Raw genomic sequence first — 56067 nt, forward strand, 5'->3', positions numbered from 1 at the left:
CTGGCGCGATTGCCGGGGGTGACGCGGCTGGCCTCGCACTTCGTGATCCGCGAGGTGGTGCGGCGATCCTAGGGCCGATCGACAGTCGGAATTGCTTCTTCCCTCTCCCCTGGACAGGGGAGAGGGTTAGCGAAGCTTGCCAGCCTGCTGGCTAGCGCAGCTTGGGTGAGGGGTTGAGCGAGCCCAAAGGCTCGCGCGCTCGCTTCGCGAGCGCCCACCCCTCACCCAGCTCCGACTAAGCCTTTGCTACGCAAAGACCAAGTCTGCGCAACCCTCTCCCCTCTGCGAGGGGCGAGGGAGGGAAAGGCATTGCTGAATGTCGACCCGCCCTAAAAATCCTCCCCGTGCCGGGCAGGATCGAACCGTGCTTCCCACCCCTCGAATCTCCCGATAGGGATCGGCCCATGGCACAGTTTGCTTTCACGTCCCCCATCCTCCGCGCCGCGCTTGCGACCTTGGCGATCGCGCTGACCCCCGCCGCCGCTTTTGCCGATGGGCTGGTCGACAATGTCACGGGGCTGACGCTGGGCAAGGACGGCAAGGTGGTGCGCTTCACCGGCCTGCTGATGAGCCCCGACGGCAAGGTGACGAAGCTGTTGTCGGCCAAGGACAAGCGCCCCGAAAAGCTGGACTGGCGCGCCGACATGAAGGGGCGGGTGCTGATCCCCGGCTTCGTCGATTCGCATGGCCATGTCATGGGTCTGGGCTTTCGCCTGCTCGAACTCGATCTCGCCCCCACCAAGTCGCTGGACGAGGCCAAGGCGCGGATCGCGGCCTATGCGGCGGCCAATCCCGATCGCAAATGGGTGATGGGCGGCGGCTGGAACCAGGAAGCCTGGGGGCTGGGCCGCTTCCCCACGGCGGCCGATCTCGACGCGGTGGTGCCCGACCGCGCGGTCATCATGGAGCGCGCCGACGGCCATGCGCTCTGGGCCAACAGCGCGGCGATGAAGGCGGCGGGGATCACCGCCAAGACCGTCTCGCCCCCCGGCGGCCGGATCGAGAAGGTCGGCGGCCAGCCATCGGGCGTGTTCGTCGACGCGGCGATGGCGCTGATCCAGAAGGTGGTGCCGCAGCCGCTCGCCAAGGATCGCAACGCCGCCTTTCTGAAGGCGCAGAACGACCTGCTGTCGCACGGCATCACCGCGACCGCCGACATGGGCACGACGCTGGACGAATGGATGACCTATCGCCGGATGGGCGATGCGGGCAATCTGCGCGTCCGCATCATGAGCTATGGCGGCGGAATCGAGGATACGGTGCGGATCGGCGGCACCGGGCCGACCCAGTGGCTGTACAACAACCGGCTGCGGCTGGTCGGGGTCAAGCTGTACGGCGACGGCGCGCTGGGATCGCGCGGAGCCTGGCTGAAACAGCCCTATGCCGATGCGCCTGGCCAGACGGGGCTCGGCTTCATGACCGACGACGTCATCCGCAACCTGATGAGCCGCGCGGCGATGGACAAATATCAGGTCGCGGTCCACGCGATCGGCGACAAGGCCAATGCGCAGGTGCTCGACGCGATCGACGAGCTGGCCGAGACCTATAAGGGCGACCGGCGCTGGCGGATCGAACATGCGCAGGTGGTCGATCCCGCCGACCTGCCGCGCTTCGGCCGCCACGGCATCATCGCCTCGATGCAGCCGGTGCATGAGACCAGCGACCGCCAGATGGCCGAGGCGCGGCTGGGCCCGGCGCGGCTGTCGGGGGCCTATGCGTGGAACACCATGCTGAAGAACGGCGCGACCCTGGTCTTCGGGTCCGACTATCCGGTCGAGAGCCCCGATCCCTTTGCGGGCTGGGCGGCGGCGATCACCCGGCAGGGGGCGGACGGCCAGCCCTATGGCGGGTGGCAGCCGCAGGAGATCATCGGGCGCGAGGCGGCGTGGCGCGCCTTCACCATGGACGGCGCCTATGCGGGCTTTGCCGAGGATCTGTTCGGGCGGCTGGGCGTGGGCCAGCAGGCGGACTTCGTGATCGTCGACCGCAACCCGCTGGACGCCAACCCCAGCGAGCTGCGCGCGACCCAGGTCGAGGAGACGTGGATCGGCGGGCAGAAGGTGTGGGAGCGGCGCTGATCCATCCCGGATCGGGACGCGGATCGATAATGATTTGGCAGGGCTTCGGGGCGTATCCTGCACGCATGAAACATCGTCTGCTCGTCGCGGGTCTGGCCCTGGCCGCCCTCCCATCGCTTGCGGTCGCGTCGCCGGTCGTGGGGATCGACGCGCTCAAGCAGTGGAATCTGATCGTGCTGGGCGACCTGACCTCCAGTTCGGAGGTGGAGGGGCGGACCTTTGTCGGCGGCAATCTCAGCGGCAATTCGTCCAACTACCAGATCCGCACGGTGGCCGCGTCGGACTATGCGCTGCCCGGCCTGACCGTGGTCGGCGACGTGCTGGGCGGCACCAAGAATCTGAACAACGGGTCGGGGGCGCTGGTCGGCGGCAATGTCCAGAGCGGCTTCAACCTGAACGGCGGCATCCAGACGGTGAAGGTCGGCGGCCTCCTGTCCAACACCAATATCAACCAGAATATCGTCCAGGCGGGGCTGGGCACCAGCGATCCCGGCTTCGTCGCGGGTCTGAACCAGCAGAAGACGTTGCTGGCGAGCAGCATGACCGATCTGTCGAACAGCTATGCCGGGCTGGCGGCGACCGGGCAGGTGGCGATCAGCGGCAACCGCGCGACCTTCAACGCGGTGGTGGGCGCCAATGGCGTGGGCGTTTTCAACCTGACCGCCGCCGACCTGTCGCGCTTCGGCGAGATCGCGTTCAACACCAATGGCGCCGATACGGTGATCGTCAATGTCAGCGGATCGTCGATCCGGCTGGACGACAATTTCCTGGGCGGTGCGACGGGGCTGGGCGAGCATGTCATCTGGAACTTCCCCGAGGCGACCAGCCTGGAGCTGACGACCGCGTGGAAGGGCTCGGTCCTGGCGCCCAAGGCGGCGGCGGTGACGGGCAATTATATCGAGGGCTCGGCCGTGTTCGGCAGCCTGATCCAGAACGGCGAATTCCATCTGGGCACCTATATCGGCACCTATTCGCCGCCCGCACCCAATCCGCCGAGCAGCTCGGGCGGCGGGACGGGCAGCAGCGGCGGATCGCCCGCGCCGGTGCCGGAGCCGGCCAGCCTGTTGCTGATGGCCGGGGGACTGGGCCTGTTGACGATGGTGATGCGGCGGCGGCGCGCATCGGCCTGACGGCGGTTCATCGCGTGGCCTTCGACTGCGCTCAGGCCGAACGGCGCGGGGGAATGGGTGCCGCCAACCAACCGCCCGCTCAGCCTGAGCGAAGTCGAAGGCCACGCGACACCCGGACAATAAAAAAGGCCGGTCCGCCCCCGCGAACCGGCCTTTTTCCTATTTCCGAAACCGGGTCGATCAGGCGACGGCGGCCTGTTCGCCCTCGTCGGGCTCGCGCAGCACATAGCCGCGGCCCCAGACCGTCTCGATATAATTCTCGCCCTCGCAGGCCAGGCTCAGCTTCTTGCGCAGCTTGCAGATGAAGACGTCGATGATCTTCAGCTCGGGTTCGTCCATGCCACCATAGAGATGGTTCAGGAACATCTCCTTGGTCAGCGTCGTGCCCTTGCGGAGCGACAGCAACTCCAGCATCGCATATTCCTTGCCGGTCAGGTGGACGCGCGCGCTGTCGACCTCGACCGTCTTGGCGTCGAGATTGACCGCCAGCTTGCCGGTGCGAATGATCGACTGCGAATGGCCCTTGGAGCGGCGGACCACGGCGTGGATGCGCGCGATCAGTTCCTCGCGGTGGAACGGCTTGGTGACGTAATCGTCCGCGCCGAAGCCGAAGCTGCGCACCTTCGAGTCCATCTCGTTGATGCCGGAAAGGATCAGGACCGGGGTCGAGACACGGGCGACGCGCAGCCGCTTCAGCACGTCATAGCCATGCATGTCGGGCAGGTTCAGGTCGAGCAGGATGATGTCGTAATCATACAGCTTGCCGAGATCGAGGCCTTCTTCGCCCAGATCGGTGGTATAGACGTTGAAGCCTTCGCTGCCGAGCATGAGCTCGATCGCCTTGGCGGTCGTCGGTTCGTCCTCGATCAGCAATACGCGCATCGATTGTCCCCATTCGCGGAAATGTCGCCCCCTGTGCCCCGGCGACTGGTATTCTAAACATTAACCAATGCTGCAGTGAACGTAAAAGGTTAATTCGGTCCTAACCCGGAACATTGTCGTCGGGTTTCAGCTTGGCGCCGGGGCCTAGCAGCGTCTGGTGTTCGACGCGCGGAATATCCTCGCCCAGCACTTCGCGCAGATACAGGCTGCGGATCAGGGTGAAGGCGACGATCAGCAGCGCGGCGGAGAAGAACAGCCCGAACAGGCCGAAGATCGTGCCGATGCCGATGATCGCGAACAGCGTGACCGCCGGGGGGATGGCGACCACGCGGCTGGTGACGAAGGGGGTGATCGCATTGGTCTGGACCAGCCGGACGACCGCGAAGGTGATGAGCGTGCCGATGATCGCGCCGTTGCCGCCCTGCGCCGCCAGCCCCAGCGCGGGCAGCATCGCGGCGATCGGCCCGACATAGGGCACGAACTCGCTGAGGCCGGTCAGCAGCCCCAGCGCGGCGGCGGAGGGCACGCCCGCAATGGCGAGCCCGACGCCGACCAGCACCCCCATCGTCGTCATCTGGATCAGCTGCGCGCGTAGCCACAGGCGCAGCGTCGACCCCGTGTCGAACAGCGCGTCCTCCATCGCCGACCGCATCGAGCGGGGCACGAGCAGCAGGAAGCCCCGCTCATAGATCTTGGGATCGGCGGCGAAGAACAGCGCGCCGACCAGCAGGAGCAGGCAGTTGAGCACGAACTCCCCCGCGCCCGACACGATGCCGCCGATATCCTGCGCGACGCGACTGCCCGCATAGGCGGCGCGCACCGCGTCGACGACCTTGGCCCCGACCGGCGACTGCGACGCCCAGGCGGCGAGCTGGTCGATCAGGATCGGCAGTTGCGTGACCAGCGTGTTGAGCTGCTGGCGAAAGGCGACGCCGAACAGCCAGGCTAGGAACCCCAGCACCGCCAGCACGGTGGCGACCGACAGGGTCAGCGATCGCTTCGGCCCGATCGGCAGGTGATCGGCATAGAGGTCGGCGATCGCATGGATGACGATCGCCCCCAGCACCGATCCGAAGGCGAGGATCAGCAGGTCGCCCGCGCGGAACAGGGCGGCGGTGATGCCCAGGACCAGCAGGGTCAGGACGATGCGGCGGATGAAGCGCGCGTCGCTGTCGTCGGGGCGCAGCCGGTTCATCGCACCGCCTCCCGTTTGCGCGCCACGGTACAGGGATCGCGCACCGTATCGGCCAGCCAGGCGATCAGCGCCTCGACGCGGGCGGGGCGCAAGGGGCTGGGCGGGGTCAGCAGATGCAGCCCGATCGGCGGCGGGGTCCAGTCCTCCAGGATCGGCACGACGCGCCCGCTGACCATGTGCGGCCCGATGATGAAGCCCGGCAGCCGCGCGATGCCCAGCCCGGCGACCACCGAGGGGACCAGCGCGTCGCCGCTATTGGCGGTCAGCGGACCCTGCGGCCGCACCGACACCTCGGCCCCGCCGGGATGGCGGAAACGCCAGGGGCCGGTGACGTTGGAATAGCTGAGCAGCCGATGCTCGCCCAGTTCGTTGGGATGGCGCGGCGTGCCATGTTCGGCCAGATAGCCGGGCGAGGCGACGACATGGGTGGAGATGCCGCACAGCCGCCGGGCGCGCAGCGAGCTGTCGGGCAGGTCGGCGATGCGCAGCGCGATGTCATAGCCCTCCGCGACGATATCGACCTTGGCGTCGGACAGGCTCAGCTCGATCTCGATCCCCGGATGCCGCGCCAGGAAGTCGGCGATGACCGGCGCGATGTTGGTGACGCCGAACGACATCGGCGCGGCCAGCCGGATGCGGCCCGCCGGCGCGCTGGCGGCGTCGCGCGCGGCCTCCTCGGCGGCGCGCGGCCTCGGCCAGGATGCGCGCAGCATGCTCGGCCAGCGGCTTGCCCGCCTCGGTCAGCGCCAGGCGGCGCGAGGTGCGGTGGAACAGCGACTGGTTGAGCTGCGCCTCCAGCCGGGTGATCGCCTTGGACACGGTCGCCTTCGACAGCCCGATCGCATCGGCGGCGGCGCTGAACGAACGATGCTCGACCACGGCGGCGAAGATCGCCCAGGCCTCCAGATCCGGCAGACGCATCGCTTTCCCTTGCCCCTTCGCGCGACCATCGGCGATCGGCTCCGCGCTACAATGAACGTGGAAACGATCGGTTTCCAGCGTTTCCGTTTACGCGATCCTATTCGGCCCTATCTTGTGAGCATCCAAGGGAGAAATTCCATGACTGCCATTACTGCCGAGAAGGGCATCGACCGTCGCAGTTTCGAAAGCCTGGGCCATGCCAATCATGGCTGGCTGGACGCGCGGCATCATTTTTCCTTCGCCAGCTATTATGATCCCGCCCGCATGGGCTGGGGCGCGATCCGGGTGTGGAACGATGACGTCATCGCGCCCAATGCCGGTTTCCCGCCGCATCCCCATGCCGATATGGAGATCATCACCTATGTCCGCACCGGCGCGATCACCCATCAGGATTCGATGGGCAATGTCGGCCGCACCGCGGCGGGCGACGTGCAGGTGATGAGCGCCGGGTCGGGCGTCCGCCACGCCGAATATAATCTCGAGAACGAGCCGACGACGCTCTTCCAGATCTGGGTCGAGCCGCGCAGCCGTGGCGGCCAGCCCAGCTGGGGCGCCAAGCCCTTTCCGAAGGGCGAGCGGTCGGGCCGGTTCGTGACGCTGGCCAGCGGCTTCGACGATGACGGCGACGCGCTGCGTATCCGCGCCGATGCCCGCGTGCTGGCCGCGACGCTGCGCGCCGGGGAAAGCGTCGAGCACCGGGTGGGCGCGGGGCGTCATGCCTATCTCGTCCCCGCCACCGGACGGATCGAAATCGACGGTGTGCCGTTCGCGGCACGCGATGGTGCGGCGCTGTCGGGCGATGCGGAAGGCCGGACGGTGACGATCACCGCCATCGAGGATGCCGAGATCGTTCTGGTCGATTCCGAATAATTCCATTCACCCAAGGGAGTATTTCACATGGCGAAGGTTCTGGTCCTTTATTACTCGTCCTATGGCCATATCGAGCAGATGGCCGACGCCATCGCCGAGGGCGCGCGTTCGGCCGGTGCCGAGGTGGACATCCGCCGCGTCGCCGAGACCGCCCCGGCCGAAGTGGTCGCCGCGGCGCACTTCAAGACCGACACCGCGCACCCCGAGATCGAGGGCCCCGACGCGCTGACCAATTATGACGCGATCATCGTCGGGACGCCCACCCGTTATGGCCGGATGGCCAGCCAGATGGCGGCCTTCTGGGACACGACCGGCGGCGTGTGGATGCGCGGCGGTCTGGTCGGCAAGGTCGGCGGCGCCTTCACCTCGACCGCCAGCCAGCATGGCGGGCAGGAGACGACCCTGTTCTCGGTCCTGACCAACCTGATCCACCACGGCATGACCATCGTCGGCCTGGATTATGGGTTCCAGGGGCAGATGGGCGTCAAGGAAGTCCATGGCGGCACGCCCTATGGCGCGTCGACGCTGGCGGACGGCGACGGCAGCCGCCAGCCCAGCCAGGTCGATCTGGACGGCGCCCGCTATCAGGGCAAGCGCATCGCCGAAACGGCGGCGAAGCTGTTTGGTTGATATAATCGGCATTGCTTCTTCTTCCCCTCTCCCCTGGACAGGGGAGAGGGTTAGCGAAGCTTGCCAGCCTGCTGGCTAGCGCAGCTTGGGTGAGGGGTTGAGCGAGCCCAAAGGCTCGCGCGCTGCGCGCATACACCCCTCACCCAGCTCCGACTAAGCCTTTGCTTTCGCAAAGACCAAGTCTGCGCAACCCTCTCCCCTCTGCGAGGGGCGAGGGAAGGCAAGGCATCGCTGACTATCGATTCGACCCAGGGACGGGGGTGCCGAAGGGTGTCCCCGTTCTTCGTGTCGGGCGTGGCCTTCGACTTCGCTCAGGCTGAACGGGGTTTAGTATCCAGCCCAGTTCCCAACCTCCGTTCTGCCTGAGCGAAGTCGAAGGCCACGGGAAACCCTATCGCCGCTTGCCCTTCGTCCTCACCGGCACCGGCGGAGCCGCCACCGGCACAGGCGGCTGGCTCGTGACCACCACATTCAACGGATCGCGCACGCCCGGATCGGCGGGAAACTGCGCGCGTGCCTTCGCAAACACCGCCCGCGCCTGTGCCGCGCCCGGTTCGGTCGGACTGGTGCCGACCCAGCGCCAGTGCCACGGCTCCCACTTCACCCGCTGCCTGTTGCCCGCCGGGAAGCTCATCTCGAATCCGAAGCGCGGCGCGTTGGCGATCAGCCAGCGTGCGGCCGGGGTCGCCGCCATGCAGGCCTCGGCATCGGGGCAGCCTTTGGCCGGGCGGACCGCGAAGTCCAGCGCATAGCCCGTCGCATGCTCGCTATGCCCTGCAGGTGCGACCGAGACGGCGCGCTCGGCGGCGGACACGCTGCGGTCGCGGCAGAAGACGTTGCGCTGGCGCGCGACCTCGCGGTGGCAGGACAGGCCGCGCAGCGTGCCCCCCACCGACGGATCGCGGCGGGCCGCGTCGAGCAGCTGCTGAAGATCGGGGATCATCGCCCGGTGCAGGCGGCAATAGGGCTTGAGCCCGAAGCCTGCCGGGGCGGGCACGATGTCCTCGGGCGGCGCATCGCCATAAGCGAAATGTCCCGCGACCCGGCCGTCGGGGCCGGGCGGCGGCAGCGCGCCGTCGCAGGATTGCCCCTGTGCCGTCACGGGCATCGCGGCGATCGTCAGTAGTGCGAGAAAGCGCAGGAAAAGGGCGGGGGCGGTCGGCATGACGCGCGCGCCTCTGGCATGTCGGCGCGCACGGTGGCAAGGGAGCGGCATGCACGGAGATCGCGTTCTATTCATCGACGGCGAAGCGCTGGTGATCGACAAACCGGCGGGCTTGCCTGTCGATCGGCCCCGTAACGGGTCGATCAGCCTTGAAAACCATCTGGAATCGCTCAAATTCGGGTTCAAGCGCTGGCCGACCGCGGTCCACCGGCTGGACCGCGACACCAGCGGCTGCCTGTTGCTGTCGCGCAATCCCAAGGCGCATGCCCGCTTCCAGCAGGCGTTCGAGGCCGGGCTGGTCGAGAAGCGCTATCTGGCGGTGCTGAACGGCGTGGTCGAGGGCGAAGGGATGATCGACCTGGCGCTGGCCAAGGTCTCGACGCGCGAAGAGGGCTGGCGGATCGTCGCCGATCCGGCGGGCAAGGCGGCCCGCACCGGCTGGCGCGCGCTGCGCCATGAGGGCGGGCGGACGCTGGTCGAGTTTCGTCCCGAAACCGGCCGCACGCATCAGATCCGCGTCCATGCCGCGACGGGCCTCGGCGCGCCGGTGGTGGGCGATCCCGTGTACGGCGCGGGCGAGGCGGGGGGGATGCTGCTCCACGCCGCCAGCCTGACGCTGCCGCGCGGCGAGGCCAAGGACCCGATCACGGCGGAGGCCCCGTTGCCCGAACGCTTCGGCGCGTTTCGCGACTAGGGCGGACCGGCGATGGCGCTGATCCCCGTCACCCGCGCCATCGCGATCGACGAGCGCGAGATCGCCGAGAGCTTCACCCGCGCCTCCGGGCCGGGCGGGCAGCATGTCAACACGACCGACAGCGCGGTGCTGCTGCGCTTCGATGTGGGCGGCTCGCCGAGCTTGCCGGAGGCGGTGAAGATGCGGCTGGCCGTGCTGGCGGGGCAGCGGTTGAGCAAGGACGGTGTGCTGACCCTGCGCGCCGATGCCAGCCGGTCGCAGGAGATGAACCGGCGTGAGGTGCGCGAGCGGTTGATCGACCTGATCCGCGAGGCGACGATCGTGCCCAAGAAGCGCCGTCCGACCAAGCCGACTCGGGCGTCCCAGACCCGGCGGGTGGATGCGAAGAAGGGGCGGGCGCAGGTGAAGGCGGGGCGGGGGAAGGTTCGGTTCGACTGAAAGCGTCGGGGCGTGGCCTTCGACTTCGCTCAGGCTGAACGGATGATGGGATATGGGGCCACAAACCCCGCCCACCCGTGCGACCGGAACCAAAGCGAGCTGAACGGACGTTGGGATATGGGGCCAAGAACCCCTCGCTCCGTTCAGCCTGAGCGAAGTCGAAGGCCAAGCAAATCGCCCAAAGAAAAACGGGCCGGCGAACTGATCGCCGACCCGCTTCCCATTGCCGAAGGGCGAACCCTTTAGCGGCGGACATCCTCGCCCGCGCGGACCAGCGCGTTGCCGGTCGCCTGGCGGGCATTGTCCGCGCCCTGCTCGATCTTGTCGCCGGCCCGGTCGAGGCCACGGTCGATATTGTCGCCCGCGCGGTCAGCATGCGCCGCGGCCCGGTCACCGGCGCGGTCCAGCTTGTCGCCCGCCTTGTCCATGGCATTCTCGGCCGAGTTCAGCGCGCGTGCGGTCGCCGCCTCGACATCGTCCGAGGCATTCTGCGTCGTCGCCTTCACGTCCGAGCCGATGGCGTCGGCGGCCTGCTCGGTCTGCTGCTGGGCATTCTCGCTGCACGCGGCCAGCGACAAGGCGGCGGCACCGGTCAGGGCGAGGATCAGGGCCTTCTTCATGGCAAACACTCCCGTTTTAAACATATGATCGGCGTGCCAACGCAGATTATCCGTTTCGGGTCCGTGTCGGCCGAAATCTGTTCGCTCCGTTGACCGCATATAAAGATATCTTTATATCGTGATCCATGGCCAATGCGCTCGAAATCTTTCGTGCCCTCAGCGATCCGACGCGGCTGCGCATCCTGGCGCTGCTGCGGTCGATGGAGCTGTCGGTGGGCGAACTGGCGCAGGTGCTGGGCCAGAGCCAGCCGCGGGTCAGCCGCCATGTGAAGATCCTGGTCGATGCCGAACTGGCCGAGCGGCGCAAGGAGGGTAGCTGGGTCTTCGTCGCGCTGGGCGACCGCGAGGCGGTGGAGCCGATGATGGCGGCGCTCGATCGCTGGACGGCGGAGGCGCCCGATCCCTGGATGGTCGCCGATGTCGCGCGGCTGGCGGCGGTGCGGGCCGACCGGGCGGCGAGCGCGGCGGCCTGGTTCGAGGATCATGCGGGCGAATGGGATGCGATCCGATCGCTCCATGTCGCGGACAGCGAGATCGAGGAGGCGATGGCGGGCCTGATCGGCGAGGGCGATCTGGGCGCGCTGATCGATATCGGCACGGGCACGGGGCGGATGCTGGAGTTGTTCGGCGACCGGGCGGACTCGGCGTTGGGCATCGACCGCTCGTCGGAGATGCTGCGGCTGGCCCGCGCCAAGCTGCACGGCCGCGCCAATACCGAGTTGCGGCAGGCGGACCTCTATGCGCTGCCCATGGGCGACGGCGCGGCGGATATCGCGATCCTGCACCATGTCCTGCACTTCGCGCAGCAACCGGGCGCGGCGATCGCCGAGGCGGCGCGGGTGCTGGGGCCGGGCGGGCGGCTGCTGATCGCCGACTTCGCGCCGCATGATCGCGAGGAATTGCGGCAGAAGGCGGCGCATAGCCGCCTGGGTTTCGCCGACGAACAGATGGCGGGCTGGTTCGGCCCCGCCGGGCTGACGCTGGCGCGGACCGAGACGCTGGAGGGCGGCGAGCTGACCGTCAAGCTCTGGCTGGGTGTGAAGAAGGGGCTTCGGCCCGTCGAGACGAATAGGGTGAAGGCGGCATGACGAACACGATCCTGACGCGGGCCGAGGCCGCGCTGGCGCATGAGGAACCGCTGTTCGCCGATGTGGGCGGCGATATCGCGGTCAGCTTCGAATTCTTCCCGCCCAAGACGGAGAAGATGGACGCGCAGCTATGGGATGCGATCCGCACGCTGGAGCCGCTGGACCCGCGCTTCGTGTCGGTGACCTACGGCGCGGGCGGCTCGACCCGCGAGCGGACCCATGCCACCGTCGCGCGTATCCAGCGCGAGACTACGATGGACGCCGCCGCGCACCTGACCTGTGTCGAGGCGACCCGCGAGGAGATCGACCAGGTGGCGCAGGAATATTGGGCGGCGGGCGTGCGGCATATCGTCGCGCTTCGCGGCGATCCCCCTGCCGAGGGCGCGCGCTTCGTCAGCCATCCCGGCGGCTATGAGAATGCCGCCGATCTGGTCGCGGGCCTGAAGAAGCTGCACCCGTTCGAGATTTCGGTGGCGGCCTATCCCGAATGCCACCCGGACTCGGCGGACCAGAAGGCGGATATCGACAATCTGAAGCGCAAGATCGATGCGGGCGCCAACCGCGCGATCACGCAATTCTTCTTCTCGCCCGAGGCCTATTTCCGCTTCCGCGATGCCGCCGCCGCCGCGGGGATCACCGCCGAGATCGTGCCGGGCATCCTGCCGGTGTCCAACGTCGCGCAGACCCGCAAGTTCGCCGCGATGTGTGGCGCGGCGATCCCCGAATGGATGGACCGTCTGTTCGAGGGGCTGGACGATCATCCCGGCGCGCGCCAGCTGGTCGCCGCCACCATCGCCGCCGAAATGTGCCGCCGTCTCTATGCGGGCGGGGTGAAGGGGTTCCACTTCTACACGCTCAACCGCGCCGAGCTGGCCTATGCGATCAGCCATTTGCTGGGCGTGCGGGGAAAGAAGGCCGAGGCGGTCGCGGCGGCCTGATCTTAACCCTTCGGGGGTAGGGCGGGGGCGATATGGCAGGCCGTGTCGCTTCGTGGCTTTCCCTCCCCCGGCCCCTCCCGCCTGCGGGAGGGGAGAGATGAATTCGAGGGTCGGGGTGGCGACGGCGCATAACCTACGACCCAGGCACGCCCCTCCCGCAAGCGGGAGGGGATGGGGGAGGGAAGGCCACGGGCGAACCGCCTGAGGCTCGCCACCCGGATGAAAAGAACGCTCGCCAGAGCAGGAGCAAGACGATGACGACCCGCGAAACCTTCCTGGCCGAAGCCGCCAAGCGCATCCTGATCACCGACGGCGCGTTCGGCACCGAGATCCAGAACTGGAAGCTGGACGAGGCGGCCTATGCGGGGACGCTGGGCCTGTCGCACGACCAGAAGGGCAATAACGACATACTGGCGCTGACCAAGCCCGAGGTGCCCGAGGCCATCCACCGCGCCTATTTCGAGGCGGGAGCGGACATTGCCGAGACCAACACCTTCTCCGCCAACCGGATCAGCCAGGCCGATTACGGCGCGGAACATCTGGTGCGCGAGATCAATGTCGAGAGCGCCAAGCTCGCGCGCCGTCTGGCCGACGAATTCGCCGCGAAGGACGGCCGCCCCCGCTTCGTCGCGGGCGCGATCGGGCCGACCAACAAGACGCTGTCGCTGAGCCCGGACGTCAACGATCCGGGTTACCGCGAGATCGACTTCGATTATCTGAAGGACGTGTACCGCGAACAGATCGACGCATTGGTCGAGGGCGGCGCGGACTTCATCCTGATCGAGACGGTGTTCGATACGCTGAACGCCAAGGCCGGGATCATGGCGACGATCGAGGCGGGCGAGGCGCTGGGCCGCGACATCCCGATCATGCTGTCGATGACGCTGACCGATCTGTCGGGCCGCAACCTGTCGGGACACACGGTCGAGGCCTTCTGGCACGCGGTGCGCCATGCCAGGCCGCTGACCATCGGGCTGAACTGCTCGTTCGGCGCGGAGCAGCTTCGCCCGCATGTGAAGACGCTGTCGGAAATCTGCGACACGCTCATCATGATCTATCCCAATGCCGGGCTGCCCAACGAACTGGGCGCCTATGACGAAGCGCCGGTGACCACCGCCGGTCTGGTCGGCGAATGGGCGGTCGAGGGGCAGGTCAATGTCCTGGGCGGCTGCTGCGGCTCGACCCCTGCGCATATCAAGGCGATCGCCGACAAGGTGAAGGGCATGCAGCCCCGCACCATCCCGACCCCGCCGGTCGTCACCCGCCTCGCCGGGCTGGAGCCGTTCACCATGGCGGCCTGACCTTCTAGCCCTCTCCCCTCCGGGGAGAGGGTTGGGTGAGGGGTAGGGGTCTCGTAGAGACCGGCCTCTCGGTGAGACACAGCCCCTCTCCCAACCCTCTCCCCGGAGGGGAGAGGGCTAAGAAGAAGAACCAATGACCACCAACACCTCCACCAGTTTCGTCAATGTCGGCGAGCGGACCAACGTCACCGGATCGGCGGCGTTCAAGAAGATGATCCTGGCGGGCGATTACACCCGCGCGGTGGAGGTGGCGCGCAGCCAGGTCGAGAATGGCGCGCAGGTGGTCGACGTCAACATGGACGAAGGGCTGCTCGACGCCGAATATGCCATGACCACCTTCCTCAAGCTGATCGCCGCCGAGCCGGATATCGCGCGCGTGCCGATCATGATCGACAGCTCGAAATGGAGCGTGATCGAGGCGGGGTTGAAATGCGTGTCAGGCAAGCCGATCGTCAATTCGATCAGCATGAAGGAAGGCGAGGAGGCGTTCCTCCACTATGCCCGTCGCTGCATGGCGTATGGCGCGGCGGTCGTCGTCATGGCGTTCGACGAGGTCGGGCAGGCCGACACCAAGGACCGCAAGGTCGAGATCTGCGCGCGCGCCTATGACCTGCTGATGTCGATCGGCTTCCCCCCCGAGGACATCATCTTCGACCCCAATGTCTTCGCGGTCGCCACCGGCATCGAAGAGCATAACAATTACGGCGTCGACTTTATCGAGGCGACCCGCGCGATCAAGGCGCGCTGCCCCCACGTCCATATCTCGGGCGGCCTGTCGAACCTGTCGTTCAGCTTCCGAGGCAACGAGCCGGTGCGCCGCGCGATGCACTCGGTGTTCCTCTACCACGCCATCCCGGCGGGCATGGACATGGCGATCGTCAATGCGGGCCAGCTCGACGTGTACGACACGATCGACCCCGAACTGCGCACCGCCTGCGAGGATGTGATCCTCAACCGCGACCCGGAAGCGGGCGAGCGTCTGGTGGCGCTGGCCGAGCGCTATCGCGGCACCGATGCGGTGGCCGAGAAGCAGGCCGCCGAGTGGCGCAGCCTGCCCGTCACCAAGCGGCTGGAATATGCGCTGGTCAAGGGCATCGACGCGCATGTCGTCGACGATACCGAGGAGTGCCGCCAGCAATTCGCGCGGCCGATCGAGGTGATCGAAGGCCCGCTGATGGACGGGATGAACGTCGTCGGCGACCTGTTCGGATCGGGCAAGATGTTCCTGCCCCAGGTGGTCAAGTCCGCCCGCGTCATGAAGAAGGCGGTCGCGCACCTCCTCCCCTTCATCGAGGCGGCGAAGGAGCCGGGTGCCAAGGGCAAGGGCAAGATCGTGCTCGCGACCGTGAAGGGCGACGTGCACGATATCGGCAAGAACATCGTCGGCGTGGTGCTCCAGTGCAACGGCTTCGAGGTGGTCGATCTGGGCGTCATGGTCCCCTGGTCGAAGATCATCGCGGCGGCGAACGAGAATGACGCCGACATGATCGGGCTGTCGGGCCTGATCACCCCCTCGCTGGACGAGATGGTGACGGTGGGCGAGGAGATGCAGCGGGCAGGGATGACCATGCCGTTGCTGATCGGTGGCGCGACGACGTCGAAGGTGCATACCGCGCTGCGTATCGCGCCCGCCTATTCGGGGCCGGTGGTGCACGTCCTCGACGCCAGCCGCGCGGTCGGCGTGGCGACCACGCTCGTGTCCGACACCCAGCGCGACCCCTATGTCGCGCAGGTCGCCGCCGATTACGAAGCCGTCCGCAAGGCGCGCGAGGGGAAGGGGGCCAATGCGCTGTTGCCGCTGGAGGAAGCGCGCGCGCGCGGCTTCGTCGCGGACATGGCGCTGAAGGCGGGCGATCCGAAGCAGCCGGGCGTGCATGTCTATCAGGACTGGGACCTGTCTGACCTGCGCGACTATATCGACTGGACGCCCTTCTTCCGCGCCTGGGAACTGGCGGGCAATTTCCCCGCCATCCTGACCGACGAAGTGGTCGGCAAGAGCGCCAGCGGGCTCTATGCCGATGCGCAGGCCATGCTCGACACGATCATCGCCGAGAAGTGGCTGACCGCGAAGGGCGTCGCCGCGCTCTGGCCCTGCCGCCGTGACGGCGATGACGTGATCCTGACGGCGGATGGCGAAGAAACCCGCATCCCCTTCCTGCGCCAGCAGATCGCCAAGCGCGAAGGCCGTGCCAATATGTGCCTGGCCGACTTTATCGACCCGGCGGGCGACTGGATGGGCGGCTTCGCGGTCGGCATCCATGGCATCGACGCGCATATCGAACGCTTCCGGGCGGGGCATGACGATTATAACGACATCCTGCTCAAGGCGCTGGCCGACCGTCTGGCCGAGGCGTTCGCCGAGCGGCTCCATGCGCATGTCCGCACCGACCTGTGGGGCTATGCGGCGGGCGAGCAGCTGACCAACGAGGCGCTGATCCGCGAGCAATATCGCGGCATCCGTCCCGCGCCGGGCTATCCCGCCTGCCCCGAGCACAGCATCAAGCGGACGCTGTTCGACCTGCTGGGGGCGGAAAGCGCGGTCGGACTGGAGTTGACCGACAGCTTCGCGATGCTGCCGACGGCGGCGGTCAGCGGCTTCTACTTCGGGCACGCCCAGGCCGAATATTTCGGCGTCGCGCGGATCGGCGAGGACCAGGTGGCGGATTATGCCACCCGGCGCGGGATCGATGTCGCGCAGGCGACCCGGTGGTTGCGCCCCAATCTCGATTGATCGGGGCGTTCCCACGATTCCTGACGGCTTGATCTTGATTATTATCAAGGCGAGAGAGTAGTCGATGCTAATCACATAGGATATAAAGGCTTTTTGGGAACGCTGCCCATCGCGTCGCGTTGGGGCATCCCATGTCGAAAACCGGAAGCAGCCTTTTCCCCGCGCACGATCCCAGCGAGCCGCAATCGGCCGAGCTGCTGCGTGCGCATATCGCGGCAGCGGATTTCCCTTGCGTCGGCGCCAAGGCGGCGATGGCGCGGGGGACGCTGGATATCCTGGGCGCGCGCGACATCGCCAGCGCTTGGGACGATCTGCGCATCCATGACCGGCTGCGGCGTTTCGCCGAACGCTATCGTGCCGAGCCGCAGCTGTTCCGCAGCCTGGCGGTGGTCTTCGCCGGACCCGAGCAGCTGGACGAAGCCGCGTTCGAGCGCGCGATCTGGGCGCGGATCCAGTCGCTGTCGGACAAGGATGTCTGGCTGGGGCAGGACTGGGACGAACGAGTCAGCGCCGACCCGGAAGACCCGCATTTCTCGCTGTCCTTCGGCGGCGAGGCGTTCTTCGTCGTCGGGCTGCATCCCAACGCCAGCCGCCCCGCGCGGCGCTTTCCGCGCCCCGCGATGATTTTCAACCTGCACGACCAGTTCGAGATATTGCGCGCCCAGGGCAAATATGAGGGGATGCGCGAGAAGATCATGGTCCGCGACGAGGCGCTGGCGGGATCGCGCAACCCGATGCTGGCGCGCCATGGCGAGATGAGCGAGGCCCGGCAATATAGCGGTCGCGCGGTAGAGGAGGGCTGGCGTTGCCCCTTCCACTATGCGGGCACCGATGCCGGGGCCGGGCGATGAGCGCGACGACGGTCGAGATTCCGCCCCGCAGCGGCGACGCCTTTCGCATGGCCAAGGGTGACAGCCTGACCGTCATCGACCCGCGCGGGCGACAGGTCGCCGATCTGCTCGCCTTCAACGCGGAGGATCTGGACGAGGTGATCTCGTCGGGCCGGACGCTCGATTATGCCGAGACGATCCGGCTGACCACCGGGCACAAGCTCTATTCCAACCGCTCGCGGGTGATGCTGGAGATCGTCGCCGATACGGTGGGGATGCACGACTTCCTGCTGACGCCCTGTTCGGTCGACACGTTCGACCATTTCTATCCCGACCTGCCGCGCCATCGCGGATGCTTTGGCAATCTGGCGGCGGCGCTGGCGCCTTTCGGCGTGGTGCCTGACCGGATTCCGGTGGCGTTCAACTGTTTCATGAACGTGCCGGTCGACGGGACGACCGGCAAGCTGGAGGTGCTGCCGCCGCTCAGCGGACCGGGGGACCATATCCGCTTCGTGGCGCATATGGATCTGGTGATCGGCCTGACCGCTTGTTCCGCACCTGCGTCGAACGGGGGGAGCTTCAAGCCGATCGAATATAGGGTGGAGCGAGCCTAAAATTCCTCCCCTGTAAGGGGAGGTGGCAGCCCGGAGGGCTGACGGAGGGGTGTCGCGGCCAGCGGGGACACCCCTCCACCACCGCTTCGCGGCGGTCCCCCTCCCCTTGCAGGGGAGGAACAAGCTTATTTCTTACACGTATCCGCCGCACCCGGATCGAGGTCCAGGCAGCGCCCGTCCACGCCGGGGATCGGCAGGCCGATCGTCGCCGCCAGCGTCGGCGCGATGTCGACCGTTTCGACCGACAGCGGCTGCTCGAACCCGGCCATGCCCTTGCGCCAGAACAGGATCGGCACGCGGCGGTCATAGTCCCAGGGCGAACCATGCGTCTCGACATAGCCCGGTGCGGCTTCCTCGATCGTCGTCACGCGCGGCTTGAGCAGGATCAGCAGGTCGCCCGAACGCGTCGGGTCGTAGGAGGACCGCGCCTTTTCCTTCAGCGTCCAGGTCTCGGGCGGGGTGGTGGGCCAGGGCGTCGCGGCGATCTCGTCGCGGGTCAGCGCGGCGGCGACCTGCGGCAGCGCCTCGTAACGGCGCTTCGCCTCGGCCAGCACCTTGGCGCGGGTGGCGGCGGGCAGGTCGCGGTTGATATAGATGTCGCCCTCCGCGCTCATCAGCAGCGGCGGGGTGTTGGACAGGCCCATGTCGCGCGCGATCGCGGCCGACATCGCCTTGGTCTTGGCCTCGGGCGCGATATGGCTTTCCATCGGCATGGCGCGGATCTGCTGACGCTCGGTCATGTCGTGCGCGCCGTGGTCGGCGGTCAGCATCACCTCATAGTCGACGCCGGTCGCATCGAGCACGTCGAAGAAGCCCGCCAGCGAACGGTCGAGTTCCTCCATCTGGATGCACATCTCGGCCCCCTGGGTGCCCAGCGCATGGCCGACATAGTCGGTCGCCGACAGGCCCACCGACAGGATGTCGGTCTGCGGCCCCTGGCCCAGCTTCATGTCCTGGACGAAGCCCGCCGCCATCGCCAGCACCGCCGCATCGGCGGCGGGCGAGACGCGGAACGCCTTCAGGTCGCCCGCCGCGCGCTGGAACCGGCCGGTGCCCAGGGTCTGGCTGCCGACCGTGATCGGCCGGTCGAGCGACTTGCAGAAGCCGGGCAGCGGCAGCGGCGCCTGCGGTTTCGCAACCAGATCGGCGACGGCCTTGCGCGTGCGCTCCACGACCGGCGGCATGGCGCGTCCGGCATAGGAGACATAGGTCTTGCCGTCCCACCACCAGATCTCGTCCATCTTGTGCCCGCCCATCATCACGGCGGCGCGGTCTTTCCCTGCGACCGAGACGGTGCGGACGCGCGGATCGGCAGTCTTCATCCGCTCGCCCAGCGTCGGCACCTTCAGATGCATGTCCGACACGGTGTAGTTGTTATGGTCGTTGCCCGCGACGCGCTCGTCCTCCGAGCAATAGACGATCTTGTCCGCGCGCCCGACCGACTGGTCGATCCAGTTGTTGGCGATGATCCCGGTATGCGCGGGGCGATAGCCGGTCAGGATGGTCGAGTGGCCGGGGCAGGTCTCGGTCGCGGCATGGCTTTGATAGCCCGAGGGGAAGACCGCGCCGGTCAGCAGGCGCGCCATGCCGCCGGTGAAGTGGTTGCGATATTGCTGGAACAGGTCGGCGGAGAACTGGTCGACCGAGATCGCTACGATCAGCTTGGGCGGCGTGGTGGGAAAGGGGGGCTGCGGCGTTCCCGGCAGGGTCGCGACGGGCGCGGGCGCGGTGCCCGGCACGGGGCTGGCGGTCTGGGCGAGCGCCGGGGTGGCGAACAACGCGGCGGAGGCGAGAAGCGCGGCAGTCAGGGAGTTCATGGGCAACCTTGGTGCAAAGCGTGGACGGGGACGCTATGGAACGCGAAAGCGGGTTAGGGCAAGGTCGATGCGCGGTTGGTTTTACATCCTGATGACGGCGCTTTTCATGGTGATGGGCTATGCCCCCGCCATGGCGGAAAGCGGCCCCCCGGCCGCGCCCGGCGCGATCCATCTGCCGATGCGCCTCGTTCCCGAAAGCGCGACCCCGGCGGCGGGCGGCCATGTCACGCTGGCCATCGCCGCCACGCCCGAAAAGGGCTGGCACGGCTATTGGAAGAATGGCGGCGATGCGGGCCTGCCGACCGAGGCGCACTGGACGCTGCCTCGGGGCGTGACGGCGGGCGAGTTGCGCTATCCGGTGCCGGGGCGGCTGAAGATCGCCGGGCTGATGAACTATGTCTATGAGCGGCCCTTCGCGCTGCTCGTCGATCTGAACCTGCCCGCCGGGCTTGCCAGGGGCACCGCGCTGCCCGTGTCGGTGAAGCTCGACTATCTGGTCTGCACCGACACCATCTGCGTCCCCGAAAGCCAGACGCTGTCGACCATGCTGACCGTGGGCGACGGCGCGGTCGCGCCTGCGACGCGCGCCGAGTTCGACCGTTGGCGCGCCGCGCTGCCCCGGCCGCTGGGCGGCGACGGCGTGATCGAGACGAAGGGCAAGGGCGTGCGGATCGCCGTCCCGCTGCCCGCCTCGGTCGCGGTCAAGGACGCCTATTTCTTCCCCGACCGCAGCGGGCTGATCGACCATGCCGCGCCGCAGACGCTGACCCGCAATGGCGACCAGCTGATCCTGGCCATCCCGGCCGCCGCCGTGCCGACGCCGGGGCCGGTGTCGGGCGTGCTGTCGATCGGCGAGGGGCAGGGGCTGGCCTTCATCGCCAAGCCGGGCGCGATCGCCGGGGCGGGCGGCGAGGCCGATCATGGCATCGGCGCGGTGGCGCTGGCCTTTCTGGGGGCGGTGCTGGGCGGGCTGCTGCTCAACATCATGCCCTGCGTCTTCCCGATCCTGAGCCTCAAGGCGCTGAGCCTCGCCCGTGGCGGCGGCGACGAGCGGCATGCGCGGGCCGAGGCGCTGGCCTATACGGCGGGCGTGGTGCTGGTATGCGTGGGGCTGGGCGTGATCCTGCTGGCATTGCGCGCCGGGGGGCAGAGCGCGGGCTGGGCGTTCCAGTTGCAGGACCCGCGCGTGATCGGCGTCCTCCTGCTGCTCGTCGCGGGGATCGCGTTCAACCTGGCGGGGCTGTTCGAGCTGCCGACCCCGGCCTTTGCGGGCCGTTCGGGCGCAATGGGCTCGTTCGCGACTGGTGCGCTGGCGGCGTTCGTCGCGACGCCCTGTTCGGGGCCGTTCATGGCCGGAGCGCTGGGCGCGGCGCTGGTCCTGCCCGCCGCCGCCGCGCTGGCGGTGTTCGCCGGGCTGGGGATCGGCATCGCGCTTCCCTTCATCGCCATCGGTTTCGTGCCCGCGCTGCGGCGGCGGCTTCCCAAGCCGGGCATGTGGATGGTGCGGCTGCGCCATATCCTGTCGGTGCCGATGTTCCTGACCGCGCTCGCGCTGGCCTGGATATTGGGGCAGGAGGCGGGGGTGACCGGCATGACGCTGGGGCTGGCCGCCGCATTGCTGGCGTCTCTGGGTTTCTGGTGGACGGGGCTTCGCCAGCATGGCGGCAAGGGCCGCGCGGGCTGGCCCGCCATCGCCGCGCTGGTGCTGGCGGTGGCGATCGTGGTGACGGTCAAGCCCGCCGCAGCGGTGGCCAGGACCAGCGCCGACACCGCCTTCAGCGAAGCCAAGCTGGAGGATCTGCGCAAGCAGGGCCGCCCGGTCTTCGCCTATTTCACCGCCGACTGGTGCCTGAGCTGCAAGGTCAACGAGGCCGCCGCGATCGAGCGCAGCTCGGTGCGCGATGCGTTTGCGCGCAACAAGGTGGCGGTGCTGGTCGGCGACTGGACCGATGGCGATCCCGTGCTGGGACGGTTTATCGAGCGGCACAACCGGGCCGGGGTGCCGCTCTACCTCTATTATGCCCCCGGCACGAAGGAACCGCAGGTGCTGCCGCAGGTGCTGACCCCGTCGATGCTGGAGAAGCTGGGGGCGTAAGTTCCTATAATTCCTCCCCTGCAAGGGGAGGTGGCAGGGCGAAGCCCTGACGGAGGGGTGTCCTGCTCTCGATAGGGTGACACCCCTCCGACGCGCTGCGCGCGCCACCTCCCCTTGCAGGGGAGGAATTATCCTATGCCCCCCTTGCACGCCCCCATCATGCGGTGCAGCATGGAACCCGGCCGCAAGGGGGAGCGTAACAACCGGATGGGGACCATCGCCGCGTTCGACGAAATCATGGGGGGCTCGGGCGCGGTTGCGTCTCGCCCCGAATTGTCTGCTTTGCACCGCTGGCTCGATACCACTCCCGACACCGAATTGCGCCGCCGCCAGCAGGCGGCCGAGGCGACCTTCCGGCAATTGGGCATCACCTTCGCCGTCTATGGCGAGAGCGATGCGGCCGAGCGGATCATCCCGTTCGACATCGTGCCGCGCGTCTTCCTGCCCGACGAATGGGCGCGCCTGTCCGAAGGGCTGGTCCAGCGGGTCGAGGCGATCAACGCCTTCCTCGACGATATCTATGGCGAGCGGAAGATCCTGCGCGACGGCATCTTGCCGCCCGACCTGATCTTCGGCAATCCGCAGTTCCGTCCCGAAATCGCGGGGATGCGCCCGCCGCACGGCGTCTGGGCGCATATCTGCGGCATCGACTTGGTCCGGACCGGCCCGGACGATTTCTTCGTGCTGGAGGACAATGCCCGCACGCCCTCCGGCGTCAGCTATATGCTGGAGAATCGCGAGGCGATGCTGCGCCTCTGCCCCGAGCTGTTCCGGCAATTCCGGGTGGCGGCGGTCGACAGCTATCCCGACCGGCTGCTCGCCACGATGAAGTCTGTCGCGCCGCACGGCGTGGCCGAGCCGACCTGCGTCGTGCTGACGCCGGGCCATTACAACTCCGCCTATTACGAGCACAGCTTCCTGGCCGATTCGATGGGGATCGAGCTGGTCGAGGCGGCCGATCTGGTGGTGGACGACGATATCGTCTGGATGCGCACCATTGCGGGCCGGGTGAAGGTCGATGTCATCTATCGCCGGGTCGATGACGATTTCCTCGATCCGTTGGTGTTCCGTCCCGATTCGATGCTGGGCGTGCCCGGCCTGATCGCGGCCTATGCGGCGGGCAATGTCGCGATCCTCAACGCGCCGGGCAACGGCATCGCCGACGACAAGGCGATCTACAGCTATATGCCCGACATCGTCCGCTATTATTCGGGTGCCGAGCCCAAGCTGAAGAATGTCGAGACCTGGCGCTGTCGCGAGCCCGAGGCGCTGGCCTATGTGCTCGACCATCTGGACGAACTGGTCGTCAAACTGGTCGACGGGTCGGGCGGCTATGGCATGTTGGTTGGCCCGACCGCGACAAAGGCGCAGATCGAGCATTTCCGCGCCGCGCTGATCGCCGAGCCGCACCGCTATATCGCGCAGCCGACGCTGGCGCTGTCGACCGTGCCGACGCTGGTCGAAAGCGGGGTGGCACCCCGCCATGTCGATTTCCGCCCCTTCGTCCTGACCGGCCGGAACGGGGTTGAGGTGACGCCGGGCGGCCTGACCCGTGTCGCCCTTCGGGAAGGCTCGCTGGTCGTCAATTCCAGCCAAGGCGGCGGCACCAAGGACAGTTTCGTCCTGCTCCATCCCGAACCCGATAGCTGGGTGCAGGTGCAGGGCCAGCAGTCGCAGATCCAGACGCAGGGGGTGCGCTGATGCTGTCGCGGACCGCATCCTCGCTCTACTGGCTGGGGCGTTATTTCGAACGGGCAGACTTCATCGCCCGACTGGTCGAGGCGACCGTCCGGCTCGACGTGCTGTCGCCGCGATCGGCGGGGCTGGCGGCCTGGGGGTCGGCGCTGGCCGTCACCGATACGGCGAGCGCCTTTGCCGATGGCGGGCGCGAGCTGCGTCGGCGCGAGGTCGCGCGTTTCCTGACGGTGGAGGGCTGCCATCCCGGCTCGATCGTCCGCTGCGTCGACATGGCGCGGACCAACGCGCGCGCGGTCCGTACCGCGCTGACCCGCGAGGCGTGGAGCGCGATCAACCGGGCCTGGCTGCATTTCGAGGCCAAGCCCGCCGCCGACGATCCGACCGCCGTCCTCGGCCTGGTCGAGGCAGTGAAGAACGAGACGCGCGGGTTCGAGGGTGCGGTGCACCGGATGCTGCGCAACCAGACGACATGGTTCATCCGGCTGGGCCAGGCGGTCGAGCGCGCGGACAACACCGCGCGGCTGCTCGACGTCAAATACCACATCCTGCTTCCGGCGGGCGAGCGGATCGGCGGCGTCGTCGATCGCGACCAGTGGACGACGATCCTCCAGACCGTCTCCGCCGTCACCGCCTATCGCTGGCTCTATTCCGACGGGCTGAAGCCCGCCAATGTGATCGACCTGCTGATCGCGCGCACCGAACTGCCGCGCAGCCTGGCGGCGTCGGTCGAGGAAACGGTGGACGTGCTGGGGCAATTGGCCCGGCGAACGGGGCAGCATGGGGAAGCGGATCGTATGGCGAGGGTGCGCGCAAACCGGATGGGCAAGACGCGGTCGGGCGACGTGATCGCGGGCGGGCTTCACCAATATCTCGAAGCCTTTATCCAGGAGAATGCCCAGCTGCACGGCGCCATTGGCCGTCAGTTCAAGTTCGCCTGATGCGTATCGCCATCGAGCATCAGATCACCCACCGCGTGCAAGGGCGCGGCGGGGCGATCGCCCAGATGCTGCGCCTGACACCGGGCAACAGCGACGACCAGACGGTCGGGCACTGGCGGATCGATGTCGACTGCGACGCGCGGCTGCGCCCCGGCCAGGACGGGTTCGGCAATGCGGTGACGATGCTCTATATCGAGGGGCCGGTCGAACAGGTGACGATCACCGCCAGCGGCGACGTGCTGACCAGCGACGCGCATGGCGTGGTCCATGGCACCATCGAGACGCTGCCGCCCGCGCTGTTCCTGCGCGCGACCCCCGCGACCCCGCAGGATGCGGCGATCGCGGCCTTCGCTCGCGAGGTGACGCAGGACACGGACGGGCCGCTCGCCGCGCTCCATGCGCTGAACGCGGCGTTGCATCGGCGCTTTGCGGATAAGGTCGGGCCGGGGGCGGCCGATGCGGGACAGGCCTTCGCCGCGGATGCGGTCGGGGCGTGCGACCTGGCGCACATCTTTTGCGTGGCGGCGCGGTCGCTGGCGATCCCGGCCCGCTTCGTCTCGGGCTTCGCGCTGCTCGACGGCGCGACCAGCGCGCATTGCTGGGCCGAGGCGCATGTCGAGGGGCTGGGCTGGATCGGGTTCGATCCCAGCATCGGCCTCAGCCCGCAGGACCGCCATGTCCGGGTCGCGGTGGCGCTCGATGCCGCAGGTGCCGCGCCGGTGGCGGGCGAGGCGTGGAGCGACCGGGTTCCGGTGGCCGCCGCGAGCCAGTAAGATATATGCCGCACCTCCGACCTCTCCCCTGAAGGAGAGGAGGTGCCGTCGGCTATGCCTCGCCCGCCTCGATCGCGGTTTCGACCGCGGGCGGGCCGGAGGCATCGGGGTTGTCGGCATGGAGCGGCGCCCAGCCACGCGGGCCCAGCGCCTCCAGCGGCTGGTAGCGGGTCTTGTACATCATCCGCGCCGACCCCTTCACCCAATAGCCCAGATAGACATAGGGCAGGTCGGCCGCTCGGGCGCGCAGGATATGGTCCATGATGATGAAATTGCCCAGGCCGGGCCGCGTCGCATCCTGAGTCTCGAAGAAGCTGTATATCATCGACAGCCCGTCGCCCTGCCGATCGGTCAGGCAGGCCCCCAGCAACCGCCCGCGCTGCCCCTGCGGACCGGCGGGTTCGCGATATTCGATCAGCATCGACTTGACCGGCGACAGCTCGACCATGTCGGCATAGTCGCTTTCGTCCATCGTGGTCATGCCGCCGCCCGGATGCCGCTCGCCCAGATAGCGGCGCAACAGGTCGAACTGCTCGGCGGTCGCCCAGGGCTGGCAGGCGGTCACCTCCAGATCGGCGTGGCGGCGGAGCAGCTTGCGCTGGGTGGCATTGGGGCGGAACCCCGTGCTGAGCACCCGAACCGAGACGCAGGCGGCGCATCCGGCGCAGGAGGGGCGATAGGCAACCCCCTGGCTGCGGCGAAAGCCGATCCGGCTCAGCGCCTCGTTCAGCTCGTCGGCATGTTCGCCATTGAGCTCGGTGAACACCTTCCGCTCCTCGCGTCCCGGCAGATAGGGGCAGGGCGCCGGGCTGGTGACGAAAAAGCGCGGAAAACGAAAGGGCGCAGTCACCGCCGGGCAGTTCCTTCAGGAGGGGAGAAGCACATGTCTAGCGATCTTCCCGCCCGATGGGATGGGGGTATCGTCGTACGGAAACGGGACGGTCGGCCGGGACATCGCTGACCCGGCCGCCATCGGGATCATGCGAGTTCGACCTGCGTCGTCTCGTAACCCGCCGCGCGCAACGCCTCGATCAGCCGGTGCAGGTGGAGCGCGTCGCGCGTCTCGCACTCGATATCGGTGATCAGCCCCTTGGCGGGCAAAGTGGTGAAGACGCGCTGGTGATAGACCTCGATGATGTTCACCCGCTCGTGGTCGAAGATGCGCGCGACGTTGAACAGCGCGCCCGGCTGGTCCTGCAACCGGATGCGCAGGCGGGCGAGCCGCCCCGAGCGGGCGAGGTCGCGCAGCAGGACATTGGCGAGCAGGCGCGTGTCGATGTTGCCGCCGCACAGCACGATGCCGACCGTCTTGCCGCGGAACCGTTCGGGATAGGACATCAGCGCGGCCAGTCCCGCCGCCCCGGCGCCCTCGACCACCGTCTTCTCGATCTGGAGCAGCGCGCTGACCGATTCCTCCAAATGACGCTCGTCGACCAGCAGGATCTCGCGGACCAACTGCGCCACCATCTGCGAAGTGAGGCCGCCCGGCTGCTTGACCGCGATTCCTTCGGCCAGCGTATCACCCGCGCAAGGGAGCGTGGTGCCGTTCAGATGGTTGTACATCGACGGGAACAGCTGGGCCTGCACGCCGACCACCTCGACCGGCGGGGTGGCGGTCGCCGCGACCGTGGCCATGCCCGAGATCAGCCCGCCGCCGCCGATCGGCACGACCAGCGTGTCGATGTCGGGCGCATCCTCCAGCATCTCGAGCGCGACGGTGCCTTGCCCTGCGATGGTGCGGGGATCGTCGAAGGGATGGACGAAGGTATAGCCGCGCTCGGCCTCCAGCACGCGGGCATGGGCATAGGCGGCGTCGAAGGTGTCGCCCTCCAGCACCACGGTCGCGCCGTGCCCTTCGGTCTGGACGACCTTCACGATGGGGGTGGTGCGCGGCATCACGATGGTGGCGGGCACGCCCAGCCGGTTGGCGTGATAGGCCAGGCCCTGCGCATGATTGCCCGCCGAGGCGGCGATCACGCCCTTGGCGCGCGCTTCGTCGGACAGTTGCAGCAGCGTATTGAGCGCGCCGCGTTCCTTATAGGCGGCGGTGAACTGGAGATTCTCGAACTTCAGATAGACGGTCGCGCCGGTCAGCTGGGACAGGGTCCGGCTGATCAGGGTCGGCGTGCGGATGATCCGGTCCGAAATCCGCGCATGGGCGGCGCGAACATCGTCGATCGTGACGATAGGCGCGGCCGATACAGGGACGGAGGACGGGATTTCCGAAGCGGCCTCTGGGGCGGTGCGAGTTACCATGGATCAGGCCGTAGCCGATCGAGGGCGGGAGGTGAACCGTTTCGGTGGGGAATGTGTTGCCGGGTACGGGGCGACCCCCTTCTTCTCCCCTCCCGCAGGCGGGAGGGGCCGGGGGAGGGCAGGGAGTCTCACCGAGACCATCGCTCGTGGCCTTCCCTCCCCCATCCCCTCCCGCCTGCGGGAGGGGCGTGCCTGGGGCTGGCCGTGTGCGCCGCCGCAAGCTTCTTGCCTTCTACAGGCGGGAGGGGTTGGGAGGGCAAGGGGGTCTCACCGAGACCATTCCTCGAAAGAACCACCCCACCACTGTTGCATTGCGGCATCGCCGCCCGCGCGAATCGTGCCCGAATGCAACAAGCGCCCGGCACCTGCGTTGCTGGCCTTTTGGGGCCATGCTAGGGCGTCGCGATGATCACAGGGTTGCCACGGATGTCGCCGATGATCCGCTCCGTCACCGGCACGATCGCCCAGTCATGAGCGTCGCACCGACCGGGATCGCCACCACCGCGACCGAAGAATCCCATTCCCACCATCCCCAGGGGCTGGGGCGCCTGGCGCTGGGGGCGATCGGGGTCGTCTTCGGCGACATCGGCACAAGCCCGCTTTACGCCTTTCGCGAGACCTTCGCGAACCCGCACCACCCGCTGCCGCTCGACAATGCGCATATCCTGGGCGTCATCAGCCTGATCTTCTGGTCGATGATGATCGTCGTGTCGGTCAAATATGTCGCGATCATCATGCGCGCCGACAACCGGGGCGAGGGGGGCAGCCTGGCGTTGCTCGCGCTCGTGTCGGGGCAGACCAAGACGCGGCGCTGGTCGCGCGGGATCGTGCTGCTGGGCGTCTTCGCCACCGCGCTCTTCTATGGCGACAGCATGATCACCCCCGCCGTCACGGTGCTGGGCGCGGTCGAGGGCCTGGCGGTCGCCGCCCCCGCCTTTGGCAGCTTCGTCCTGCCGATCGCGATCACGATCCTGATCGTCCTGTTCAAGATACAGCGTTCGGGGACCGAGCGGGTCGGGCTGTTCTTCGGGCCCGTCATGCTCGTCTATTTCACCGCCATCGCGGTGCTGGGCATCATGAGCTTCGTCCAGACGCCCGAGGTGCTGTTCGCACTGTCCCCGCATTATGCGGCGCAATTCTTCCTGATCGAGCCGGTGCGCGGCTTCCTGGCGCTGGGTTCGGTGGTGCTAGCGGTGACGGGGGCCGAGGCGCTCTATGCCGATATGGGCCATTTCGGGCGGCGGCCGATCGGCCTGTCCTGGCTGGTCTTCGTGCTGCCCGCGCTGATGCTGAACTATATGGGGCAGGGGGCCTTGCTGGTCCGCGAGGGCGCGGCGGCGCTGGAGAGCCCCTTCTACATGCTGGCGCCCGAGGGGTTGCAGCTTCCCCTCGTCATCCTCGCCACCGCCGCCGCCGTGATCGCCAGCCAGGCGGTCATCACCGGCGCGTTCTCGGTGACGCAGCAGGCGATCCAGCTCGGCTTCATGCCGCGCCTGCGCATCGAGCATACATCGGCCGCGACCGCCGGTCAGATCTACATCCCGCTCATCAACTGGATGCTGATGGTGATGGTGATCCTGCTGGTGCTGTTCTTCCGCTCCTCGTCCAACCTGACCTCGGCCTATGGGATCGCGGTGACGGGGGCGATGCTGATCGACACCTGCCTGCTGGGCGTCGCGCTGACCCGGTTGTGGAAATGGCCGCTCTATGCCGCGCTGCCGCTCCTCGGCCTGTTCTTCCTGGTCGACGGCGCCTATTTCCTCGCCAACCTGACCAAGGTGCCGTCGGGGGGCTGGTTCCCGCTGCTGGTCGGCTTCATCATCTTCACCTTCCTGACCACCTGGTCGACGGGGCGCAAGCTGATGATCCAGCGGTTGCGCGAAGGGACGATGCCGATCCACATCTTCATCGATTCGGCCGCCGGCGCCGCCAGCCGGGTGCCCGGCACCGCGATCTTCATGACCTCCTCGCCCGAGGGGGTGCCGCACGCGCTGCTCCACAACCTCAAGCACAACAAGGTGCTGCACGAGCGGATCATCCTGCTGACCGTCAAGATCATGAGCCAGCCCTATTGGCCCGAGGGCGAGCGCGCCAAGCTGGACGATCTGGGACATGGTTTCCACCGTCTGGTGCTGCGTTTCGGCTTCATGGAAGAGGCCGACGTCCCATCGGCGCTCAAGCGGGTCGAGATGGCGGGCGGCGCGTTCAAGATGATGGACACCAGCTTCTTCCTGTCGCGCCAGACGCTGCTCGCCGCCGAACGGCCCGGCATGTCGGTGTGGCGCGAGAAGCTGTTCTCCTGGATGCTGCGCAACGCCGAGAGCGCGATGGAATTCTTCCGCCTACCCACCAACCGCGTGGTCGAGCTGGGCAGTCAGGTCGAGATTTGAGCGGCGAGCCAGCCCCGATTATCGTCACCGCGCTGTTCGGGCGCGCCGACCAGGGCTGGTTCGACGGCTTGCGCCGCCAGCATTTTCCGCCCGAGCGCAACGTGCTCGATGCGCATTGCACGCTGTTCCACCATCTGCCGCCTTCGGTCGAGGCGGAGCTGAAGCATCGCCTGAACGGCCTGACGCGCGGGCAACGCGCGCCGCAGGCGCGGGCGGGCGGGCTGATGTCGCTGGGCCGGGGCGTGGCGATTCGGATCGAATCGCCCGGGCTGGTCGCGATCCGGCGCGAACTGGTCGATGTCTTTGCCGGGATGCTGACCCCGCAGGATGCGGGCGGCTGGCGCGCGCATGTGACGATCCAGAACAAGGTGACGCCCGCCACCGCCAAGCTGCTCCTCCAGCAGATGGAGCGCGATTTCCGCCCGCGCGAGGTGGAGGTGATCGGGCTGGGGGTCTGGTGGTATCGCGGTGGCCCCTGGGAAATGCTTTCGCGTCATTTGTTCGCTTGACGCCCGAAAATAGCCTGTCTATAGGCGCGCCTCCACCGGGTGGAACGCCTAGCATGGCGAAGTAGCTCAGCTGGTTAGAGCAGCGGAATCATAATCCGCGTGTCGGGGGTTCAAGTCCCTCCTTCGCTACCACCCGGTGTATTTCCTTCTTTCGTATCCCAAGACTGACCAACAGTCGCATCGTCCTGTGTGGCGAAGCGGACGGGGATGTTTGGCACCATCAGCATCGGCGCAGGTTCTTGCGCCTTCACCATCACCTGATCCAGCGGCACGGCATCGTCGGGCGCATTGGCGGCAAAGACTTGGACCAGCCGCTCTCCCTGTTTGGGAAGCAACGCGGTGGGAATCGCCTTTGGCCTGCCGCCCAGCGTCGCCAGCCAGGCGGGGCGGCCATGGCGATAGCTTCGGGCTGGGTGCACGATCTGAATATCCACCTCGCCGGTCGCCCCGAGCAGCAGCGGCGTCTCTCCGTCCATGAATATTGCAGGGCGTCCTCGAAGCCGCGATTGCGCCACGGCCAAGGCCGGGCGTGCGCGGGTATTGAGGTCGGACAGACTGGTCTGCTCGATCGTCAGCGGGTCGATTCCCGACATCCGCTTCAGCCGCTGCGCCATCATGCCGCCCTTGGGATCGTCGCTGCCGCCCTCCCAGACATGGCCGTGACCGACATAGACGAACAGCTTGGCATTGGGATTGGCGCGTAGAAACGCCAGGAGGTTGTCCGCCTGCGCCTGTTCGCGTTCGTGCACGCCGCCGTCCGGTGTCGATTGTGCCTTGGTCTGTTCATAGGCGAGCGGGCGATAACCCAGCGCCAGGGCATTGCGCACGAACCCGGCAAAGACCGGATCATGCGTATAGAAGCCGGTGTCGCGGCGCACGATGCCGTCGCGCCGCAAGCGTTCGACCGGGGCAAGATCGCCCGGCTTGGCTGCTTCGCCCGCAAAGGTCTCCGCCGCCAGCACGTCATAGCCCAGCGGGCGCAGCGCCCGTGCCACCTGCCAGGCAAAGGCACGGTCGCGGGGGCTGTAATGGGCTTCGTTCAGGATGACGATTCGGGTGTGCCGGGCCCGTGCGACGATTTCGTCGATGGCGTCGCGTGGCTGGGCGGCGGCGATCCGGTTCGCCCATTCGGCGTCGCCCGGCGCGCTCCGGCGGCCCAGGTCATAACGGGCCGGGTCCAGTTCATTGGTCACGAAGGGCGTGAATTGGGCCCAATATTGAAAGAGGAAGGGATCGGTCACCCCACCCTCGGCCGTAAAGGTGGATCGTTCGAGCAGGCGATTGGCATCCCAATAGCGTCCGGCAATTTCATATTGCCGTGCCTGTTCCATCACAGGCCTCTCGGGTGGTCGGTCCGCACCGGCCGCCGCACATGTCGCCAGCACCGATGATATCCAGAAACCGTGCAAAATCCGCCGCATGCCCATTGTCCTCCGACCTGACCTATGCGGAAGGATGACATCTTGGCCATTGTTGCGATAGAGGGGCGACGGACGTATTTTCGTGCCGTGATTCATGACCTGATCTTAACGGATATTTGGTCAATCGGGCGATAGGTCCCCTCATCACGATCCCAATGGGAGGCTTTGGGTTCCACGCCGTGAATGCCGCCGTCTATGCCCTGATAGCCAATAGCTGCATGGCGGCGCTGTTCGTCGTGACTTACGGCGTCGTCGCGATAACCTATTCGCGGCAGCGCGCGGCGGTCTGGTTCATGGTCAGCTATCTGCTGGGTTTCCTGACCCCGATCTGCGAATTGCTGTTCCGCTTCACCGATTATCGGCTGCTGTTCGCGGTGCTGGGATATGCCGCGTTCCTGGGCGCCATCACGGTGATGTCGGTGGGGATCCAGGCCTTTGCGGGTCATCGGCTATGCCGCCGTCCCGCCGCCTTGCTATGGGCGGGCGGAATGGCCTTGCGTATGAGCCTGCTGGGCGGCACCCGCAACAGCCTGCCCTATGAGATGCTGTTCCAGCTGCCGTTCGCGCTCGGATCGATCCTGGTCCTGTTCTCCATCCGGCGGATCGCGCAGAAGGGGCCGATCCGAACCCTGCTGATGGTGGTGTTCGGGATCATCGGCGCGCATTTCCTGGCCAAGCCGTTCATGGCGGCGTCGCTGGGTTCGGGGCATTCGGCGCAATATTATGCGACCAGCTATTATGCGGTCGTGTCGCAGGTCTCGACCGGGGTGTTGCTGGTTGCGGCCGGGCTGTTCCTGATGCTGCTGGTCATCCAGAAGGCGCTGGACGACACGATACGGGATGCGGAGAGCGATCCGTTGACCGGGCTGGCCAATCGGCGTGGACTGGCCCGGGCCGGCCCCGCGCTGCTCGCCGAGGCGAAGCGCGACGGGCACGGCCTTTATGCGATGGTCCTGGACCTCGATCACTTCAAGCGAGTCAACGACATGTTCGGGCATGCAATGGGGGACCGGGTGCTGGTGGCCTTTGCCGACCTGCTGCGGACCGTGGCCGCGCGCGATGTACTAGCGGTGCGCCTGGGAGGTGAGGAATTCGCGCTGCTGGTGCCTGATGCGTTTGGTCCGGCGGAGCGATCCGACAACCGGGCCAGCCACCTGGCCGGTGACATCCGCGCCCTGCTTCGTCGGTTCGACCGGCAGGGCCTGCCACCTCTGACGGTCAGCGGCGGCATCGTGCGCCATGCACCGGGCGAGACGCTCGACGATCTGATCGCCCGCGCCGACCAGCTGGCCTATCGCGCCAAGCGGGCCGGACGCGACCATATCCTGCACGAGCCGATACCCGTGGCGGTCGAGCCGTCCCATGACTGGCATGACGAGTCCGAACCGGGGCGGCGCGTCGCCACGGGCTAGGGCCGGTCAGTCGCGGAACAGCCCGTGCGGGTCGTTCGCGACCAGCATGGCATCGGCGCGCGCCAGCGCGATCAGCGTCAGGCCTTGCGTACAGGCATGGTCGATCGCGAGACTGGTCGGGGCCGAGATTCCGACCAGCATCCCGACGCCCGCGACCAGAGCCTTATCGACCATCTCATAGCTGATCCGCGAGGTGACGAGGATGAAGTCCGCCGCCCGATCCGATCGCGCCAGCGTGCCGACCAGCTTGTCGAGCGCATTGTGCCGCCCGACATCCTCCGCCGCCGCGAGCGTTGCGCCCACTGCATCGCAGGCGATGGCGGCATGGACCGCGCCGGTCAGCGCATTGAGCGGCTGGGACGCGCGAATGCCCTCCAGCGCGGCGAACAGCGTCGCGGTGCGGGCCTGGGGGGCAGGGGGGCGCTTGGCGATGGGACGCGCGATCTGCTCCAGTCCGGACAGGCCGCACAGGCCGCAGCTGGTATCGCTCGTGCGGTGGCGGACCCGGTCGTGGATCCTCCCCCGGCAATGTTCGGCCAGCGTCACGCGGACGATCCAGCCCGCCTCCGCCGCGAAGGGATCGATCTCGACGATATCGCCCGGCGCGTCGATCAGCCGCTCGGTCAGCAGGAAGCCGGTGGCGAAGTCCGCCAGCCGCTCGGGCGTCATCATCATCACCGCATAGCCGAAGCCGTCGACCTCGATCGCGACCGGGCATTCGACCGCGACGGCACGGGTGATCGGCTCGACCGTATCGGGCGACAGGCGGAGGAGCGTCAGCGGCCGGACGGGATCGCCAGTGACCGCCGTCACAGGGCAGCGAGGTCGGCGGGGGTGTTCACATTGGCGATCGGCTGGGGCGATGCGATGGGGATCGCCCCGATCGCCCGGACCCAGCCGCGCACCGAGCGATCGCGGTTGAGCGACAGATGCGCCATCAGATGCGCCCCCAAGGCGGAGGGCCACAGCCCCAGCACGGGCGCATCCTGGCAATAGCTGGGCTCGCGCCGCAGGATCGCGTCGATCAGCCCGTCGGGCAGGCGCGGCATGTCGCATCCGATGGTCAGCACACAGCGAAAGCCATGGGCGGCGGCATAGTCCAGCGCCCCGGCAATCCCGCCGAGCGGCCCCAGATCGGGCTCGGGCATGTCGGGCACGCCTTGCGCGCCGCCCACCTGCACCACGCGCGCACAATGGGGGGCGATGGTGGCGCGGGCATGCGCCACCAGGGTTCGGTCGCCCAGCATGGCGACCGCCTTGTTCGATCCGAACCGCGACGAACGCCCCCCGGTCAGGACGGCTCCCAATATGCTCATGACGTCATGCTCATGCGGGGACGCGCACCTTCACCGGCACCGACTTGCCCGCGGGCACATGGCTTTCCAGCGCATGATGTTCCAGCGGGATCAGATAGTTGAGTTCGGGGTAATAGCCGCCGATACACCCTTCGGGGATGTTGTACTCGACGACGCGCAGGCCCTCGACCACGCGGTCCTGCCCGTCATCGGCATCGCTTTCCAGCGCGATGGTCTGTCCGTCCGACAGGCCCAGCCTGGCGATATCGGCCTTGTTCATCATTGCCACCATGCGCGTCCCGCTGATCCCCCGGAAGCGATCGTCATAGCCATAGATGGTCGTGTTGAACTGGTCGTTCGAGCGCAGCGTGATCAGCCGCATCCGCCCCTCGGCGTGGGGGATGCCGGAGGCGTCCATCGCGCGCGGCACGTTGAACTCGGCCTTGCCGCTCTCGGTTTCCCATTTGCGGTGCGAGGCGGGATTGCCCTTCCAGAAGCCGCCGGGTTCGAACAGCCGTTCGTTGAAGTTGGCGAACTTGTCGGGATAGACATTCTCGATCGCGGTGCGGACCAGTCCGTAATCGCCGACCCATTCGTCCCACGGCACGTTGGGATTGGGCTCCAGCACCGCCTTGGCGATCCCGGCGACGATGGCGGGTTCGGACAACAGCGTGTCGGCGGCGGGCGTCGCCTTGCCGACCGAGCCATAGATATGGCTGAACGAGTCCTCCATCGACACCGCCTGGCGACCGCCCTTCTGCATATCGGTTTCCAACCGGCCCAGGCAGGGGAGGATGTAGCTTTCCTGGCCCGGCACCAGATGGCTCTTGTTGAGCTTGGTCGCGATATGGACGGTGATGGGCAGCTTCGCCCAGGCCGCCTTCATCCTGGCATGTTCGGGCGTGGCGCGCAGGAAGTTGCCGCCGAGCTGGACGAATCCTTCTGCGGTCCCGGCGATGATCTGGCGGCACGCCTCGACCGTGTCCCAGCCCTTTTCGGTCGGCGGTTCGAACTCGAACAATTCCTTCAGCCGCTCGACCGGGGCGAGTTCGGTCTTCTCGGTGATGCCGACGGTGCGCTGGCCCTGCACGTTGCTGTGCCCGCGCACCGGCCCCGGCCCGGCACCCTCGCGCCCGATATTGCCGCGCAGCAGGAGCAGGTTGACGATCATGTGCAGCGCATCGATGCCATAGCGATGCTGGGTGATGCCCATGCCGTACACCGCGATGACGCGTTCGGACTTCATATAGACGCGTGCGGCCTGTTCGATCGCGTCGCGGGTCAGGCCGGAATCGCGAATGATCTCGCTCCACGCCGCCTGGCGGCAGTAATTCGCGAAATCCTCGAACCGGGTCGTGTGCTGCTCGATGAAATGATGGTCGAGGATGCGCTTGGTGCCCTTGGCGAGCGCGCGGTCGTCCTCCTCGATCACCAGCTTGCAGATGCCGGTCAGCGCGGCGATGTCGCCGCCCGCCTTCACCTGGTGATATTGGGTCGAGATGTCGGTCGAGCTGCCGGTCAGCATCTGTATCGGGTTCTGCGGCGAGGCGAAGCGTTCCCAGCCGCGTTCGCGCAGCGGGTTGAACGTCACGATCTCGACCCCGCGCTTGGCGCAGGCCTGGAGATTGTGGAGCATGCGCGGCGCGTTGGTCGCGACATTCTGCCCGAAGGAGAAGATCGCGTCGCACTTGTCATAATCCTCCATCTGGATCGTCGCGACGGGCGAGCCGATGGCGGACTTGAGCCCGACCGAGGTCGTCTCGTGGCACATGTTGGAGCTGTCGGGCAGGTTCTGCTGCCCCCACATCCGCGCGAACAGCGAATACATGAACGAGGTTTCGAGCGAGGCGCGGCCCGAGGCGTAGAGCACGACCTTGGTCGGGTCGCAGGTCTTCAGCTTGGCGCCGATCGCCGCGAATGCCTCGTCCCAGCTGACCGCGACATATTTGTCGCTCGCGCGGTCATAGCGCATCGGATGGGTCAGGCGGCCTGCCTGCTCTAGATCATGGTCGGGCCATGCCTCCAGCTCCTTGACCGTATGCCTGGCGAAGAAATCGGGCGTGACGCGAAGCGAGCTGAGTTCCCACGCGGTCGCCTTGGCCCCGTTCTCGCAGAACTCGGCGATGTGCGGCTTGGCGGGCTTGCCCCAGGCGCAGCTGACGCACATCACCCCGCCGGGCTTGTTCTGGCGGCGCAACGTGTCGAGCGTCTCGGGCCCCAGCCCCTCTTTGGGGAGGATCTTGGCCATACCCTTCATCGATCCCCAGCCGCCGGCGGGGGCGGTATATTTGGTGATCTTCACATCGTCGTCGTCGCGCATCAGGCCCATCTCCACTTGCAGCGTCAAACGAAGTTAGCGCCGAATGGCCGCATGAGAAGCGGTTCATTTTTGTCGCTCGCGCGACTATCTAGGGCGCAAACATGCTTCACAGGACTATGACATGACCACCCACGCCACCCGCATGCTCATCCTCGGCTCGGGCCCCGCCGGGCTGTCCGCCGCCATCTACGGCGCGCGCGCGGGGATGCAGCCGATCGTGGTGCAGGGCATCCAGCCGGGCGGCCAGCTGACCACCACCACGGATGTCGAGAATTATCCGGGCTTTGCCGACGTCATCCAGGGCCCCTGGCTGATGGAGCAGATGCAGAAGCAGGCGGAACATGTCGGCGCGCGGATGATGTGGGACACCATCACGGAAGTGGACCTGACCAACCGTCCGTTCCGCCTGATCGGCGACGGCGGCGACGTCTATGAGGGCGAGGTGCTGGTCATCGCGACGGGCGCGCAGGCCAAGTGGCTGGGCCTGGACAGCGAAGACGCGATGAAGGGCAAGGGCGTGTCGGCCTGCGCGACCTGCGACGGCTTCTTCTATCGCGGCAAGAAGGTCGCGGTGATCGGCGGCGGCAACACCGCGGTCGAGGAGGCGCTATACCTGACCAACCATAGCGACGACGTGACGCTGATCCACCGCCGCGATTCGCTGCGCGCCGAGCGCATCCTGCAGGAGCGGCTGTTCGCGCATCCCAACATCAAGGTGCTGTGGAACAAGGAAGTCCGCGAATTCGTCGACGGCGGCGGCAATGCGGGCCTCGTCGCGCTGGACCTGCTCGATACGGTCACGGGCGAGCATAGCCGCCTGGACGTGGAGGGCGGCTTCGTCGCCATCGGCCATCACCCGGCGACCGAGCTGTTCCGCGGGCATCTTGAGCTGGATTCGGACGGCTATATCGCGGTCGAGACGGGATCGACGCGGACCAGCGTGCCCGGCGTGTTCGCGTGCGGCGACGTGGCGGACAAGGTCTATCGCCAGGCGGTGACGGCGGCGGGCACCGGCTGCATGGCCGCGCTGGATGCCGAACGCTTCCTGGCGGCGGCCGAGTTCGAGGACATGGCCAAGGCGGCGGAGTAACCGCGCGCATTCCTCCCCTGCAAGGGGAGGTGGCAGTCCGCAGGACTGACGGAGGGGTGTCACCATCAGCGGGGACACCCCTCCACCAGCTTCGCTGGTTCCCTTCCCCTTGCAGGGGAGGAATTTATTTTAACTCAACCGATCGATCGCTTCCAGCGTCAGCGACCCCGGAATGATCATCACCGGCACGGGCAGCGCGCCCGCGTCGGTGCCCGAGAAATGGCTGACGAGCTTGCCCGGCGCGCCGCTGGCGGCGGCGCCCAGCACCAGCGCGGCGATGTCGGGATTGGCCGCGATCATCTCGCGGATCACCTTGGGGCCATCGCCCTCGCGGACCGTGATCGAGGGACGCAGCCCCGATTCGTCGAGCAGCGTCCCCGCCGCGCTCGCGACCAGTGCCTCGGCCTGCTGGCGCGCCTCGTCCTCGATCGTCGCCTGGACACCGCCGAACGCGATGAATTCCTGCGGCGGCAGGACGGTCAGGATCTCGACGCCGCCGCCCGTCTTCACCGCCCGTCGCGCAGCAAAGCGCAGGGCGATCACCGATTCCGGACTGTCGTCGATCACGACCAGATAGATACGCATGGCGGCCCCCCAATTTGTGTCGAATGGATGCCGTTACATAACATTTCGTGCAAGGCCATGACTTGACCGGGCGCAATTCGGGCGCAAGAGACGGGCCGCTACGGAATTGGTTTGCCCCGAGAGGACCTCCATGTCGATCGAGATCAAGATGCCCGCGCTGTCGCCGACCATGGAGGAAGGCACGCTGGCCAAATGGCTGGTGAAGGAAGGGGATACGGTGAAGTCCGGCGATATCATGGCCGAGATCGAAACCGACAAGGCCACGATGGAATTCGAGGCGGTGGATGAAGGCGTGATCGCCAAGATCCTCGTCGCCGAGGGTTCGGACAATGTGAAGGTCGGCACCGTCATCGCGATCCTGGCCGAAGAGGGCGAGGACGCCGCGTCGGTTCAGGCGCCGTCCAAGTCGGAAACCCCGGCTCCGGCCAATCCGATGCCGACCGACCCCGCCGATCCCAACAAGACCGGCAGCGAAGCCAAGCCCGTCGAGCGCACGGTCGAACAGGCCGAGGATCATGGCAAGCCCGCCGATTCGGGCAAGCAGGCCGGCCAGGGCGGCCGCGCGATCGCCAGCCCGCTGGCGCGCCGCATCGCCTCGCAAAAGGGTCTCGACCTGTCCGCGCTGACCGGCTCGGGTCCGAACGGCCGCATCGTGAAGGCGGACGTCGAGAATGCGCAGCCGGGCCAGGCCAAGGCTGCGGCTCCGGCCGCGTCGACCTCGGCTCCGGCGGAAACCGCCTCGGCCCCCGTCGCCGCGCCGAAGCCCGCGCAGGTGCCGGATATCCCGCACGAGGCGTCGAAGCTGTCCAACATGCGCAAGACGATCGCGCGTCGCCTGACCGAGTCGAAGCAGCAGGTTCCGCACATCTATCTGACGGTGGACGTGCGCCTCGACGCGCTGCTCAAGCTGCGTGGCGAACTGAACGCCGGTCTCGAATCGCGTGGCGTCAAGCTGTCGGTCAACGACATGCTCATCAAGGCGCTCGGCGTCGCGCTGATGGCGGTGCCGAAGTGCAACGTCATGTTCACGCCGGACCAGCTGATCAGCTTCAAGCGCGCCGACATCTCGGTCGCGGTGTCGACCCCGGCGGGCCTCATCACCCCGATCGTGTCGGAGGCCGATACGCGCTCGCTGTCGTCCATCTCGACCACGATGAAGGACCTGGCCACCCGCGCCCGCGACAACAAGCTGCAGCCGCATGAATTCCAGGGCGGCACCGCCTCGATCTCGAACATGGGCATGTTCGGCATCAAGCAGTTCGAGGCGGTCATCAACCCGCCGCAGGGCATGATCCTGGCGATCGGCGCGGGCGAGAAGCGTCCCTATATCGTCGACGACCAGCTGGGCGTGGCGACCGTCATGTCGGCGACCGGCAGCTTCGACCACCGCGCGATCGACGGGGCCGACGGCGCCGAGCTGATGAAGGTGTTCAAGGAACTGGTCGAGCGTCCGCTGGCGATGCTGGCCTGATAGACCGGGGGCGGGCGCCATGCGGGTTCGGATCGAGCTGTTCTATATCGGCCTGGGGCTGATCGCGGCGCTCGTCATGACCTGGGCCGCGGCCTGGGCCTATCCGCTGGGCCGCACCGAAATCTGGTGGTGCGGCGTGGCGGCGATGGTCGCGACGATGGCGATGGGCATCGGTCCGCTCCACCGGGCGCGCATCGCCGACCGCATGGCACGGAGACACGCCGAACAATGAGCACGCTGCCCGATCAGAACCCCACCATCCGCGTCACCGCCATGCCGTCCGATGCCAATCCTTATGGCGATATCTTCGGCGGCTGGCTGATGGGGCAGATGGACTTGGCGGCGGGTTCGGTGGCGTCGCGCCATTCGGGCGGCCGGGCGGTCACGATCGCGGCGGAGGGGATGAAGTTCCACGCCCCCGTGCTCGTGGGCGACGAGGTGTCGGTCTATGCCACGCTCGTCCGCGTCGGCAACACGTCGATGACGATTGAGGTCGAGGCCTGGCGCCGTGCCCGTCACGTCGAGGATGCGACCAAGGTGACGCAGGCCCGCTTCGTGTTCGTCGCGACTGACAAGGACCGCAAGCCGCGCACCGTTCCGCCGCTGACTCCCACGCAAGACTGATTGAAATTTTCTCGGGGTCACACCCCACGCACCGCCAAGGCGCGCGTTCAGAAGGAAGAGCAACGTGGCTGACACTTACGACCTTATCGTCCTCGGCTCCGGCCCCGGCGGCTATGTCGCGGCGATCCGCGCGAGCCAGCTTGGCCTGAAGGTCGCGATCGTCGAGCGCGAGCGGCTGGGCGGCATCTGCCTCAACTGGGGCTGTATCCCGACCAAGGCGCTGCTGCGCTCGGCCGAGGTCTATCACTACATGACCCATGCCGCGCAGTACGGCCTGTCGGTCGAAAAGCCCTCGTTCAGCCTGGACAAGGTGGTCGATCGCAGCCGCAAGGTCGCGGGCCAGCTGAATGCCGGCGTCAAGGGCCTGATGAAGAAGAACAAGGTCGCCGTCCATGAAGGCGTCGGCACGATCACCGGCAAGGGCAAGCTGTCGGTCGTCCAGGGCGACAAGACCACCGAGCTGACCGCCAAGCACATCATCGTCGCCACCGGCGCGCGTGCCCGCGACCTGCCCTTTGCCAAGGCGGATGGCGAGCGCATCTGGACCTATCGCCACGCGATGGTGCCGCCCGCCATGCCGACCAAGCTGCTGGTCATCGGATCGGGTGCGATCGGCGTCGAATTCGCCAGCTTCTACAACGACATGGGCGCGGAAGTGACCATCGTCGAGATGCTTGACCGGATCATGCCGGTCGAGGACGCCGAGGTCAGCGACTTCATAACCAAGCAGCTGACCAAGTTCGGCATGACCATCAAGACCAAGACCGGCCTCGAGAAGCTCGAGGCAACTGCGTCCGGCGTGAAGGCCGCAATGAAGGGCCCGGACGGCAAGGTCGAGACCGCTGAGTTCAGCCATGCGATCGTCGCCATCGGCATCGTCCCCAACACCGAGAATATCGGCCTGGAAAAGCTGGGCATCACCACCGATCGCGGTCACATCAAGACCGACGGCTATGGCCGCACCAATGTCGACGGCATCTGGGCGATCGGCGACGTGACGGGCGCGCCCTGGCTGGCGCACAAGGCGAGCCATGAGGGCGTGATCGCCGCCGAGGCCATCGCGCAGGCGCTGGGCAACAAGGACGTCCACCCGCACGCGATGGACAAGGGCAATATTCCGGGCTGCACCTATTCGCGTCCGCAGGTCGCCAGCGTCGGCCTGACCGAAGCGAAGGCCAAGGAAGCCGGTTACGAAGTGAAGGTCGGCAAGTTCCCCTTCATCGGCAACGGCAAGGCGATCGCGCTGGGCGAGGCCGAGGGTTTCGTGAAGACCGTGTTCGACGCCAAGACCGGCGAGCTGCTGGGCGCGCACATGGTCGGCGCGGAAGTGACCGAGATGATCCAGGGCTATGTCGTCGCCCGCCAGCTGGAGACGACCGAGGCCGAGCTGATGGAAACGGTGTTCGCGCACCCGACCATCTCCGAATCGATGCACGAGTCGGTGCTGGCCGCCTATGGGCGCGCGCTGCACATCTGATTTTTACGGATCGGATTACGGGAAGGGGCTCGCTGCGGCGGGCCCCTTTTTCGTTGGGGCATGCCCTTGGCCTTCGACTTCGCTCAGGCTGAACGGAGCGAGGGAATGATGCCGCTCCCCAACCCCCGTTCAGCCTGAGCGAAGTCGAAGGCCACGCCCAACCCTCACCCCAATCCCGCCACCACCGCCCCGCTATCCCGCAATTCGGCGAAATCCGCCGCCAGCAACCCCATGGTCACATCGAAGATCGCCTGCGCCTCCAGCCCGGCGGAGGGCAGGTCGAAGCCCAGCACCGCATCCGGCACCACCGTCACCGCAAAGCCCAGATCGGAGGCCGCGCGCGCCGTCGAGTTGACGCAGAACCCCGCCACCGCCCCGACGATGTGGAGATGCGACAGCCCCTGCTCGTGCAGATGCGCCGCCAGCGGTGTCGTGGCGAAGGCGGAGGAACTGCGCTTCACGAAGATCGCTTCACCGGGCCGCTCCACCGCGCAGGCCATCGGCGGATAACCGGGCGCGTCGGGATGCAGCGGCGAAGTCGGGTCGGCCTCGGCATGGCGGATATGGATGACCGGCCGCCCGGCCCCGCGAAACGCCTCGGCCAGCGCCCCGATCCTGGCGGGCGCATCCCCGTTGACGTGCGGACGCTCGGCCTCGATCCGGTCCTGCATCGCCTGTTGCATGTCGATGATCACCAAGGCGCTGGTCATGCCCACTCGCTCCCCCATCTTCGCTGCAATGTCACTAGGTCGGATCGACATTCAGTATTGCGTCTTCTTCCCTCTCCCCTGGACAGGGGAGAGGGTTAGCGAAGCTTGCCAGCCTGCTGGCTAGCGCAGCTTGGGTGAGGGGTACAGCGAGCCCAAAGGCTCGCGCGCTCGCAGAGCGAGCGCCCACCCCTCACCCAGCTCCGACTAGGCCTTTGCTGTCGCAAAGACCAAGTCTGCGCAACCCTCTCCCCTCTGCGAGGGGCGAGGGAAGGAAAGCCATCGTTGCATGTCGATCGGCCCTAATCCACGCGGGCGGCCGCGCAAGCGCCATGGCCGATCGGCCTATCTGGGCCATCCTGCCGCATTCCGCTTGCGAAACGGATGGTTTTGGCCGCATCGGTCGCATCCGCAACAGTTCGACTGGCGAGCCATGACCCGAGCCCTTTCCCACCGCCTGCGCATCGCCATCGCGGCGCTGATCCTGTTCGGGCTGAGCCTGCTGATCTTCGCGCCGGGCTATGTCGAATATGACAGTGTGGGCCAATATGCGCAGGCGCTGACCGGGACATATGACGACTGGCACCCGCCGATCATGGCCCGGCTCTGGTCGCTGTTTCCGGGGCAGGGGGCGCGGCCGATGCTGGTCCTGCAACTGGCGACATGGTGGCTGGGGCTGGGGTGCATCGCGGCGGCGATCGTCGACCGGCGGCCGCGCGCGGCGCTGGGCGTGCTGGCGGTCGGACTGGTGCCGCCCTGGCTGGGCTGGCAGGTGGCGATCCTGAAGGACGCGCAGATGACCGGCGCGGCGCTGGCGGCGGTCGGCATCCTCGGCTGGTGGCGATTGCGCGGGCAGCGTGTTCCCGGATGGGGCTGGGCGGCGGCGGGCATGTTGCTCGCCTATGCCGCGCTGGTCCGGGCCAATGCGATCTTCGCCATCGCGCCGCTGGTCGCCTTGCTCGTCGCCGATCGCTGGGGCCGCCGGATCGCGATCACCGTCGCGCTGACGCTGGCGACGCTGGCGGTGGCGCCGCTCGTCAATCACAAGCTTCTCGGCGCGAAGCCCAGCGGCGTCGCGCGATCGCAGGCGCTGTACGATCTGGCCGGAATCGCCGTGCGGGTGCCCTATGACGCGCGGCTGGGTTTCACCTCGCAGGAAGTCGCCGAAATCCGCGCCAAGGGGTGCGTGAAGCCGTTCTTCTGGGACCCGCTGGGCGAGCCCACGCGGTGCGGCACCCGGTTGCAGCGGTTCGAGACGATCCCGCCTTCGCATCTCTATGTCAGGCTCGCCCCCGCCATGCTGCATCATCCGCTGGCCTATGCGGCGCAGCGGCTGGCGCATGTCAATTCGACCTGGCGTTTGTGGGTGCCGCCGCGCTGGCCCAATGCCGCGCCGCCGCAGGGCAGCGAGCCGAACGACTATGGCCTGGGCCATCCGGGGCCCGTCGCGCTGACGTGGCAGCGCATGGCGAGCCCTTGGGTCGATGCGCCGGTCATGTGGCCGATCGTCTGGATCGTCCTGGCGGCGGGCGGCCTGGCGGTGACGCGGGGGAGCGGGCTGGCGGGGGCGTTGTTCGGATCGGCGCTGGGGCTGGAGGCCAGCTTCCTGGTCGTCAGCGTCGCCTCGGATTTCCGCTATCACCTGTGGCCGGTCATGGCCTGCGCGCTCGGGCTGATCCTGGCCAAGCCGTGGCAGGGCGACCGGCGCATCGTCCGCGCGACGCTGGCGGCGTTGGTCGCGGTGCTGCTGCTCGGCGGGATCGCACGGGCGACCATGGCCGTGCCGCCGCAAAGCTATCAGGGCATGCTGGTCTGAACCCGAAATCCGGTCGGCGGCGTTACCCCGCCGAAAGGAGCCGCGCATGGCCGACGATCACGACCAGATTTACGCCGATTTCAAGGAGACCGTGAACATGGCCCCCGCCCAACTCGAGAAATTCCTCGACAGTGACGAGTCGAGGAAGGTTGGGCAGAAGAAGGACGGCGCCGACGAAAGCGTGGGGCATGAATCGGGCGGCAAGATCGTCGCGATCAAGCGCAAGAAGAAGGCCGATCTGACCGACGACGACTATGCGCATATGAAGAAGGTCGTCGGCTATGTGCACCGACATCTGAAGCAGGGCGGCCCCGACAAGGATGTCGAGCATTCGCCATGGCGCTATTCGCTGATGAACTGGGGGCATGATCCGCTGAAGGATTGAGATGCCCGGAACGCCGTTCAGCCTGAGCGAAGTCGAAGGCCACGCCTAGTTCTCACCCCATGCCGCCGCCCCGGCGAAGGCCGGGGTGGTGATTGGAGTTGGTACGACCGGATTCCCTTGGCCTTCGACTTCGCTCAGGCTGAACGGGGGATGGGGATACCGGCTCCGAGGTGATGGAGATGGAAAAAGGGCCCGGTCTCTCGACCGAGCCCTCTCTCAAATCTCGAACTGGGATCAGGCCGCGACGTCGTACGGCTTGATCTCGCCCGCCAGATACAGGTTGCGGGCCTTGGCGCGGCTCAGCTTGCCCGAGCTGGTGCGGGGCAGGGTGCGCGGCGGGATCAGTTCAATGACGCAGTTCATGCCGGTCACCGCGCGCACGCGCTCGCGGATCTCGTCACGCAGGCGGGCGCGTTCCTCGTCGTCCGAGCTGCGGCACTGGACCAGCACCGCGGGGGTTTCCTCGCCGCCCGGCGTGGTGATGGCGAAGGCGGCGATGTCGCCCGCCTTGAAGCCCGGCAGCTGCTCGACCGCCCATTCGATGTCCTGCGGCCAGTGGTTGCGGCCGTTGACGATGATCATGTCCTTGGCGCGGCCGACGATGTAGATATAGCCCTTGGACATATAGCCCATGTCGCCGGTGTCGAGCCAGCCATCGACCATGCAGGCTTCGGTCGCGGCCTGGTCGCGGAAATATCCGACCATGACCGACGGGCCCTTGCACCACACCTTGCCGATCGCCCCGTCGGGAAGCGGCGTGCCGTCCTCCTCGCGGATCTCGATCACCATGTCGCGCGCGGGCTTGCCGCAATTGACGATGGCGCGGAAACGCTGCGGCCGGTCGGTGCCGCGTGCGCCGCCCGACAGCTGGGTTTCCTCGACCAGCTCGACGCGGATGCCTTCGCCCGGCGGCATGATCGACACCGCCAGCGTCGCCTCGGCCAGGCCATAGGAGGGCAGGAAGGCGGTCGCCTGGAAGCCCGCATCGGCAAAGGCGTCGACGAAGGACTGCATGACGTCGGGGCGGATCATGTCCGCGCCATTGCCCGCGATCCGCCAGCGCGACAGGTCGAAACGGTCCGACGCCTTGGTCTGCGATGAGATGCGGCGCGCGCAGATGTCATAGCCGAAGGTCGGCGAATAGCTGACCGAGGTGCCCGGATTGCGGCTGATCATGTCCAGCCACGCCAGCGGGCGACGCGCGAAATCCTCGGTCTTCAGGTAATCGGTCGACACCTGGTTGGCGACCGGCGACAGGAAGCAGCCGACCAGGCCCATGTCGTGATACCAGGGCAGCCACGAGACGCAGCGGTCGCTCTCCTGGATCTTCATGCCATGGCTGTGCGCGGCGAGATTGTTCAGCAGCGCATGGTGGGTGATCGCCACGCCATGCGGGAAACGGGTCGAACCGCTGGAATATTGCAGATAGGCGATCGCATCCGACTTCGCCTCGGGCAGCGGCGCCTCGGGCGCCTCGCGCCGGGCGAAGCTGTCCCAGTCGATGCCCTCGACACCCGCCGCCTCGGCCGCCGCACCGGCCATCTGCGCCAGTTCGGGCGGGAAGATCAGCATCTTGGGGTCGCAGCTGGCGAGCTGGACGCGCAACTGCTCGATATAGCTGTCGCGCCCGCCGAACGAGGTCGGCAGCGGCAGCGGCACCGGCCAGGCGCCCGCATAGATCACGCCGAAGAAGAGGGCGGCGAATTCCGGGCCCGTCTCGGCGACCAGTGCGATCCGCTCCTCGGGGCGCACGCCGCTGGCGATCAGCCGGCGGGCGCAGGCCAGCGCGTCGTCGCGCAGCTCGGAGAAGGGATAGGGACGGGTCAGGACCCCGCGCGCATCGTGGAAGTTCAGACCGCGCGAGCCCGAGGCGGCATAGTCCAGCGCCTCGCCCAGCGTATCGAAGTCGGCGAAGCGGCGCGGCAGCGCATCTTCGGTCGGCGTCGCGATGATGGCGCGCGCGTCGTCCTGATGGTGCTCGATCGTCATGGCCTTGCCTTCGTTCCTTATGCTCTTGCATCGTCCGGGCCGCGGGGCCGCGGAGACGAGTATGATTCTTTCGCCGGATGGACGGCGGCTTCCCGCGTTCTAATTCCAGTGTCAGTGTGGCACAAACAAGGCGTGTCTGCCGATCGTCGCCCGCCAAAGCCCCTTGATCCCAAATTGCTGGAGCAGATCGCGCTGCGCTATGTCGAGCGTTTCGCGACGACCGAGGGCAAGCTGGTCGAATATCTGACTCGCAAGCTGCGCGAACGCGGCTGGGCGGGGGAGGATGCGCCCGATCCACGTGGGCTGGCGGCCAGGATGGTCGAGCTGCGCTATATCGACGACCGCGCCTATGCCGAGATGAAGGCGGCGTCGCTGGCCCGCCGGGGGCTGGGGGCGCGGCGGGTGCGGCAGGCGCTGCAGGCCGCGCGGGTCGGGCCCGAGGATCACGAGGCGATTGCGGGGCAGGTGGCGGAGGCGGCGCGCGATGCCGCGCTGGCCTTTGCCCGGCGGCGGCGAATCGGGCCTTTCGGCGACGGCGAGGCGGATCGCGCGCTTCGCGAGAAGCAGTTCGCGGCGATGCTGCGCGCCGGTCACGACATGGCGCTGGCCCGGCAGATCGTGTCGGCGGCGCCCGGCGAGATGATCGACGACCGGGAATATTGATCCAAATTCGGCAAATTTTCCTTCAAGCAAAGAATCTTGGCCGTTTCGTCCCACTCCGGACCAGCAAAAAGTGATCCGCCTCGCATTGCGGGTGCGAACAAAGATGCTAGCAATGCATCCAAGGGTGCGATGATGCTGGATGAAACGCCAAATACAGGGGGCGGCATCGACGGCGAAGCGGCGGATGCGGCCGTAAGGCTGACGGGGGTCGTCAAGTGGTTCGATGTGACGCGCGGCTTCGGCTTCGCGGTCGCGGACGATCGGGCGTACGGGGATGTGCTGCTGCACTTCACCGTGCTTCAGCCGCATGCCCGGCGCAGCCTGCCCGAAGGCGCACGGGTGGAGATGCTCGCGGTGGAGCGCGGGCGCGGCTATCAGGCGCGCGAGGTGCTGAGCATCGACCTGACCCATGCCGTGCCCGAAATGCCCAAGCGGCCCCGCTCGCCCGACAGGGTCGATCCCGAGACGCTCGTCGATGCGGCGGGTGATCCCGAACTGGTCGCGGTTAAATGGTTCAACCGGCTGAAAGGCTATGGCTTTCTGCTGCGCGACCGCGACGGGGCGGATATCTTCGTGCATATGGAGACGCTGCGGCGCGGCGGCCTGATCACGGTCGAGCCGGGGCAGCCGCTGGCCGCGCGAATCGTCGATGGGCCCAAGGGGCCGTTGGCGGTGGTGGTGACGGAAAGGATGTAAGGCGTGCGACAGCGGGCTATGGGGGCGGGGCGCGGCATGGCGCTCGCGCTGGGACTGGCCGCGATCCAGCTGACCGGCTGTTCCGGCGCAGAGCAGGCCAAGACGGCGGACGTCCAACAGGCGTCGAAAATGCCGGTGACCATCACCACCGCGTCGGGCAGGCAGCAGCTGCACGTCGAACAGGCCCGTACCGCCGCCGAGCAGCAGCAGGGGCTGATGTATCGCACCGACCTGAAGCGCGATGACGGCATGTTGTTCGCGCCCTATCCGCCCGAGGGCGGCGGCCCGCGCGAGGCGAGTTTCTGGATGAAGAACACGCCGACCTCGCTCGACATCATCTTCATTCGCGCCGACGGCACCATCGCGCGCATCGCGGAGAATACCACGCCCTTCTCGGAAACCCCCATCCCCTCGGGCGAGCCGGTCGCGGCGGTGCTGGAACTGGTCGGCGGCCGCGCGGCCGAACTGGGCCTGTCGGAGGGCGATTCGGTGTCCTGGGCGAAATGAGGCCGTTCGGGGCGGGTAACGTCTGAACCACGCCAAGCCGCTCCCGAAGGCGGGAGGGCAGGGGGTCTCACCGATCCAACCCCTTGCGGCGCTTCCCCCACCCCAAATCCCCGCCCCCTGCCGGGAGGAGAGGCTTCATGTGCCCCATCCATGCGGAACGCGGTTGAAGGGCGGCGACAGCCGGGCTACACGGCGCGTCATGGGCATCAACCTCAATCCCTTCACCTGGTGGAACGGCGCCACCATCGGCACCTGGTTCGGTCTGCGCGGCAAGGCGCAGGTGGGCGAGGATGCCCACGGCAATGTCTATTATGAAGGCGGCAGCGACACCGCCGGACGCCCGCGCCGCTGGGTGATCTACAAGGGTTCGAACGATGCCAGCCGGGTTCCGGCGGAATGGTTCAGCTGGCTGCATCATCAGATCGACGATGTGCCCGATCGCTCGCTGCCGCTGCGTCGTGCGTGGCAGAAGCCGACCCTGCCCAACCAGACCGGCACCGCCATGGCCTATCGCCCGGCGGGGGCGCTCGAAAAGGGTGGCCAGCGCGCCGCCGCGACGGGCGATTACGAAGCCTGGACGCCCGAGGGGTGAAGACGGCTCGCTGGCTGGCCGGCGCTGCGCTGGCGGCCGCGCTGGGCGTGGGGGGCTGGTTCGGCTATCACGCCCTGACCTATAAGGACGGGGCGACCGCCGAGGATGCGGCGGTCAGCCAGATCCTGCCCGACCGCCCCGGTGGCGGGTCGGGAATCGAATCGGTCGATGCGGGCCAGGCGAACCTGCCTAGCGGCGGCACGCCGATGGCCGAGCGGGTCGCGGTGGTAGGCCTGCTCAACAAGCGCAACGGCGTCTCACGCGAGCTGACCTTGAAGCCGGGCCAGGCGATTCGCGTCGGCGACGCGGTCGTGCGCCTGCGCGCCTGCGAAAAGACCGCATCCTGGGAACCCGAACAGCTGACCGGCGCCTTCGTCCAGCTGGACGTGCGCGGGGCCAATCAGCGGTGGCAGCGCGTCTTTTCGGGATGGCTGTACAAGGAACGCCCGGCGCTGAACGTCGTGCAGCACCCGGTCTATGACGTCTGGGCCAAGAGCTGCACGATGTCCTGGCCCGAAACCGGCCCGGAAACGGTGCCCGCCGCCTCGTCCGGCGCGGCGCCCAGACGGTCGAGCGCGGCGAAGTCGCCCGCCGCCGACACGCCCGAGGCGGAGGCGCCCGGCGCGACCACCCCGGCCAACGCATCGGACAGCAGCGCGACATAATCGTCGCGCCCGATCTCGACCGCGCCCATGGTCGACAGATGCGGCGTCTGGAACTGGCAGTCGAGCAGGCTGTACCCCCCGGCGCGCAGCCGCGCGACCAGCCAGACCATCGCGACCTTGGACGCATCGGTCCGGCGGCTGACCATCGATTCGCCGAAAAAGGCGCGGCCCAGCCCCAGGCCGTACAGCCCGCCGACCAGCTCTTCGCCGTCCCAGCATTCGATTGAATGGGCAAAGCCCATGTCGAACAGGTCGATGAAGACCCGCTCGATCGCATAGTTGATCCAGGTTTCGGGCCGGTCGGGCACGCTTTCGGCGCACATCCGGATGATCGATTCGAACGCGGTGTCGGCGGTCACGCGGAACCGGTCGGCGGCGACCGTCTTGCGCAGCGAGCGCGACAAATGAAAGCCGTCGAGCGGCAGGATCGCGCGCTTGCGGGGCTCGACCCAATAGACATGGTCGGCCTCGCGCGTGTCGGCCATGGGGAACACCCCCACGGCATAGGCGCCCAGCACGAGATGGGGAGTCAGCCGCTCGACCGGGCCCGGCTGATCCCGCCGGCTCATTTCCCCGACAGCCGCCGTTCGACCGCCCGCCACAGCGTCGCATAGGCCTGCGCCGCCGCACTACGCGGGGCGAAGGCGCCGATGGGGGCGCGGTGCTCGCCCATCGCCTCGACCAGGCTGGCCATGGGGATGGCGGGCCAGTCGGGCTGGGCGGCGACGGCCTCTGCGTGAAGGCGGCGGCGGCGGTCGACCATGACATGGACCGGCAGGATCGGCACGCGGCCCCGGACATGGCTGTCGACCACCTCCAGCGCGCGGGTCGACAGCGCGGAGGGGACCACCGGCACCACGATCAGGTCGACCGCGCGCAGCACCTGGTCGGTCGTTTCGGTCAGCCCCGGCGGGCAGTCGAGCAGCACCCGGTCATAGCCGTCCAGCCCGTCGATCAGCTTGCCCAGCCGCTTCTTCTTGTCGAGTTGGTGGAACAGCAGGTCGAGCCCGCGCAACGAGGTGTCGGCGCCGATCAGCGACAGGTTGGGCGTGTCGGTCCGGCGCACCAGCCGTTCGACCGCGACGTCGCGCGAAAAGATCGCCTGCGCCTGGTCGCCGGGGGCCGGGCCGCCCAGCAGCCAGGTCGACGCGGCCTGCGGATCGAGATCCCATAACAGCGTGCGGCGCGCGCACTGGGTCGCCGCGCACCAGGCCAGGTTGACCGCCATGCTGGTCTTACCCACGCCGCCCTTCATGCTGTAGATCGCGATCGCCGCCACGATTCGTCCCCCGACCTCCCGAGCCTGCCTCAAGAAAAAGGCCGACGAGGTATCCCCGCCGGCCCGATTTCGATCAAGTCCCTATCGTCCGATTGCGGAACGATGGAGAAAGACGTCTTAGACGTGGCAGCTCTGCGCGGCCTTTTTCGGGGTGGTCAGGGTGATGGTCTTCTCGTCACCCGTCAGGCGCCAGCCACCCTCGGCGGTCAGCGGCTCACCGGCGGCCGGAGCCTTCAGCACGACCGGCGTCTCGCCTTCCTTCAGGCGGACATTGGCCTGCTTGTCACCCTGGAAGAAGGTGACGTAGGCCAGGCTCTGGTCCTTGCAACGGAAGGTCTTTTCGGCCTTGATCGCGGGCGGCAGTTCGACCGGCGCGCGGTTGGCCAGGACATTGGCCATGGGATCGGGGTTGGTGTCGACCACCTCGGGCTGGCTGGGCTTGGAATTGCACGCTGCCAGGGCGAGCAGCGGTGCGGCGACGATGAGGGGGAGAAGGCTCTTCATAGCGAGGCGTTGCTTCGCAAATGCAGCAATGCCCCGTCAAGCGCGCAGATGGCCGTCGGGATCGAAATGTCCGGCATCCGCACGCGCCGCCGCGCCGCCGCGACGCGCGACCCGCGACCCGCGCCCCGCGACCCGGCCTTGCGCTTGGGGCTTCCCAAGCAAGGCTTTGCTTGCCGAGCGGCGGGGCAGGGGCCATCTAGCGGGCATGGATGCGACACCCGACACGCTGGCCCTGATCGGCAACACCCCGCTCGTCCGTCTGAAGGGGCCGAGCGAGGCCACCGGCTGCGACATTTACGGCAAATGCGAATTCGCCAATCCGGGCGCCAGCGTGAAGGACCGCGCCGCGCTGTTCATCGTCGAGGATGCCGAGGCGCGCGGGGCGCTGCGCCCCGGCGGCACGATCGTCGAGGGGACGGCGGGCAATACCGGCATCGGCCTGGCGCTGGTCGCCAATGCCAAGGGCTATCGCACGATCATCGTGATGCCCGAGACGCAGAGCCGCGAGAAGATGGACACGCTGCGCGCGCTGGGGGCCGAGCTGGTGCTGGTGCCCGCCGCGCCCTATTCCAGCCCCTGTCACTTCGTCCACACCTCGCGCCGGATCGCCGAGGAGACAGACAATGCCATCTGGGCCAACCAGTTCGACAATATCGCCAATCGCCGCGCGCATATCGTCGGCACCGCCGAGGAGATCTGGACCCAGCTGGACGGGCGGATCGACGGCTTCACCTGCGCGGCGGGCACGGGCGGCACGCTGGCGGGCGTCGGTATGGGGTTGAAGGCGCATGACGAGTCGGTGGTCATCGCGCTCAGCGATCCGCACGGCGCGGCGCTCTACGACTATTATGCGCATGGCGAGCTGAAGTCCGAAGGCTCGTCGGTCGCCGAGGGGATCGGGCAGGGGCGGATCACCGCCAATCTTGACGGCGCGCCGATCGACACGCAATTTCGCATTTCCGACGCGGAAGGCTGGTACTGGGTGCAGCGACTCCTGAGCGAGGAAGGGCTGTGCCTGGGCCTGTCGTCGGGCATCAATGTCGGCGGCGCGGTGGCGCTGGCCAAGGCATTGGGGCCGGGCAAGCGTATCGCAACCATTTTGTGCGATACGGGGTTTCGCTACCTCTCCACGCTCCATAATCCGGCGTGGCGGGCGGAAAAGGGTCTTTAAATCCGGGACGGTGGGGCCGTTCCGGTGGTAGAGGTCGACATCGGTGCAGGCGCAGGATAGTTACACCCACTTCATGAAGTCACCCGACCACCATCATATCATGCAACGTGTGAAGGTCGGTATGATCGGCCTGGCTGCGGTCATCCTGTTGATCGCCATCGCCAGCACCATCCTGGGATCGCTGAATCGGGACAATCCGCCGGTCGAGACGGCCGGGGCGGCGCAGAGCAACATGGTGGCCGACATGGCCGTGGCGAACGCGACCGCCCCCAGCAGCGAACCGCTGGCCGAACTCGGCGTCGCGCCCGCCCCCGTCAACGCCCAGTCGCCCGCCGAACCCGCCCGCTGATCCGCGACACCGGCCTGAACCCGGTCCCGTCATAGCGGGGCGGTGCGGTCCGACGTCCGATAGCGTCGATTGATTCGAATCAAGACCGATTCGGGCGTGCTTCGGCCGGTGACCCGGCTCGGCCGCCGCGCTCCGCCGCCTTTCTCACCGCATCCCGACGCCGTTTGGCGATGATGGGAATCCTTCGGGGAAATCCGGGGATCGGTGCTTCGTGCGCCCGTTTTTCGGCACTTTTCCGCCAGTTCGCCGATGCGCTCCCTCCCGCCCCGCGCCCAGCCGTTCGTCGCATATACAGCGATTTAGGAGCGGTTTCCCCGATCATCCCCAAAAATCCCGTTGCCACCCGTTGACGCTATAGGTAAACCCATTCCCAACAGAGGGGCAGGCTCATCATTGTCCAGCAATGGGTCGGAGCGCGGCATCGGCCGGGTTTCGAAGATGTGAGGCCGTGCGCGCCATGTGCGAGGTTGGCGTGTCCGAAAGGGGTTTGTATCAGGGAAGTGGCATTGGCCTTGTCGACGACAAGGGTCGCGTGGCCATCCCCAACGCCCTTCGTTCCACCCTGGCTCAGAACGCGCCGCGCCCCGATGGAAAGGACGGCGGGACCATCATCATCGCCGTACACGAAACCGAACGTTGTCTGATCGCTTATGACCCGGGTTATGTCGCGGTGCTGAAGAAGGAACTGGACGCGCGCACCGAGATGTCGCGCGGGCCCGACGGCCGCATCGACTATAACATCAAGCGCGATCTGGCGAATGGCGAGGCCGTGCCCTTCGACGGTTCGGGCCGTTTCATCATGCCGGGCTTTCCCCGTTTCCATGCCGGGATCACGGGCCATGCCTTTTTCTGGGGCACGTTCGATTATATCGAAATCTGGGACCCCAGGACGCTGGTCGAGACGCCGGGCCTGCCGCCCAAGATGATCTCGGCCGCGCGCTATCACTGTCAGGAAAAGGGGATCGCGCTGTGAGCGATCCCGTGACCATGCCCGCCGACGCCCCGCACATCCCCGTCCTGCTCGACGAGGTGCTGGACGCGCTCGTCATCCAGCCGGGCGAGACGCATGTCGACGGCACGTTCGGCGCGGGCGGCTATACGCGTGCGATGCTGGGCCGGGGGGCGAACGTCGTCGCCTTCGACCGCGATCCCGACGCGATCGCCAACGGCCAGGCGCTGGTCGCGGCCGAGCCGGGGCTGACGCTGATCCACCGGGAATTTTCTAGCCTGGATCAGGAACTCGATACCCGCGTTGATGGCGTGGTGCTCGATATCGGGGTGTCCTCGATGCAACTCGACCAGGCGGAGCGCGGCTTTTCGTTCCAGGGGGACGGGCCGCTCGACATGCGCATGGCGCAGGAGGGGGAGTCGGCCGCCGATTTCCTCAACACCGCCGACGAGGCCGCGATCGCCGACGTCCTCTATCATTACGGCGAGGAACCGCGTTCGCGCCGTGTCGCGCAGGCGATCGTCGCCGCACGCCCGCTGACCCGTACCGGCGAACTGGCCGCCGTGGTCCGCCGCGCGCTCGGCTATCGCCCGCATGACAAGAAGGACCCGGCGACCCGGACCTTCCAGGCGATCCGCATCCATGTGAACCGCGAGCTGGACGAACTGGCCGAGGGGCTGGCGGCGGCGGAACGCGCGTTGAAGCCGGGCGGGCGGCTGGTGGTCGTCACCTTCCACAGCCTGGAAGACCGCATGGTCAAGCGCTTCTTCCGCGAGCGCGCCGGGCAGATGCCGGGCGGGTCGCGTCACCTGCCGCAACAGGCCGCCGCCGCCGCGCCCAGCTTTGCCCAGGTCGGCAAGGCGGTGCGCGCGGGCGAGGCGGAGCTGGCCCGCAATCCGCGCGCGCGTTCGGCGACGCTGCGTTTTGCGACGCGAACCGAGTCCCCCGCCTGGTCGGCGGGATCGAATGGATTGCCGGGGGGCGAGTTGAGTCAGGAGTTGGGCGTATGACGGCGGCGTATCGGTTGAAGGGGATCGGGTGGTTCGGGAGCTGCGTCGCGGTGGTCCTGGGCTTCTACCTGGTCTCGCTCCAGGTCGCGTCGGAGCGCAAGAAGCTGGACGACGTCAACGCCCGCATCGCCGCCGCGCAGCGCGACATCCGCGCGCTGGAGACCGAGTTCGACACCCGCGCCAACCTGGTCCAGCTGGAAAAGTGGAATGGTGACACGCTGGCGCTGACCGCGCCGGTCGCCGGGCAGTTCGTGGGTGACGAGTCGCAGCTCGCCTCGCTCGACGTGACGCAGGGGCCCGCCGCCGGTGCGATCCAGACCGCCGCGCTGCTCGTCCCCTCTCAGCCCCAGCCCGCTCCGGTCGCCCAGCCGGACGCGCCGGTCTCCGCCCCCGCCGCCGCCAAGCCCATCGCGCCCGCTCCCGTCGTCCGGCTCGCCAAGGTCGAGCTGCCCAAGGCCCAGATCGTCAAGGCCGTGTCCGAGCGTGTCG

Annotated in this window: 53 protein-coding genes, 1 tRNA gene and 2 pseudogenes (2 of these 56 running past the window's edge); 38 read left to right on the plus strand and 18 right to left on the minus strand. The window is 67.5% G+C overall.

What is annotated here, in order from left to right; all coding sequences use genetic code 11:
- The 3 genes from QE363_RS06220 to QE363_RS06230 form a co-directional block, all read left to right on the plus strand.
- Positions 1 to 72, plus strand: the 3' end of a protein-coding gene (locus QE363_RS06220; RefSeq protein ID WP_307103285.1) for an Lrp/AsnC family transcriptional regulator. 372 nt of this gene lie to the left of the window's left edge; the window shows 72 of its 444 coding nt (coding positions 373-444); its start codon lies beyond the left edge, outside the window; the stop codon is at positions 70 to 72.
- A gap of 332 nt (positions 73 to 404) precedes the next feature.
- The gene (locus QE363_RS06225; RefSeq protein WP_309693231.1) at positions 405 to 2078 is read left to right on the plus strand and encodes an amidohydrolase family protein; all 1674 of its coding nucleotides are present in this window, start codon (positions 405 to 407) and stop codon (positions 2076 to 2078) included.
- 65 nt (positions 2079 to 2143) lie between these two features.
- Positions 2144 to 3208 carry a choice-of-anchor A family protein gene (locus QE363_RS06230; protein WP_309693233.1) on the plus strand — a complete coding sequence of 355 codons (1065 nt, stop codon included), beginning with the start codon at positions 2144 to 2146 and terminating at the stop codon, positions 3206 to 3208.
- A 180-nt stretch (positions 3209 to 3388) separates the two neighbouring features.
- Here the strand turns inward: QE363_RS06230 and ctrA are convergent, their stop codons facing one another.
- From ctrA to QE363_RS06245, 3 genes and pseudogenes are all read right to left on the minus strand, one after another.
- A complete protein-coding gene (ctrA, locus tag QE363_RS06235) occupies positions 3389 to 4090 on the minus strand; it encodes a response regulator transcription factor CtrA (protein WP_307103291.1) in 702 nt (233 codons plus the stop codon).
- A 100-nt stretch (positions 4091 to 4190) separates the two neighbouring features.
- A complete protein-coding gene (locus QE363_RS06240) occupies positions 4191 to 5285 on the minus strand; it encodes an AI-2E family transporter (RefSeq protein WP_309693235.1) in 1095 nt (364 codons plus the stop codon).
- Positions 5282 to 6206 (minus strand): annotated as a pseudogene (locus QE363_RS06245) (LysR family transcriptional regulator). The gene QE363_RS06240 and the pseudogene QE363_RS06245 overlap by 4 nt, the downstream one beginning before the upstream one ends.
- Before the next feature lie 138 nt (positions 6207 to 6344).
- Here QE363_RS06245 and QE363_RS06250 point away from each other — a divergent pair.
- Entirely contained in the window at positions 6345 to 7076 is a 732-nt protein-coding gene (locus tag QE363_RS06250) for a pirin family protein (protein WP_307103297.1), read from the plus strand.
- A gap of 27 nt (positions 7077 to 7103) precedes the next feature.
- Complete coding sequence (wrbA, locus tag QE363_RS06255) at positions 7104 to 7706, plus strand: NAD(P)H:quinone oxidoreductase (protein ID WP_309693240.1); 603 nt, start codon at positions 7104 to 7106, stop codon at positions 7704 to 7706.
- Positions 7707 to 8097: 391 nt separating this feature from the next.
- Here the strand turns inward: wrbA and QE363_RS06260 are convergent, their stop codons facing one another.
- Entirely contained in the window at positions 8098 to 8871 is a 774-nt protein-coding gene (locus QE363_RS06260) for a M15 family metallopeptidase (protein WP_309693242.1), read from the minus strand.
- A 49-nt stretch (positions 8872 to 8920) separates the two neighbouring features.
- Between QE363_RS06260 and QE363_RS06265 the strand changes: the two genes are divergently transcribed.
- Entirely contained in the window at positions 8921 to 9565 is a 645-nt protein-coding gene (locus tag QE363_RS06265) for an RluA family pseudouridine synthase (protein ID WP_309693244.1), read from the plus strand.
- A 12-nt stretch (positions 9566 to 9577) separates the two neighbouring features.
- The gene (gene arfB / locus QE363_RS06270) at positions 9578 to 10003 is read left to right on the plus strand and encodes an alternative ribosome rescue aminoacyl-tRNA hydrolase ArfB (RefSeq protein WP_219020560.1); all 426 of its coding nucleotides are present in this window, start codon (positions 9578 to 9580) and stop codon (positions 10001 to 10003) included.
- A 242-nt stretch (positions 10004 to 10245) separates the two neighbouring features.
- Here arfB and QE363_RS06275 read toward each other — a convergent pair whose 3' ends face one another.
- Positions 10246 to 10623, minus strand: a complete 378-nt coding sequence (locus tag QE363_RS06275) for a hypothetical protein (RefSeq protein ID WP_309693246.1) — start codon at positions 10621 to 10623, stop codon at positions 10246 to 10248.
- A gap of 125 nt (positions 10624 to 10748) precedes the next feature.
- Between QE363_RS06275 and QE363_RS06280 the strand changes: the two genes are divergently transcribed.
- From QE363_RS06280 to QE363_RS06305, 6 genes are all read left to right on the plus strand, one after another.
- Positions 10749 to 11711 (plus strand): metalloregulator ArsR/SmtB family transcription factor, encoded by a 963-nt coding sequence (locus tag QE363_RS06280; protein ID WP_307103305.1) that lies wholly within the window; start codon positions 10749 to 10751, stop codon positions 11709 to 11711.
- Entirely contained in the window at positions 11708 to 12649 is a 942-nt protein-coding gene (gene metF / locus QE363_RS06285; protein ID WP_309693251.1) for a methylenetetrahydrofolate reductase, read from the plus strand. Before QE363_RS06280 ends, metF begins: the two co-directional genes overlap by 4 nt.
- A 254-nt stretch (positions 12650 to 12903) precedes the next feature.
- Complete coding sequence (locus QE363_RS06290) at positions 12904 to 13950, plus strand: homocysteine S-methyltransferase family protein (RefSeq protein ID WP_309693254.1); 1047 nt, start codon at positions 12904 to 12906, stop codon at positions 13948 to 13950.
- A gap of 133 nt (positions 13951 to 14083) precedes the next feature.
- The gene (gene metH, locus QE363_RS06295) at positions 14084 to 16681 is read left to right on the plus strand and encodes a methionine synthase (RefSeq protein WP_309693257.1); all 2598 of its coding nucleotides are present in this window, start codon (positions 14084 to 14086) and stop codon (positions 16679 to 16681) included.
- Between the two features lie 131 nt (positions 16682 to 16812).
- The gene (gntA, locus tag QE363_RS06300) at positions 16813 to 17532 is read left to right on the plus strand and encodes a guanitoxin biosynthesis heme-dependent pre-guanitoxin N-hydroxylase GntA (protein WP_307103313.1); all 720 of its coding nucleotides are present in this window, start codon (positions 16813 to 16815) and stop codon (positions 17530 to 17532) included.
- Positions 17529 to 18125, plus strand: coding sequence for an urea carboxylase-associated family protein (locus QE363_RS06305; protein WP_309693264.1), 597 nt, complete (start codon positions 17529 to 17531; stop codon positions 18123 to 18125). The genes gntA and QE363_RS06305 overlap by 4 nt, the downstream gene beginning before the upstream one ends.
- Before the next feature lie 125 nt (positions 18126 to 18250).
- Here the strand turns inward: QE363_RS06305 and QE363_RS06310 are convergent, their stop codons facing one another.
- Complete coding sequence (locus tag QE363_RS06310) at positions 18251 to 19942, minus strand: alkaline phosphatase family protein (protein ID WP_309693266.1); 1692 nt, start codon at positions 19940 to 19942, stop codon at positions 18251 to 18253.
- 67 nt (positions 19943 to 20009) lie between these two features.
- Between QE363_RS06310 and QE363_RS06315 the strand changes: the two genes are divergently transcribed.
- The 4 genes from QE363_RS06315 to QE363_RS06330 all read left to right on the plus strand — a co-directional run bounded on the left by QE363_RS06315 (position 20010) and on the right by QE363_RS06330 (position 25446).
- A complete protein-coding gene (locus QE363_RS06315) occupies positions 20010 to 22037 on the plus strand; it encodes a protein-disulfide reductase DsbD domain-containing protein (RefSeq protein ID WP_309693268.1) in 2028 nt (675 codons plus the stop codon).
- Between the two features lie 207 nt (positions 22038 to 22244).
- Positions 22245 to 23738, plus strand: coding sequence for a circularly permuted type 2 ATP-grasp protein (locus QE363_RS06320; protein WP_307104754.1), 1494 nt, complete (start codon positions 22245 to 22247; stop codon positions 23736 to 23738).
- The gene (locus QE363_RS06325; protein WP_309693270.1) at positions 23738 to 24673 is read left to right on the plus strand and encodes an alpha-E domain-containing protein; all 936 of its coding nucleotides are present in this window, start codon (positions 23738 to 23740) and stop codon (positions 24671 to 24673) included. Before QE363_RS06320 ends, QE363_RS06325 begins: the two co-directional genes overlap by 1 nt.
- Positions 24673 to 25446, plus strand: a complete 774-nt coding sequence (locus tag QE363_RS06330) for a transglutaminase family protein (RefSeq protein WP_309693272.1) — start codon at positions 24673 to 24675, stop codon at positions 25444 to 25446. The genes QE363_RS06325 and QE363_RS06330 overlap by 1 nt, the downstream gene beginning before the upstream one ends.
- Before the next feature lie 52 nt (positions 25447 to 25498).
- Here QE363_RS06330 and QE363_RS06335 read toward each other — a convergent pair whose 3' ends face one another.
- Together QE363_RS06335 and QE363_RS06340 are read right to left on the minus strand one after the other, a co-directional pair.
- Complete coding sequence (locus tag QE363_RS06335; RefSeq protein ID WP_309693274.1) at positions 25499 to 26296, minus strand: arginyltransferase; 798 nt, start codon at positions 26294 to 26296, stop codon at positions 25499 to 25501.
- Between the two features lie 128 nt (positions 26297 to 26424).
- Positions 26425 to 27702: a threonine ammonia-lyase gene (locus QE363_RS06340; protein ID WP_309693276.1), complete on the minus strand. Its 1278-nt coding sequence runs from the start codon at positions 27700 to 27702 to the stop codon at positions 26425 to 26427.
- A gap of 470 nt (positions 27703 to 28172) precedes the next feature.
- Here QE363_RS06340 and QE363_RS06345 point away from each other — a divergent pair, with 470 nt between their 5' ends.
- From QE363_RS06345 to QE363_RS06355, 3 genes are all read left to right on the plus strand, one after another.
- Positions 28173 to 30092: a potassium transporter Kup gene (locus tag QE363_RS06345; protein ID WP_309693279.1), complete on the plus strand. Its 1920-nt coding sequence runs from the start codon at positions 28173 to 28175 to the stop codon at positions 30090 to 30092.
- A complete protein-coding gene (locus QE363_RS06350; RefSeq protein ID WP_309693283.1) occupies positions 30089 to 30601 on the plus strand; it encodes a 2'-5' RNA ligase family protein in 513 nt (170 codons plus the stop codon). Before QE363_RS06345 ends, QE363_RS06350 begins: the two co-directional genes overlap by 4 nt.
- Positions 30602 to 30656: 55 nt before the next feature.
- A tRNA-Met gene (locus QE363_RS06355) sits at positions 30657 to 30733 on the plus strand.
- Here QE363_RS06355 and QE363_RS06360 read toward each other — a convergent pair.
- Entirely contained in the window at positions 30712 to 31932 is a 1221-nt protein-coding gene (locus tag QE363_RS06360; RefSeq protein WP_309693285.1) for a hypothetical protein, read from the minus strand. The genes QE363_RS06355 and QE363_RS06360 overlap by 22 nt on opposite strands.
- Before the next feature lie 269 nt (positions 31933 to 32201).
- On the opposite strand from QE363_RS06360, the gene QE363_RS06365 reads away from it, so the two are divergent.
- Positions 32202 to 33434, plus strand: coding sequence for a GGDEF domain-containing protein (locus QE363_RS06365; protein WP_309693287.1), 1233 nt, complete (start codon positions 32202 to 32204; stop codon positions 33432 to 33434).
- Between the two features lie 6 nt (positions 33435 to 33440).
- Here QE363_RS06365 and fdhD read toward each other — a convergent pair whose 3' ends face one another.
- From fdhD to QE363_RS06380, 3 genes are read right to left on the minus strand one after another with little or no spacing between them, the layout of a single operon-like run.
- On the minus strand, positions 33441 to 34247 hold the full coding sequence (gene fdhD / locus QE363_RS06370; protein ID WP_309693289.1) for a formate dehydrogenase accessory sulfurtransferase FdhD: 807 nt from the start codon (positions 34245 to 34247) through the stop codon (positions 33441 to 33443).
- The gene (locus QE363_RS06375; protein ID WP_309693293.1) at positions 34244 to 34750 is read right to left on the minus strand and encodes a molybdenum cofactor guanylyltransferase; all 507 of its coding nucleotides are present in this window, start codon (positions 34748 to 34750) and stop codon (positions 34244 to 34246) included. Before QE363_RS06375 ends, fdhD begins: the two co-directional genes overlap by 4 nt.
- A gap of 10 nt (positions 34751 to 34760) precedes the next feature.
- A complete protein-coding gene (locus QE363_RS06380) occupies positions 34761 to 37049 on the minus strand; it encodes an FdhF/YdeP family oxidoreductase (RefSeq protein WP_309693296.1) in 2289 nt (762 codons plus the stop codon).
- 121 nt (positions 37050 to 37170) lie between these two features.
- On the opposite strand from QE363_RS06380, the gene trxB reads away from it, so the two are divergent.
- Positions 37171 to 38139 (plus strand): thioredoxin-disulfide reductase, encoded by a 969-nt coding sequence (gene trxB, locus QE363_RS06385; protein ID WP_309693299.1) that lies wholly within the window; start codon positions 37171 to 37173, stop codon positions 38137 to 38139.
- 129 nt (positions 38140 to 38268) lie between these two features.
- Here trxB and QE363_RS06390 read toward each other — a convergent pair whose 3' ends face one another.
- Positions 38269 to 38724 carry a universal stress protein gene (locus QE363_RS06390; protein WP_309693302.1) on the minus strand — a complete coding sequence of 152 codons (456 nt, stop codon included), beginning with the start codon at positions 38722 to 38724 and terminating at the stop codon, positions 38269 to 38271.
- Between the two features lie 130 nt (positions 38725 to 38854).
- Between QE363_RS06390 and QE363_RS06395 the strand changes: the two genes are divergently transcribed.
- From QE363_RS06395 to lpdA, 4 genes are all read left to right on the plus strand, one after another.
- The gene (locus QE363_RS06395; RefSeq protein ID WP_309693309.1) at positions 38855 to 40195 is read left to right on the plus strand and encodes a pyruvate dehydrogenase complex dihydrolipoamide acetyltransferase; all 1341 of its coding nucleotides are present in this window, start codon (positions 38855 to 38857) and stop codon (positions 40193 to 40195) included.
- A 19-nt stretch (positions 40196 to 40214) separates the two neighbouring features.
- A complete protein-coding gene (locus QE363_RS06400; RefSeq protein ID WP_307103351.1) occupies positions 40215 to 40427 on the plus strand; it encodes a hypothetical protein in 213 nt (70 codons plus the stop codon).
- A complete protein-coding gene (locus QE363_RS06405; RefSeq protein ID WP_309693315.1) occupies positions 40424 to 40819 on the plus strand; it encodes an acyl-CoA thioesterase in 396 nt (131 codons plus the stop codon). The genes QE363_RS06400 and QE363_RS06405 overlap by 4 nt, the downstream gene beginning before the upstream one ends.
- 64 nt (positions 40820 to 40883) lie before the next feature.
- Positions 40884 to 42296, plus strand: coding sequence for a dihydrolipoyl dehydrogenase (lpdA, locus tag QE363_RS06410; protein ID WP_309693317.1), 1413 nt, complete (start codon positions 40884 to 40886; stop codon positions 42294 to 42296).
- A 164-nt stretch (positions 42297 to 42460) separates the two neighbouring features.
- Here the strand turns inward: lpdA and QE363_RS06415 are convergent, their stop codons facing one another.
- The gene (locus QE363_RS06415) at positions 42461 to 43006 is read right to left on the minus strand and encodes an isochorismatase family protein (protein ID WP_309693320.1); all 546 of its coding nucleotides are present in this window, start codon (positions 43004 to 43006) and stop codon (positions 42461 to 42463) included.
- A gap of 430 nt (positions 43007 to 43436) precedes the next feature.
- Between QE363_RS06415 and QE363_RS06420 the strand changes: the two genes are divergently transcribed.
- Positions 43437 to 44819, plus strand: a complete 1383-nt coding sequence (locus QE363_RS06420; RefSeq protein WP_309693323.1) for a hypothetical protein — start codon at positions 43437 to 43439, stop codon at positions 44817 to 44819.
- Between the two features lie 46 nt (positions 44820 to 44865).
- Positions 44866 to 45204, plus strand: a complete 339-nt coding sequence (locus tag QE363_RS06425) for a DUF3140 domain-containing protein (protein WP_309693326.1) — start codon at positions 44866 to 44868, stop codon at positions 45202 to 45204.
- 234 nt (positions 45205 to 45438) lie between these two features.
- On the opposite strand, the gene QE363_RS06430 is transcribed toward QE363_RS06425, so the two are convergent.
- On the minus strand, positions 45439 to 47193 hold the full coding sequence (locus tag QE363_RS06430; protein ID WP_309693330.1) for a fatty acyl-AMP ligase: 1755 nt from the start codon (positions 47191 to 47193) through the stop codon (positions 45439 to 45441).
- Between the two features lie 132 nt (positions 47194 to 47325).
- Here QE363_RS06430 and QE363_RS06435 point away from each other — a divergent pair, with 132 nt between their 5' ends.
- The 5 genes and pseudogenes from QE363_RS06435 to QE363_RS06455 all read left to right on the plus strand — a co-directional run.
- Positions 47326 to 47856 carry a regulatory protein RecX gene (locus QE363_RS06435; protein WP_307103362.1) on the plus strand — a complete coding sequence of 177 codons (531 nt, stop codon included), beginning with the start codon at positions 47326 to 47328 and terminating at the stop codon, positions 47854 to 47856.
- 132 nt (positions 47857 to 47988) lie between these two features.
- Complete coding sequence (locus QE363_RS06440; RefSeq protein ID WP_309698109.1) at positions 47989 to 48552, plus strand: cold shock domain-containing protein; 564 nt, start codon at positions 47989 to 47991, stop codon at positions 48550 to 48552.
- A gap of 36 nt (positions 48553 to 48588) precedes the next feature.
- Complete coding sequence (locus QE363_RS06445) at positions 48589 to 49059, plus strand: DUF192 domain-containing protein (RefSeq protein ID WP_405053211.1); 471 nt, start codon at positions 48589 to 48591, stop codon at positions 49057 to 49059.
- A gap of 199 nt (positions 49060 to 49258) precedes the next feature.
- Positions 49259 to 49651 carry an NADH:ubiquinone oxidoreductase subunit NDUFA12 gene (locus QE363_RS06450; RefSeq protein WP_309693334.1) on the plus strand — a complete coding sequence of 131 codons (393 nt, stop codon included), beginning with the start codon at positions 49259 to 49261 and terminating at the stop codon, positions 49649 to 49651.
- A 206-nt stretch (positions 49652 to 49857) separates the two neighbouring features.
- A pseudogene (locus QE363_RS06455) lies at positions 49858 to 50091 on the plus strand (DUF2155 domain-containing protein); the annotation flags it as partial.
- Positions 50092 to 50126: 35 nt separating this feature from the next.
- Here QE363_RS06455 and aat read toward each other — a convergent pair.
- The 3 genes from aat to QE363_RS06470 form a co-directional block, all read right to left on the minus strand.
- Entirely contained in the window at positions 50127 to 50885 is a 759-nt protein-coding gene (gene aat, locus QE363_RS06460) for a leucyl/phenylalanyl-tRNA--protein transferase (RefSeq protein WP_307103368.1), read from the minus strand.
- Positions 50882 to 51595: a ParA family protein gene (locus QE363_RS06465; RefSeq protein ID WP_309693338.1), complete on the minus strand. Its 714-nt coding sequence runs from the start codon at positions 51593 to 51595 to the stop codon at positions 50882 to 50884. Before QE363_RS06465 ends, aat begins: the two co-directional genes overlap by 4 nt.
- 117 nt (positions 51596 to 51712) lie before the next feature.
- On the minus strand, positions 51713 to 52099 hold the full coding sequence (locus tag QE363_RS06470) for a hypothetical protein (protein ID WP_307103371.1): 387 nt from the start codon (positions 52097 to 52099) through the stop codon (positions 51713 to 51715).
- A gap of 205 nt (positions 52100 to 52304) precedes the next feature.
- Between QE363_RS06470 and QE363_RS06475 the strand changes: the two genes are divergently transcribed.
- The 5 genes from QE363_RS06475 to QE363_RS06495 form a co-directional block, all read left to right on the plus strand.
- On the plus strand, positions 52305 to 53270 hold the full coding sequence (locus tag QE363_RS06475; RefSeq protein WP_307103373.1) for a cysteine synthase A: 966 nt from the start codon (positions 52305 to 52307) through the stop codon (positions 53268 to 53270).
- 121 nt (positions 53271 to 53391) lie between these two features.
- Positions 53392 to 53619 (plus strand): hypothetical protein, encoded by a 228-nt coding sequence (locus QE363_RS06480; RefSeq protein WP_309693344.1) that lies wholly within the window; start codon positions 53392 to 53394, stop codon positions 53617 to 53619.
- A gap of 457 nt (positions 53620 to 54076) precedes the next feature.
- Complete coding sequence (locus QE363_RS06485; protein ID WP_307104761.1) at positions 54077 to 54592, plus strand: division/cell wall cluster transcriptional repressor MraZ; 516 nt, start codon at positions 54077 to 54079, stop codon at positions 54590 to 54592.
- 14 nt (positions 54593 to 54606) lie between these two features.
- Positions 54607 to 55578: a 16S rRNA (cytosine(1402)-N(4))-methyltransferase RsmH gene (gene rsmH / locus QE363_RS06490; RefSeq protein ID WP_309698114.1), complete on the plus strand. Its 972-nt coding sequence runs from the start codon at positions 54607 to 54609 to the stop codon at positions 55576 to 55578.
- A protein-coding gene (locus QE363_RS06495; RefSeq protein ID WP_309693346.1) for a hypothetical protein crosses the window boundary here: on the plus strand, positions 55575 to 56067 show its 5' portion. It continues 170 nt past the right edge of the window; the window shows 493 of its 663 coding nt (coding positions 1-493); its start codon is at positions 55575 to 55577; the stop codon falls past the right edge of the window. Before rsmH ends, QE363_RS06495 begins: the two co-directional genes overlap by 4 nt.

The sequence above is a fragment of the Sphingomonas sp. SORGH_AS_0870 genome (assembly GCF_031453175.1).
Classification (GTDB): domain Bacteria; phylum Pseudomonadota; class Alphaproteobacteria; order Sphingomonadales; family Sphingomonadaceae; genus Sphingomonas.

What these genes read in the sequence shown, in the direction of transcription:
- QE363_RS06330 (WP_309693272.1), top strand. Translation starts at nt 24,673, where the DNA reads ATGCGTATCGCCATCGAGCATCAGATCACCCACCGCGTGCAAGGGCGC.
- QE363_RS06415 (WP_309693320.1), bottom strand. Translation starts at nt 43,006, where the DNA reads ATGACCAGCGCCTTGGTGATCATCGACATGCAACAGGCGATGCAGGAC.
- QE363_RS06290 (WP_309693254.1), top strand. Translation starts at nt 12,904, where the DNA reads ATGACGACCCGCGAAACCTTCCTGGCCGAAGCCGCCAAGCGCATCCTG.
- aat (WP_307103368.1), bottom strand. Translation starts at nt 50,885, where the DNA reads ATGAGCCGGCGGGATCAGCCGGGCCCGGTCGAGCGGCTGACTCCCCAT.
- QE363_RS06390 (WP_309693302.1), bottom strand. Translation starts at nt 38,724, where the DNA reads ATGCGTATCTATCTGGTCGTGATCGACGACAGTCCGGAATCGGTGATC.
- QE363_RS06430 (WP_309693330.1), bottom strand. Translation starts at nt 47,193, where the DNA reads ATGACGATCGAGCACCATCAGGACGACGCGCGCGCCATCATCGCGACG.
- trxB (WP_309693299.1), top strand. Translation starts at nt 37,171, where the DNA reads ATGACCACCCACGCCACCCGCATGCTCATCCTCGGCTCGGGCCCCGCC.
- QE363_RS06260 (WP_309693242.1), bottom strand. Translation starts at nt 8,871, where the DNA reads ATGCCGACCGCCCCCGCCCTTTTCCTGCGCTTTCTCGCACTACTGACG.
- arfB (WP_219020560.1), top strand. Translation starts at nt 9,578, where the DNA reads ATGGCGCTGATCCCCGTCACCCGCGCCATCGCGATCGACGAGCGCGAG.
- QE363_RS06445 (WP_405053211.1), top strand. Translation starts at nt 48,589, where the DNA reads ATGGCGCTCGCGCTGGGACTGGCCGCGATCCAGCTGACCGGCTGTTCC.
- QE363_RS06425 (WP_309693326.1), top strand. Translation starts at nt 44,866, where the DNA reads ATGGCCGACGATCACGACCAGATTTACGCCGATTTCAAGGAGACCGTG.
- QE363_RS06475 (WP_307103373.1), top strand. Translation starts at nt 52,305, where the DNA reads ATGGATGCGACACCCGACACGCTGGCCCTGATCGGCAACACCCCGCTC.
- QE363_RS06360 (WP_309693285.1), bottom strand. Translation starts at nt 31,932, where the DNA reads ATGGAACAGGCACGGCAATATGAAATTGCCGGACGCTATTGGGATGCC.
- QE363_RS06320 (WP_307104754.1), top strand. Translation starts at nt 22,245, where the DNA reads ATGGGGACCATCGCCGCGTTCGACGAAATCATGGGGGGCTCGGGCGCG.
- QE363_RS06345 (WP_309693279.1), top strand. Translation starts at nt 28,173, where the DNA reads ATGAGCGTCGCACCGACCGGGATCGCCACCACCGCGACCGAAGAATCC.
- QE363_RS06420 (WP_309693323.1), top strand. Translation starts at nt 43,437, where the DNA reads ATGACCCGAGCCCTTTCCCACCGCCTGCGCATCGCCATCGCGGCGCTG.
- QE363_RS06380 (WP_309693296.1), bottom strand. Translation starts at nt 37,049, where the DNA reads ATGCGCGACGACGACGATGTGAAGATCACCAAATATACCGCCCCCGCC.
- QE363_RS06340 (WP_309693276.1), bottom strand. Translation starts at nt 27,702, where the DNA reads ATGGTAACTCGCACCGCCCCAGAGGCCGCTTCGGAAATCCCGTCCTCC.
- QE363_RS06240 (WP_309693235.1), bottom strand. Translation starts at nt 5,285, where the DNA reads ATGAACCGGCTGCGCCCCGACGACAGCGACGCGCGCTTCATCCGCCGC.
- QE363_RS06305 (WP_309693264.1), top strand. Translation starts at nt 17,529, where the DNA reads ATGAGCGCGACGACGGTCGAGATTCCGCCCCGCAGCGGCGACGCCTTT.
- QE363_RS06440 (WP_309698109.1), top strand. Translation starts at nt 47,989, where the DNA reads ATGCTGGATGAAACGCCAAATACAGGGGGCGGCATCGACGGCGAAGCG.
- QE363_RS06275 (WP_309693246.1), bottom strand. Translation starts at nt 10,623, where the DNA reads ATGAAGAAGGCCCTGATCCTCGCCCTGACCGGTGCCGCCGCCTTGTCG.
- QE363_RS06405 (WP_309693315.1), top strand. Translation starts at nt 40,424, where the DNA reads ATGAGCACGCTGCCCGATCAGAACCCCACCATCCGCGTCACCGCCATG.
- QE363_RS06230 (WP_309693233.1), top strand. Translation starts at nt 2,144, where the DNA reads ATGAAACATCGTCTGCTCGTCGCGGGTCTGGCCCTGGCCGCCCTCCCA.
- metH (WP_309693257.1), top strand. Translation starts at nt 14,084, where the DNA reads ATGACCACCAACACCTCCACCAGTTTCGTCAATGTCGGCGAGCGGACC.
- QE363_RS06470 (WP_307103371.1), bottom strand. Translation starts at nt 52,099, where the DNA reads ATGAAGAGCCTTCTCCCCCTCATCGTCGCCGCACCGCTGCTCGCCCTG.
- ctrA (WP_307103291.1), bottom strand. Translation starts at nt 4,090, where the DNA reads ATGCGCGTATTGCTGATCGAGGACGAACCGACGACCGCCAAGGCGATC.
- QE363_RS06395 (WP_309693309.1), top strand. Translation starts at nt 38,855, where the DNA reads ATGTCGATCGAGATCAAGATGCCCGCGCTGTCGCCGACCATGGAGGAA.
- QE363_RS06225 (WP_309693231.1), top strand. Translation starts at nt 405, where the DNA reads ATGGCACAGTTTGCTTTCACGTCCCCCATCCTCCGCGCCGCGCTTGCG.
- QE363_RS06250 (WP_307103297.1), top strand. Translation starts at nt 6,345, where the DNA reads ATGACTGCCATTACTGCCGAGAAGGGCATCGACCGTCGCAGTTTCGAA.
- QE363_RS06485 (WP_307104761.1), top strand. Translation starts at nt 54,077, where the DNA reads ATGTGCGAGGTTGGCGTGTCCGAAAGGGGTTTGTATCAGGGAAGTGGC.
- QE363_RS06265 (WP_309693244.1), top strand. Translation starts at nt 8,921, where the DNA reads ATGCACGGAGATCGCGTTCTATTCATCGACGGCGAAGCGCTGGTGATC.
- QE363_RS06480 (WP_309693344.1), top strand. Translation starts at nt 53,392, where the DNA reads ATGATCGGCCTGGCTGCGGTCATCCTGTTGATCGCCATCGCCAGCACC.
- metF (WP_309693251.1), top strand. Translation starts at nt 11,708, where the DNA reads ATGACGAACACGATCCTGACGCGGGCCGAGGCCGCGCTGGCGCATGAG.
- QE363_RS06315 (WP_309693268.1), top strand. Translation starts at nt 20,010, where the DNA reads ATGCGCGGTTGGTTTTACATCCTGATGACGGCGCTTTTCATGGTGATG.
- QE363_RS06375 (WP_309693293.1), bottom strand. Translation starts at nt 34,750, where the DNA reads ATGAGCATATTGGGAGCCGTCCTGACCGGGGGGCGTTCGTCGCGGTTC.
- QE363_RS06310 (WP_309693266.1), bottom strand. Translation starts at nt 19,942, where the DNA reads ATGAACTCCCTGACTGCCGCGCTTCTCGCCTCCGCCGCGTTGTTCGCC.
- QE363_RS06400 (WP_307103351.1), top strand. Translation starts at nt 40,215, where the DNA reads ATGCGGGTTCGGATCGAGCTGTTCTATATCGGCCTGGGGCTGATCGCG.
- gntA (WP_307103313.1), top strand. Translation starts at nt 16,813, where the DNA reads ATGTCGAAAACCGGAAGCAGCCTTTTCCCCGCGCACGATCCCAGCGAG.
- rsmH (WP_309698114.1), top strand. Translation starts at nt 54,607, where the DNA reads ATGCCCGCCGACGCCCCGCACATCCCCGTCCTGCTCGACGAGGTGCTG.
- QE363_RS06280 (WP_307103305.1), top strand. Translation starts at nt 10,749, where the DNA reads ATGGCCAATGCGCTCGAAATCTTTCGTGCCCTCAGCGATCCGACGCGG.
- QE363_RS06325 (WP_309693270.1), top strand. Translation starts at nt 23,738, where the DNA reads ATGCTGTCGCGGACCGCATCCTCGCTCTACTGGCTGGGGCGTTATTTC.
- QE363_RS06450 (WP_309693334.1), top strand. Translation starts at nt 49,259, where the DNA reads ATGGGCATCAACCTCAATCCCTTCACCTGGTGGAACGGCGCCACCATC.
- wrbA (WP_309693240.1), top strand. Translation starts at nt 7,104, where the DNA reads ATGGCGAAGGTTCTGGTCCTTTATTACTCGTCCTATGGCCATATCGAG.